The sequence below is a fragment of the Streptomyces sp. NPDC046831 genome (genome assembly GCF_040645305.1).
GTDB lineage: Bacteria > Actinomycetota > Actinomycetes > Streptomycetales > Streptomycetaceae > Streptomyces.
In genome coordinates, this window is sequence record NZ_JBEYXZ010000003.1 from 288,358 (window position 1) to 334,024 (window position 45,667).

Here is a 45,667-nt window from a genome sequence, read left to right on the forward strand (position 1 = left end):
AACCGCCGCTGGGACAACGACTTCCTGACCCTGCGCAAGCTGCTCGACGACGGCGAGCTGGGCGACGTCCAGCGTTTTGAATCGCGCTTCGAACGCTGGCGGCCCACGCCGAAGGGCGGCTGGCGCGAATCCGGCGACCCGGCGGAGATCGGAGGTCTGCTCTACGACCTCGGCAGCCACGTCGTCGACCAGGCCCTCGTCCTCTTCGGTCCCGCGACCGCCGTGTACGCGGAGGTGGACGTCCGCCGCGCGGGCGCCGAGAGCGACGACGACACGTTCATCGCGCTCACGCACGCGAGCGGCGTCCGCTCCCACCTGTACGTCTCGGCGACGGCCGCCCAGCTCGGCCCGCGCTTCCGGGTGCTCGGCTCGAAGGCCGGTTACGTGAAGTACGGCCTCGACCCCCAGGAGGGCGCGCTCCGCGAGGGCGGGCGGCCCGGCGACGCGTCCGAGTGGGGCACCGAGCCCGAGTCCCTGTGGGGCCGGCTCGGCGCCGGCGAGTCCCCGCTGACCGGCGGCGGCCGCCCCGTGCCGACCCTGGCCGGCGACTACCCGGCGTACTACGCGGCCGTGGCCGCCGCCCTCCGCGAGGGCGCCCCGAACCCGGTGACCGCGCTGGAGGCGGCCGCCGCGCTCGACGTACTCGAGGCGGCCCGCCGCTCGGCCCGCGACGGTGTGACGGTGACGCTGTGACGGCCGGCGCGGGGAACACCCCCGGGGCCACCCCGACCGTGGCGGACCTGGAGGCCCAGGAACGCCGCCTGGTCTTCCGCCGGTTCACCCACGACGACGCATGGGCGCTGGGCTCGCTGCTGGTGGAGCTGGCCCGGGAGCGGCAGGCGCCGGTGGCCATCGACATCCACCGTGCCGGCCAGCAGCTCTTCCACGCGGCCCTGCCCGGCTCGACCCCCGACAACGACGCCTGGATCGCGCGCAAGCGGCGGGTGGTGGAGCGCTACGGCTCCGCGTCCTACCTGGTCGGAGCACGCTTCCGGGCCAAGGGCACGACGTTCGAGGAGTCCTCGCGCCTCGATCCCGACGTGTACGCGGCCCACGGCGGCTCGTTCCCGATCCACGTCGAGGACGTCGGCGTCGTCGGCGCCGTGACGGTGTCCGGGCTGCCGCAGCTGGAGGACCACCGGCTGGTGGTGGAGGCCCTTCAGCGGTTCCTGGACCAGTAGTCCCGACGGGGGAACACGGGGAATGATCGCGGGCCGTCCTCCGGTTGGACGGGGCAGCAGGCGTGATGATCACGGCACAGCACCCCGCCCGGAGGGATCGGAAGCGATGAGCGACACCGCAAGCCCCGTGACAAACCCCCTGAAGGAGACCGTCGGCCGGTACGGCATCTGGAGCATCGAGCTCCGCTCGGAGGACGCGGCCCGGCGCGGCGAACGCGCCGAGGCCGCGGCCGAGTTGGAGGAGCTGGGCTTTGGCGCCCTGTGGCTGGGCGGCAACAGCACCGCGCGCAACGCCGCCCCGCTGGTGGAGGCGACACGGCGGCTCGTCGTCGGCACCAGCATCCAGAGCATCTGGCAGCAGGAGGCCGCCGTCACCGCGGCGGAGTTCGCCGAGCTGGAGGCGGCCCACCCCGGGCGGTTCGTCCTGGGCCTCGGGGTGAGCCACGGCCCGCTGGTGGAGCGGTACCGCCGCCCGTACGCGGCGATGGTCGCCCACCTCGACGCGCTGGACGAGGCGGGCGTCCCGGCCGGGCGCCGGCTGCTGGCCGCCCTCGGCCCCCGCATGCTGGAACTCTCCCGGGACCGGGCCGCGGGCGCGATCCCGTACCTGGTCACGGCCGAGCACACGGCGAAGGCCCGCGGCATCCTCGGTGAGGCACCGCTGCTGGCACCGGAGCTCAAGGTCGTCCTGGAGACCGACCCGGCCCGCGCCCGTGAGGTCGCCCGCGCCTACCTGGCGCCGTACCTGAAGCTGCCGAACTACACCAACAACTGGCTGCGCCTCGGCTTCACGGAGAGCGACATCGCCGACGGTGGCAGCGACCGCCTGATCGACGCCGTGTTCGCCTGGGGCGACGACACCCGTATCCGCGAGCGCATCGACACCTTCCACCAGGCGGGCGCCGACCACGTGGCGCTCCAGGCGGTCACCGGCGCCGACCGCGAGTCCCTGCCGAGGGAGGAATGGCGCAGGCTGGCCGCCCTCCTGACGTGACCGCAGCCCGACCCCACCACGAGGGCCTCGACACGCCACCGTGGGGCGCGGGGAACTGCGCAACCAGCCCCCACCCACCCGCACCCACACACCCCGGCGGCCCCCACACCCCACAAAGGGGCGCGGGGAACTGCGCAACCAACCCCCACCCACCCGCACCCACACGCGATCCCCGCACCGGGCCCCGCCCACCGCCCGACCCCGCCCCCAGCGGAGCGCCTACGCGTTGGCGAGTTCCTGCCGCTGCCGCCCCAGCCCCCCGACCTCCAGCTCCACCACGTCCCCCGCCCGCAGATACGGCTTCGGCTCGGGCCGCCCCATCGCCACCCCCGCCGGCGTCCCCGTGTTGATGACGTCCCCGGGGTACAGGGTCATGAACTGGCTGACGTACCGGACGACCTCCGCCACGGGGAAGATCTGCTCGGCCGTCGTCCCGTCCTGCTTCAGCTTCCCGTTGACCCACAGCCGCAGCGGCAGCGCCTGCGGGTCGTGCACCTCGTCCGCCGTCACGAGCCACGGCCCCAGCGGGTTGAACGTCTCGCAGTTCTTGCCCTTGTCCCAGGTCCCTCCCCGCTCCATCTGGAACTCCCGCTCGGACACGTCGTGCGCCACCGCGTACCCGGCGACGTGCGCGAGCGCCTCCTCCTGCGACTCCACGTACCGCGCCGTACGCCCGATGACGACCGCCAGCTCCACCTCCCAGTCGGTCTTGGTGGACCCCCGGGGAACGAGCACGGTGTCGTTCGGCCCGACCACCGTGTCCGGCGCCTTGAGGAAGATCACCGGCTCGGTGGGCGGCTCGGCCCCCGTCTCGCGCGCGTGGTCGTGGTAGTTCAGCCCGATGCACACGATCTTGCCGATGCCGGTCAGCGGTGGCCCGATGCGCAGCCCGTCCGCGTCGAGCGCGGGCAGTTCCCCGGCGTCGGCGGCGGCGCGGATCCTGCCGAGAGCCGCGTCGTCGGCGAGCAGGCCGCCGTCGATGTCCGGGACGATGCCCGACAGATCACGCAGGGTCCCGCCGGCGTCCAGCAGTGCGGGCCGCTCCGCGCCCGCCGTACCGACTCGCAGCAGCTTCATATGACCATCTCCCTCGATCGCGGCGCCCCGGCCGACGCGTGCGCACGGGTGCCGCGGACGCAGTCATCGGAGGACTGGTCGATCGTCCAAGGCTTCAGTCCCGTCCGCAACAACCGTTCACGTACTGGATCCACGCCTGAGCGCCGCCCGCCCCACCCCGCGGCTCCGCACCGCCGCCCGGCCGCACGCCCACCACCCCGCGCCCGGCGAGGCCCGGACGCCCACGACGGCTCCGCGCTCCCCGGCTCACGGATACAGCACCGCCCGCTCGACCGCGCTCCACGCCGTACTGGTCACCACGTACAGCGCGGCCGCCAACGGCACCACGGCCACCGTGACGAGCGTGAAGAACGACATGAACGGCAGGACCTTGCCGACCACGGCCGGGCCGGGCGCCCCCTCCGCGCCGGCCACGGCCACCGGCCCCGCGTTCTCGAAGGCGCGCCTGGCGCGGCGGCAGTTGACGGCGGCGACGAGGGTGACGACCGTGAACAGCGCGAGGTAGACCAGCCCGGCACCGCCGAGGACGCCGCCGTGCGCCAGGGCGTCGCTCCACCGTCCGCCGAGGGGCGCGCCGAACAGCCGGTGCGTGAGCAGGACGTTGGTGTCGCCGCCGATCGTCGTGCTGGAGAACAGGTGGTAGAGCAGGAAGAACGCGGGCAGCTGCAGCAGGCTCGGCAGACAGCCCGCCAGCGGCGGCACCTTCTTCTCCGCGTGCAGCTCCAGCACCGCCTCCCGCAGCTTCTCGGGATCCTTCCGGTACCTCTCCCGCAGCCCGGCCAGCTCGGGCTGGAGCGCGGCCCGGGCCCGCTGCCCGCGCGCGGCGGCCCGGGACAGGGGGTGCACGAGGAGCCGTACGAACGCGGTGAACAGGACGATCGCGGCGGCTGCCGCGGAGGCGTGGAAGAGGGGGTGCAGCAGGTCGGCGAGCTGCTCGACCAGACGGGCGAAGACGGACATGGTGAGTGAGCCCTCCGGGGGTCTCGTCGTGCCGGGGTGCGGAAGAACGACGGCATGACGACCCGCGCGGGGCCACACGATCACAGGTGCTGGTGAGGTGCCCTACGCGACGGTCGCCGGGAGGGCGGATCCGGGTGCCCGGGGCCGCGGCCGGCCGGCGGCGTCGGGATCGCGCTGCGGCAGGAACGCCGTACGGCGGGCGCGGTCACGGATGGCCGTGCGCACGCGGGTGGGCGGCACGGAGGGTGCGCAGCGCGAGGCGAGCAGGAGGCGGACGGCGAGCGCCGACCCGGCCGCGGCGGTCGCGGCGAGCGCGACGGTCGCGGTCAGGCTGCCGGTGTCGAGCAGCGCGACCTGGAGGAGCAGGACCAGCAGCGCCGCGACGGAACGCGGACCAGCCCAGCTGCCGACCACGGAGCGCTCCCCCTTCCCGTACGCGTACGCCGTCCTCGATCTCCGTCGGACAAGACGCCGGCGACGGCGCGACGGTTGCACGGCCTGTGACACGCATCGCCCGACACCCGGACCCTTGCCCGCTCGCCCCCGCGCAGCCCCGCCCGTACCCGTCCCTCGCCCGCACCCTGGCCAGCGGATACCTCTCCTTTGTCACCGTTCGGCAGTACGGTGTCCCCCATGCGCCCCGACACTCCCGCCGAGAACGTCGACCACGTCACCGAAGCCGCCCGTCTGGAGCGGACCGCCGGTCTGTATCCCGAGGACGCCGAGGCCCTGCTGCTCCGGGCCGCCGCGCACCTGGAGCTGTCCGGCGACCGCCCCGCCGCGACGACGCTCTACGACCGCCTGCTGTCGTCCCCCGAGAGCCTGGAGAACCCGCACCTGGTCCGCGCCCTGAAGGCGTCGAACCTCTGGGAGTACGACCACGAGGCGGAAGCACGGGCGATCATCGACGGTATCCGCGCGGCGGCCCCCCGGGACCCCGCGTCCTGGGTGATCGTCGCAGAGGCGCTGGAGTCGCACGACGAGCTGCAGGCGGCGCAGGACACGTTCACGGAGGGGCTGGCCCTGCTCCTCACGGACGCCGAGCAGCCCCCGCACGCCCTGCACCCGCTGCTCTTCGGCCGCCACCGGGTCAGGCGCATGCTGGCCGTCGCCCACGACGAGTGGGACACGCTGGCCGACGGCCTGCACTCGTCGCCGGTCTCCCTCGACGAACTGCACGACCCCAAGCGAGTGTGGTCCCTCGGCTCGGAGAACCCGGCGGAGCTGGAAGCGGAGATCACCCGCCTGCGCGCCGAACTGGGCGTCTACCGGGAGGCCCTGTCCCGCCCGTTCCCGGTCGCCATGCTGCACTGGCCGGCGGACGAACTGGCGGAACTGATCGCCGCGTACCCGAGCCTCGCCGCCGAGTACCCCTCCCACGAGGAGCACCTGGCGACGATAGAGACGTCGCTGCGGGAGCTGTCCGCCTCCGGCACCGCGAACCTGGGCGTCGTCACGGGCACGGTCCCGTCGTACGAGGCCTTCGCCGCCTCCGAGCTGGCCTCCCCCACCGACGCCACCCTCCTCCCCCAGTACGCGACGACCCTGGCCGCCCGCGGCCGGGCAATCGCCTGGCCACCGGAGCGGGGAACGGCGTGCTGGTGCGGATCGGGCCGGGTGTACGGGGAGTGCCACGGCACCGCCTGACTGTCCCTCACGATCGAGGACGGCCGGACGCCAAGGACGCCCGTGAGGGGCCGGAAAGCCCATGGGTCCTGCCCGCGCGTCGGCATGTCAGTGAGTCCTGTTAGAACAGTGCCTCAGTTGACATGGGACGGATGGGGGCAAGGTGACAGACGCAGATGATCTCCCTCAGCCGGTTGCCGGGGTGTACGAGAAGCTGGTCACCCAGCGGGTGGGCGACGAGCTGGAGAAGCTCCAGGCCCTGGGGTGGAAGGCCGTTGACGCGGAGGTCAGTGCTGAGTCATCGCCGCATGTGCTGGCTCGCCACATCGGTCAGGTGGTCGCCCGGAAGCTCAACCAGCTCCCCCCGGGCGAACGGGTCCCCTTCGCCAACCGGGTCCTGGAGTCCCTGGCCACCGCCACGTCCGGCCAGACGGACCCCGAAGAGCCCCTGTGCACGGTCGTCGAGGGCCCGCGGCAGTTGCTCGCCCTCGCCGAGCAGGAGGCGCCGGGCGCTTACGCGGTCCGTCCCCTCACTCCGCTGTCGGAGACCTCGCTGCTCACCAACTCGCCGGAGGACCTGAGCCTGGGCGGGGAATTGCGGGCCGAGCTCGCGACCGCCGACCGTATCGACCTGCTCTGTGCGTTCGTGAAGTGGCACGGCATCCGGATCCTGGAGGACGCGCTGCGCGCCGCCAGGGTGCGGCGCGTACCGATCCGTGTCATCACCACCACCTACCTGGGCGCCACCGACCGGCGCGCGCTGGACCGCCTGGTCCGCGACTTCGGTGCCACCGTCAAGGTCAACTACGAGATACGGTCCACACGCCTGCACGCCAAGGCCTGGCTGTTCCGGCGCCGGACCGGCTTCGACACGGCGTACGTCGGCAGCTCGAACCTGTCCAGGGCCGCGCTGCTCGACGGCCTGGAGTGGAACGTCCGGCTGTCCTCCGTCGCCACCCCCGCGGTGCTGGACAAGTTCGAGGCCAGCTTCGACGCCTACTGGAACGACACCGCCTTCGAGACGTACGACCCCGACGCACACGGTGACCGCCTCGACCAGGCCTTGGCCCATGCCAGCGGTACCCGCCCGGCCACCGAGCTGAGGATCAACCTCTCCGGGCTGGAAGTACGCCCCTTCCCGCACCAGCGGGACATGCTGGAGCGGCTGACCGTCGAGCGGGAGATCCGCGGACGGCACCGGAACCTGCTCGTTGCGGCAACCGGCACCGGTAAGACGGTGATGGCCGCCCTCGACTACCGGAGCATGTGCCGGAAGTCGGCCGGCAACCGGCCGAGGCTGCTGTTCGTGGCCCACCGCAAGGAGATCCTGAGCCAGTCCCTGCGCACCTACCGGGAGGTGCTGGACGACGCCTCGTTCGGTGAACTGCTGCACGCGGGACAGGACCCACGCGAGTGGAACCATGTGTTCGCCAGCGTCCAGTCGCTCAACGTCCGGCGGCTGGAGCAACTGGCCCCTGACCACTTCGACTGCATTGTCATCGACGAGTTCCACCACGCCACCGCAACCACATACCGACGGGTCATCGACCACTTCGCGCCGAAGGAACTGCTGGGTCTGACGGCGACCCCGGAGCGGATGGACGGGCTCAACGTCCAGGACGAGTTCTTCGAGGGCCGGATCGCGGCCGAGATGCGCCTGTGGGAGGCCCTGGAGAACGACCTGCTCTGTCCCTTCCACTACTTCGGCGTTCCGGACGGCACGGACCTGACGAACCTGGCCTGGCAGAGGGGCGCGTACGCCGACCAGGAACTCGACTCCCTCTACACCGGCAACGAAGCCCGCGCCCGGATCGTGCTCAAGCAGATCCGGGACAAGGTGTCCTCCCCTGAGTCCATGCGGGCGCTGGGCTTCTGTGTGAGCAAGGCGCACGCTCACTTCATGGCGGACTTCTTCCGCAGGGCGGGTCTGAAGGCCAAAGCGCTCGACAGTGACTCGCCCGCTGACGTACGCACCCAGGCCTTGAGCGATCTGCGCGCCGGCACACTGCAAGTCATCTTCTCGGTAGACCTGTTCAACGAAGGGCTCGACATCCCGGACGTCGACACGCTGCTCCTCCTCCGCCCGACCGGCAGCGCGACCGTCTTCCTCCAGCAGTTGGGGCGGGGGCTGAGACGCACGGAGACGAAGCCGGTCCTGACGGTCCTCGACTTCATCGGCCAGCACCGGGCGGAGTTCCGCTTCGAGGAGCAGTTCCGGGCTCTGACGAACTTCTCGCGGAACCGGCTGGTCGACCACATCGAGCGCGACTTCCCGCAACTGCCGTCCGGTTGCCAGATCATCCTGGAGGGCAAGTCCAAGGAGATCGTCCTCCGCAACATCCGCACCCAGCTGGGCGCGACGGTCCGGACGCTGACCAACGAGGTCAAGGCGTACAGCACGCCTCGCCTAGGCGACTTCCTCCGGGAGAGCCGCCGGGAGATCAAGGAGCTGTACAAGAGTGACAACTCCTGGACGGCCGTCCTTCGCCGTGCCGGCCTGATCGAGGAGGCGGCGCCTCCCGGAGAGGCGGGGCTCCTCAAGCGGGTGCACGCCTTCCTGCACGTCGACGACCCCGAACGCGCCCGGGCTTACCTGCGGCTGCTCCAGGACGACGCTCCTCCGTACGAGGATCTGAGTCCCATGGAGCAGTCGTACGCCCGCATGCTGTTCTTCAACGTGTGGGACGACGCGGGCGGGTTCACCAGCTTCGCGGAAGGCCTTGCGGCACTGCGTCATCAGCGGGCCGTCCGTGACGAGCTGCGTCAGGTGCTGCCGTACGTCATGAGGCAGGCCGACCACTTCCCCATCCCGCTGACTGGCCGGCTCAGCCACCTCCCGCTGAAGGTGCACAGCTCCTACAACCGCTCGGAGATCCTCGCCGCCCTCGGTGTGGCCCGGTTCGGCGGGCAGATGCCCCGGACGTTCGCCCAGGGCGTGCAGTGGGTCGAGGACCTGCAGACGGACGCCCTGCTCGTCACCTTGGAGAAGAACGAGAAGGACTTCTCGCCCACCGTCCGGTACAAGGACTACGCGCTGAGCCCGACGCTGTTCCACTGGGAGTCCCAGAACTCCACGGCGGCCGACTCCCCCACCGGCAGGCGCTACCAGGAGCACGCGAAGCGCGGCAGCCAGGTCCTGTTGTTCATACGGCGCTACAAGACCACCGACATAGGCAAGTCCCAACCGTGGATGCTTCTGGGGCCGGCGACCTACGAGTCCCACACCGGCAGCAAACCGATGGCGATCACCTGGCGCCTGGACCACGACCTCCCAGCCGACGTGTGGACGTACTCGGCGATCACACCGAGCTGAGACGCAGAGACCCGCCGTCAACCAGCGTTGTCGCGGCTGTGACAGTGCGAGCCGCCGAAAGACCTTGGTGCCGAGCGCGCTCTCGAAATGTTACGGCAGGAAATCGAGCAGGTGCCTCGGCTTGGTGTGCTGCCGGGATCGCCTCGCCAGGACGGCACAGAGGTCCGTAAGACACGGATCGAACCCCGAGAGGGTGTGCCGGGAATCGCCGTCGCGTACGTCTATACCCCGGCGCCGCCCCCGCCAACGGTTGCGACCATCGCGGTGACTCCAGACGACGGAATCGCCGCCGAGTAGTCGGGTGAGCTCGCGTACGGCCACCGTCTGCCGGGGTGGCTCGGGTGGCCGTACGCAGTTGGCGGCGTGGCTCACCGCGCCGGGCTCAGGTGTGCCCGGCCGAACAGCAGGGCGTAGCCCGGGGGCAGGTGGTTGAGGATGCGGGTCAGGAGGTTGTCGTCGATCTGGTCGGCCAGGACGCTGAGGACCGAGCTGACGTCCCAGCGGGCGGTCGCCGGGGTGGCTCCCTCGATGCGGGCCGCGACCGAGTCGACGAACTCGGACGCCGTCAGGGGGCGGGTCGCGGGGATCTGCGAGGCGACGACCCGGGCCGCCTCTCGGGGAAGGACGCGGGCCAGTTCGACCCGCTCGTCACCGATCACGTGACCGCCGAGGGCCGACAGCACGATACGGGTGACGCGTTCGGCCTCCGCCAGCGTCGGGTACTGGCCGGCGTCCCGCACCGCCTCGGTCAGTTGTCGCCACTGGTCCGCGTCGGCGTCGTGCCGCTCGGACGGCCGGGGCCGGGGCATGGTCAGGGGGGTCGTCAGCACGTTCGTCGGCGTCCGTCCGCTCATGCTCACGCTCTCGCTGGCGACGGCCGTGGCAGTCGCGTCGGCACTCGGCGTCCTCGGCATGCCGGGCACCGTCACTCGGGGCAGCGTCACACTCGGCACCGTCGTCGCGCTCATCGTGCGGGGTCCTCCTCCGGGTCCGCCCGCCGGGGACAAGGGGGCGGGCATGGGTGACGGCGTCCCGCGAGCGGGGTACGGACTCGCGGGACGCTTCTCCTGGGATGCGATGGGCCTGTCGGCCCCCGGCCGGTCAGCCGGCTCGGCGGCTGCGGTCGGTGCTCCGCCGGTCGGCGGCCGGCTCAGCCGCCGATCTGCCTGCGTTCGCTGCCGCCGGCGATCTGGATCTTCCGCGGCTTCGCCTGCTCGGCCACCGGGATGCGCAGCGTGAGGACGCCGGCCTCGTAGGAGGCGTCGATGCGCTCGGTGTCGAGGGTGTCGCCGAGGAAGAGCTGACGGGTGAACGTGCCCGTCGGGCGTTCGGCGACGAGCAGTTCCGCGCCCTCGGGGGCGGGGGACTTGCGCTCGGCACGGACGTTCAGGACGTTCCGTTCGACGTCGAGATCGATGGTCTCGGGGTCCACGCCCGGCAGGTCGAAGTGGACGATGAAGTCGTCACCGGCGCGGTAGGCGTCCATGCCCATGGTTCCCGGGCGGGCCCCGCCGAAGACCTGCTGCGTGAGGCGGTCGAGTTCGCGGAACGGGTCGGAGCGCATGAGCATCACAGGTCACTCCTTTCGCCAGATGGTGCTGTGCGATGCCCTACGTCTTCTTATATAGCCCGGTGGATGAAACTTGACAAGCTCCGGCTCAGGTTTGGGTGTTCGTAGTGGTCAACGTCGTGGATGCGGCGCCCGGGAGGGCCGGATGGCCGCGGTCGTGGTGACGCGGCGGCCCCGCCCCCGTCACTCGCCGGGGGCGGGGCCGCGGCAGGTTGTACCGCAGGGGCCGGGCAGCGTCAGCCGAACATGCCCGGCTCGTAGTCGCCCGCCGGCTGCCGGACGATGACGTTCGCGCGGTTGTAGGCGTTGATGAGGGCGATCAGGCCGACCAGGGCGCCCAGCTGCTCCTCGTCGTAGTGCTTCGCGGCGTTCTCCCAGGCCTCGTCGGTGACTCCGCCGGCGGCGTCGGCGATGCGGGTGCCCTGTTCGGCCAGCTCCAGGGCGGCGCGCTCGGCGTCGGTGAAGACCGTCGCCTCCCGCCAGACCGCGACCAGGTGAAGGCGCTGCGCCGTCTCGCCGGCGTGCGCCGCGTCCTTGGTGTGCATGTCGGTGCAGAAGCCGCAGCCGTTGATCTGACTGGCGCGGATCTTCACCAGTTCCTGCGTCGCCGCCGGGAGCGCCGACTCCGACAGGATCTTGCCGACGGCGTTGAGGTGCCGGATCGTCCTGGGCAGGACGGGGTTCTCCAACAGGTTGAGGCGGGCTTCCATCGCGGTCTCCTTGCCTGCTCTGCTGCGACCCGTTCGGGTCTGCTTCGCGCTTGCACGAGTACGACGGAGCGGAGCCGTGCGGTGTGACACCGCCGGCGGGGTGACCGCTGTGAGCCGCGTCTCATCCGGCGGGCGGCTCGGCGCCCCGCCGAGAGGCTCGATGGCCCGGCGACAGGCTCGATGGCCCGGCGGGTGGCTCGATGGCCCGGCGGATGGCTCGGTGGACCACTGGATCGGCGCCCCTACGGCCGGGCGGCCGGGGAGTCGCCGGCGTCGGCCGGGCAGCCGTCCACAGGGGTGGTCGGGTGACCGGTTGGCCGGGTGTCCGGGTGGTCGTCCGGAGCACGGGAGGGGCGGTCGCCCGGTGGGCGGGGGAGGCGGGTTAGCCTCGCTTTGTTCTGACGTATGGACGTGTGGGAGGCAGTGATGGCCAGGGTTCCTGCGGCTGTGGTCGCGGCGAGCGGGCTCGTCGGCGGGTACGGGGTCGCCCGGTGGACGAAGAAGAGGCAGCTGGGCGGGGCCGTGCTGGCCGTCGCCGGGGCCGCGGCCGCGCAGCAGTGGCGGCAGCGCGCGGGCGGCAAGGCGGCGGGCGCGCTCACGGCCGCCTACGTCGCCGCCTTCGCCGGGTCGCACCCGCTGGCCAAGAAGGTCGGCGCCTGGCCGTCCGTCCTCGGTGTGGCCGGCGCCGTCGCCCTGGCCTCCTGGGCCGTCGCCGACCGGCGGGGCTGACGCCCACCGCGCCCACCGCGCCGGGCCCCTCCCCCCGCCCACGCCGGCCCACCCGGCAAACGACCGCCCACCGGCCCGCCCGGCGGCGACCGAAGGCGGCACCTGCCGAGCGCGCCACAGCCACACGGCCGCACGGCGCAGAGCCACACAGGCCGCACGGCACACGGCGCACGGCCGCACGGCACACGGCCGCACGGGCACCGTCGCCGACCCGGACACGGCAATGGGGCCGACCCTCCCCGGTCGGCCCCACTCCCTGCCCGGCGACCCTCAGCCTCGTGCGAGCCTCGGCCCCCGGCCGCCCTCACCCCGTGCTCGTCGAGGCGGGCACACGCCTCCGCGCCATCCGAGGTTCAGCCGGACTACGCCGCCCCCGTGCCGCTCCCCGCCGGGGCGGCCTGCGCCGGCACCGCCGTCAGCGGCTTGGCGATGTCCTCCAGCGAGCGCCGCTCCGCGCGGACCGCGAGGGCCGCCGCGACCAGGCCGGCCGCGCACATCAGCCCCGCGCCGATCTGGAAGGCGAGGACCGTGTCGCCGACCCTGCCGGTGCCCGTGAGGTCGGCGAACAGCAGCGGGCCGCTGATGCCGCCGGCCGCGGTGCCGAGGGCGTAGAAGAAGGCGATCGACATCGCCCGCGTCTCCATCGGGAAGATCTCGGAGACCGTCAGGTAGGCGCTGGAGGCGCCGGCGGAGGCGAAGAACAGCACCGCGCACCAGCACGCGGTCAGCGTCCCGGCGCTCAGCGAGCCCCGGTCGAACAGCCAGGCGGTGCCGAACAGCAGCAGGCCGGACAGCAGGTACGTGGAGGAGATCATCACCCGGCGGCCGACCGTGTCGAACAGCTTGCCGAGCAGCAGCGGGCCCATGAAGTTGCCGACCGCGATGACGGCGAAGTAGTAGCCGGTGTGGTCGGCGGGGATGTCGTAGAACTTCGTCAGGATCGCGCCGAAGCCGAAGGTGATCGCGTTGTAGAGGAAGGCCTGGCCGATGAAGAGGGAGAAGCCGAGGACGGCCCGCTTGCGGTAGTCGGAGAACACCGTGCGGGCGATCTCCAGGAAGCCGACGCTCTGGCGCTGGTGGATGGTGAGCTCGCCGTGCGGCTGGGGCAGCGGCTCGCCCCGCTCGCGCTCGACCTCCCGCTCGATGGCGGACACCACCTCCTCGGCCTCCTGCTCCCTGCCGTGGATCAGCAGCCAGCGCGGGCTCTCCGGGACGTGGCGCCGTACGAGCAGGATGACCAGGGCGAGGACGGCGCCCAGCGCGAAGGTCAGCCGCCAGCCCACGTTCGCGGCCAGCAGGTCGGTGTTGAGGGCGGGGATGGACAGCAGGGAGCCGAAGACCGCGCCCACCCAGAAGCTGCCGTTGATCATCAGATCGACGCGCCCGCGGTAGTTCGCCGGGATGAGCTCGTCGATCGCGGAGTTGATGGCCGCGTACTCGCCGCCGATGCCGAAGCCGGTGAGGAAGCGGAAGAGGAAGAACCACCAGGCGTCGAAGGAGATCGCGGTCAGGGCGGTGGCCGCGAGGTACACGGCCAGGGTGATCATGAACAGTTTCTTGCGGCCGAAGCGGTCGGTCATCCGGCCCCAGAACAGGGCGCCGACGCAGGCTCCGGCCACGTACAGCGCGGCCGCGAGGCCGGTGACCTGGCTGGAGGTGATCGACAGACCGCTGCCGGACTCCGACAGACGGCCCGCGATGTTGCCGACGACCGTGACTTCGAGGCCGTCGAGGATCCACACGGTGCCGAGACCGATGACGATCGTCCAGTGCCAGCGCGCCCAGGGCAGGCGGTCGAGTCTGGCGGGGATGTTCGTGGTCACGGTGCGGCCGGCCTCGGCCTGTGCGGTGGTCATGGGCTCCCTCCTCAGCGAGCAGATCGCTGACCGGGTGCCCGCTACCCGAGCCCCTTACGCCCTGTCGGGCCCGCGCCGGGACGGCCCCGGCGCCCCGGGCGCGAGCCCTACGCGCCGAGGACCCGCGACACCGTGTAGATCAGCAGGCCCGCCAGGGAGCCCACGACCGTGCCGTTGATGCGGATGAACTGCAGGTCGCGGCCGATGTGCGCCTCGATCTTGCGGGTGGTGTGCTCGGCGTCCCAGCCCGCCACCGTGTCGGTGATCAGGGAGGTGATCTCCTTGCGGTACGTCGTCACCACGTACACCGCCGCGCCCTCGACCCAGCCGTCGACCTTGCCCTGCGCCTTGGCGTCGACGGCCATCCGGGCACCCAGCGACAGCAGGGAGGCCCGTACCCGCAGCCGCAGCTCGCTGCGCTCGTCCTCCGCCGCGGAGACGATCATGGCCCGGACGGCGCCCCAGGCGGAGGCGATCAGGTCCTGCACCTCGCCGCGGCCCAGCACCTCGTCCTTGAGGCGCTCCACCCGCGCCCGGGTGTCGGTGTCGGACTGCAGGTCGGAGGCGAAGTCGGTGAGGAACCGGTCGAGGGCGCCGCGCGCCGGGTGGGAGGGCATGTCCCGCATCTCGGTGACGAAGCGCAGCAGCTCCCTGTAGACCCGCTCGCCGACCTTCCTGTCGACGAACTTCGGCGTCCAGCCGGGCGCGCCGCCCTGCACGGCGTCCATGACGGAGTCGCCGTGCCACACCAGCCAGTCGTGCGCCCGGGAGACGACCAGGTCGACGGCGCGCCGGTGCCCGCCGTCGGCGACGATCTGCTCCAGCATCTTGCCGAGGCCGGGCCCGATCTCCTTGGCGTTCGCCCGCCGGGTGATGGCCTCGCCGACGACGGCCTGGACGTCGGAGTCCCGCAGGACGGTCAGGGCGCCGCGCAGGGCCGTGGCCAGTTCCGCCGTCACCCGGTCGGCGTGCTCGGGCTGGGCCAGCCAGGCGCCGAGGCGGCTGGCGATGCCGACGGCGCGCAGCCGCTGCCGTACGACGTCCTCGGAGAGGAAGTTCTCGCCGACGAACTCGCCCAGGGACACACCGAGCTGGTCCTTCTTGGTGGGGATGATCGCGGTGTGCGGGATGGGCAGGCCGAGGGGGTGGCGGAAGAGGGCGGTGACCGCGAACCAGTCGGCGAGCGCGCCGACCATGCCGGCCTCGGCGCCCGCGGCGACGTAGCCCGCCCAGGGGCCCGCGCCCTCGTTCTCCGCCCACTTGGCGAGGGCGTAGACGACGGCCACGAACAGCAGCATCCCGGTCGCGAACAGCTTCATGCGGCGCACGCCGCGCTGCCGCTCCTCGTCGGCGGGGCTGAACACGGTCATCGCGCGCTGGGATCCCCGGGCCGGCGGGCGGGCGCCGGCGGCCGCGGGACCCGCCTGCGCCCCGGCCGCCGCGGATGGCGCGCCGGACCGGGCCGGCGCGTCCGGACCCGCCGGAGACCCGGCATCCGCCGGCGCGGCGGACCCCGCCGGCCTGCCAGAGCCGTCGGCGCCCGCGGCGCGTGCCCGCGCCACGGACCCGTCGGAGTCCACGAACCTGTCGGTGCCCGCTGCGGCACCGGAGCCCGCCGGGCCGCCCGGCCTCACCGGGCCGCCGGTGCCCACGGCCCCGTGCCCTGCGCCCTCCGGGCCCTCCCCGCCCGTCGCCGGGCCGGTCTTCGCTTCCGGTGTTGTCCGATCCATCCGCTCCACCCGTTCGGTGATCCCGCACACAATTGTCCCCTCCTGACCGACTCCCGGAACGAAACGAAGGTTCCCGGCGTCTACTTCGCCGGGGGGAGCCGGGCAGGGTCCTGACGCGTCCTCCCGAGCCATGCCCAGCAGCGTGCGCTCACCGGATCGGAGCCCAGGGGCTCCCTTCGCCTAGGAGAACGACACCCGCATGACCAAGCGTCATGGTTATGCCCTGCTGACCGCGATCGTCGCGCTGATCGTGGTCCTTTCCACCGTCCTGTACGTCTCGGTCTCCTCCGGCGACGGCAGGCCCGCCGGCCCCGTCACCGCCGGCCGCGCACCGCACAACCCCGCCGCCCCCGCCTCCGCCGGCACCTGGGTCGGCACCTGGTCGACCGCCCCGTCGGGGGCGGAGCCCGGCACCGGGGCCGCCGGCCTGGCGGGCCGCTCGGTGCGCAACGTGGTGCACGCGAGCGTCGGGGGTACGAGTGCCCGCGTCACGCTGTCCAATCTCTACGGCCGGTCGCCGCTGACCGTCGCGCACGCGTCGGTCGCGGTCGCCGCCGGCGACGGCACCGCGGCCGCCGTCCCGGGGACGATGAGGCGGCTGACCTTCGCCGGCCTCCCCTCCGTCGTCATCCCGGCCGGCGAACAGGTGATGAGCGACGCGGCGCCGGTGCCCGTGCCGCAGGACGGCGACGTCCTGATCACCCTCTACTCGCCCACCCCGTCCGGGCCGGTCACCTACCACCGTCACGCGCGCCAGACCTCCTACGTCGCCGACGGCGACGCCGCCGAGAACGTGACGGGTGCCCCGTACACGGGCCGCACACAGGTCTGGCGGTACGTGACCGCGCTGGACGTGCTCAGCGACGCCGCGGACGGCACCGTCGTCGTCCTCGGCGACTCGATCACCGACGGCATCACCTCCACGGCGGACGCCGACCACCGGTGGACGGACGTCCTGTCGGACCGGCTGCGGGCCGCCGTCGCCTCCGGCGCGGACGTGCCCCGCTACAGCGTCGTCAACGAGGGCATCAGCGGCAACCAGGTGCTGGCGAGCGGGCCCGGCCGTCCCGCCGACAACGCGAGCGGGCTCAGCCGCTTCCGGCGCGACGTGCTGGAGCGGACCGACGTGAAGGTCGTCGTCGTCGCCCTCGGGGTCAACGACATCCTGCGCAATCCGCGGCTCGCCGACCCGGAGCGGATCACCGGGGGACTGCGCGCGCTGGTGCGGCAGGCGCACGGGCGCGGGCTGAAGGTCGTCGGTGCGACGCTCATGCCGTTCCAGGGGCACCGGGGCTACACCGACGCGCGCGAGGCCGTGCGGCAGCGGGTGAACGCGCGGATCAGGGCCGGCGGCGTCTTCGACGCGGTCGTCGACTTCGACGAGGCGCTGCGCGACCCCTACGCCCCGCGCCGGCTGCGGGCGGAGTACGACAGCGGCGACCACCTGCACCCGAGCGACCTGGGCTACCGCCGGATGGCGCTGGCGTTCGACCTGGACGACCTCGAGGGCGCCGGGCAGGCGCGGCTGTAGCTGCTGCGGGGTGCCGCCCCGCGGGGCGGGGGGCGGGTGCCCGCCGTTCGGGCGACCTCGCGGAGGGGACCCGTGCCGGCGCCCGCGGCCGGCTGTCCCGGAGGACATTCGACCCGCCACTCCCCCGACGGACCGGCGCAACGCCCTGGTGGCCGATGCGGCCGCGCTGGTGGCGTCGGCGCTCACCTGACACCCCGAGGCATTGGGCGCCCGCCCCGGTGTCCGGCGGGGAGCGGGCGCCGCCCGAAAGGTCCTACGACGCCGGGCCGTTGCCGTCCCGGCGCCGCTCCCGGTCCTCCCACCGCTCCTCGCGGCGCGCTGCGTGCAGCTGGTGCCGTTCCGACCGGCGCTCCAGCCTCTCCCGGCGCCGCTCGTCCTTCAGCCGGGCCCGCTCCTCCTTCTGCCGGAGCCGTTCCGCCTTCGTGAGCTTGCGCTCGACGCCGACACCGCCCCAGAACGCGAACCCGGTGACGATCACGCGGGGCGCGCCCGGCTCCCCCGGGACGCCCTCCTCACGGTGGTCGAAGCCGCCCATGACGCCGATGCCGCGCACGACGACCTCGACCCCCGGCTCCACGATCACCTGCACACCGCCCATGATCGCCACGCACTCGATCTCGACCTCGCGGTCCGCGAAGTACGCCTCGCGCAGGTCGATCTCGCCGCCGCCCCAGAACACGAACGAGCGGAACCGCTTCGGCGCCGTCCAGCGCCCCTTGCGCTGGAACCCGGACATGACGGCGACGGCCCACGCCGACGAGCCGTCCCCGCCGACGACCCGCTCCGCCCAACTGCCGCTCCCGGCAGGATCCTTGTGCAGCGACACCGCCGGGACCGCGGCGCCGGAGGCCGGCAGGTCCCCGGTCAGCGGTGCGAGCTCCGCGTACGTCCGCGCCCGGTACGCCGCCTCCAGCCGCTCCTCGAACTCCGCCATGTCCAGCCGCCCCTCCGCCAGGGCGTCCCGGAGGATGTCGGCGACCCGGTCACGATCGGCGTCTGAGGCACGCAGCTGGGGCGCATCGTCGGTCATGCGCAGCAGCCTACGAAATCCCGCGCCAGGGGGGCACCCCCCTGAAGCACGGCGAGACGGCCGGGGAACGCCTCGCGCCGTCGCACGGAACGCCCGCGCACGCTCACGTCCGCCCGCGCCCACCCGCTCCGCGGGCGGGCCTCGCCCGGCCCCACACCGCACGGCACCCCGCGCCGGCGCCGGCACCCCGCACCGCACGGCACCCCGCGCCGGCGCCGGCCCGCCGCGCGTCATCGGGCCGGCCCCAGGGGGCTGCCCGGTGGATGCAGCCGGACGGCACACCTAGGAGACCGCCCGCTGCGCCTCCTCCGACGGGCCGTCACCGGCCGGTGTCCCCCGTCCGGGCGAGTGCAGCATCTTCGCGATCACCGCCTCGATGTCCGGCTCCCGCACCGACAGGTCCACCAGCGGGTACTCCGCGGCGATCCGCGCCACCAGCGGGGCGGCCGACTGCGCCGCCGGGAAGGCCAGCCACTGCCGCGGCCCCTCCACCCGCACCACCCGCGCGGGCGGCACCTCGATCGGCGGTACCTCGCGCTCCAGGTCCACCACGAGCGTCCGCTCGCTCTCCCCGGCGTCGTGCAGCCCGGCGAGCGGGCCGTCGTACATCAGGCGGCCGTGGTCGATGACCATCACCCGTGAGCACAACTGCTCGATGTCCTGGAGGTCGTGCGTGGTGAGCAGCACGGTCGTGCCGCGCTCGGCGTTCAGGTCCCGCAGGAACTCCCGGACCCTGGCCTTGGAGACGATGTCGAGGCCGATGGTCGGCTCGTCGAGGTAGAGCACCTCGGGGTCGTGCAGCAGGGCCGCCGCGATGTCGCCGCGCATGCGCTGTCCCAGCGACAGCTGCCGCACCGGCACGTCCAGCAGGGAGCCCAGTTCGAGGAGTTCGACGCAGCGGTCGAGGTTCTCGCGGTAACGGCCGTCCGGGATGCGGTACATGCGGTGCGCCAGCCGGTAGGAGTCGATCAGCGGCAGGTCCCACCACAGCGTGGTGCGCTGGCCGAACACCACCCCGATGCGGTGCGCCAGCCGCGTCCGCTGACGGGAGGGGTCGATGCCGGCCACCCGCAGCCGTCCGCCGCTCGGGGTGAGGATGCCGGTCAGCATCTTCACCGTCGTCGACTTGCCCGCGCCGTTGGGGCCGATGTAGCCGACCATCTCGCCGCGCGCGACGGTGAAGGAGATCCCGTCGACGGCCCGCACCTGGCGCCGCTCGCTCCTGAGCAGGCCGGTCCGCCTGCGCACGTCGAAGACCTTCTCGACCCGGTCCAGTTCGATGAAGTGACCGTCCACCCCGCCGGAACCGCCCGCACCGCCGGAACCGCCCACCCCGCCGGTGCCACCCGCACCGCCCACGCCGTTGCCACCGCCCACGCCGTTGCCGCCGTTCACACCGTCGCCGCCGTTCATGCCGTCCCCGTCTCCCACGCCGCCCGTCATGTCCCGGCGCGCGTCCCGGCCGCCACCGCCGCCGCCCGGCGCACCGCCCTCGCGTCCCGCCGTCCCTGCCACCCCGGTCCGCTAACTCCCCGTGCTCCGGTACGACCGCAGCCCCGCCCGCCAGGCCAGCCCCGCCAGCGCGCAGCACCCCACCGCCACCAGCGGCGGCGCGAACGCCGCCCACTCCGGCAGGCCCAGCGGATACGGCCGCCCCAGCACGTACGCCGCCGGCACCCAGTTGACGAACGCCAGCGGCAGCACGAAGGTCACCCCACGCACCATCTCCTTGCCGAACACCGTCGGCGGGTACTGCAGCAGCGTCGTGCCGCCGTACGTGAACGCGTTCTGCACCTCGGAGGCGTCCTGCGCGACGAACTGGAACGCCGCGCCCGCCACGAACACCGCGCAGAAGATCCCGCAGCCGCACAGCAGCATCACCGGCATCAGCAGCACCTTCACCGGCGTCCAGTGCAGGTCCAGCACGGACACCGCGTAGCCGAGCACCAGCAGGCCCTGCGTGACCCGGCCCAGCCGGCGCAGCGCGAAACGGTCCGCCGCGGCCTGCGCGAGCACCGGCGCCGGCCGCACCAGCAGCGTGTCGAGCGTGCCGTCGCGCACCCGCCGCCCCAGCCGCTCCATCGACCCGATCGCCAGGTCCGCCAGCCCGAACGACGCACTGGACAGCCCGTACAGGAACGCGACCTCCGCCAGCGTGTACCCGCCGAGCGCGTCCACGCGGGAGAACATCAGCAGGATCGCCACGAAGTCCAGCGCGGTCGCGGCGAAGTTCCCGACCGTCGTCATCACGAACGACGCCCGGTACGCCATCGTGGAGCGGATCCACATCCCGGCGATCAGGCCGTACACCCGCAGCCCCGCCGCCGTCCGGGCACCCCACCCGGCCCCCGCGAACCCGCCGCCCGGCCCCGGCGCCCCCGCGCCGCCCGCGAACCCGCCGCCCGGCCCCGGCCCGGTGGTCTCAGCCACCCTGCACCACCACCCGCCGCGTCGCCACCGACTGCACCAGCCGCCCCGCCGCCAGCAGCACCACTGCCCACGCCCCCTGGAACACGTAGCAGCCCACCGGATCGGCGTGCCCCAGCAGCACATCGGCCGGGGCCTGCAGCAGCGACGACCACGGCAGCACCCGGACGACCTCGCCCAGCGCCCCCGGGAAGACGTTCAGCGGCAGCAGCATCCCCGAACAGAAGGTGCCCGCCAGCCAGGCCATCTGCGTCACGCCCTGCCCGTCCAGCAGCCAGAACGCGCTCAGCGCCACCAGGTACCTCAGCGCGAAACTCACCAGCATCCCCAGCGCCACCGCCACCAGGAACGCCGCCCACGTCAGCACGTCCGCCGGCAGCGCCACCGGGAACACCAGCGCCCCGAACACGAACGGGACCACCCCTCGCCCCAGCAGCTGGAACACCGACCGGCCCAGATCTGCCGCCAGCCACCACGCCTGGAGATCGGCCGGCCGGTACAGGTCGATCGCGACGTCACCCGTACGAATACGTTCCATCAGATCGCTCTCGACGCCGCTGCCCCCGATCGCGAGCGTCGACAGCAACGCCTGCCCCAGCCACACGTACGTCACGGCCTCCGCCCGGTCGTACCCGCCCAGGTGCGGCCGCACGTCCCACAACGCCAGATAGGTGTACACGAGGATCAGACCGAAGACGGTGTTCGTGAACACCCCGGCCGCCGTGGCGGCCCGATACGTCGCGTACCGTCTGAATCCCCCCGCCGCAACGGCCGCGTACAACCGCCCAGCGCCCACGTCGACCGTCCTTCCGGAGCACGACACCGAAGCGCAGGAGCCTAGTGTGCGGGCGACGCGGCGTGCCACGGGATTTCCGGCCCGGACACCCGCGTGCGGCCGGGAACGGAACACGGGGTACGAGAGTCTTCATCATGGGCGCACACAGGCGCTCGAGGCGCACGAGGCGTACGGCGACGTACGACGCGAAACACAGGAGTCCTTGTACGACATGAGCGACGAGCCGCAGCAGCCGAACCAGGGCGGGACGCCCGAAGAGCCACTGGCGGCGCCCGGGGCGGAGGGCGCCACGGCCGGACGGCCGCGCCGCACCGGCTGGCGCCGCGTCATCCCCACCTGGCGCATGGTGCTCGGCGGCGTCGTCACCGTCGTCCTGCTGGTCGTCGGAGCCTTCTTCCTCGGCTACTCCCTGGTCGAGATCCCGCCCGCCAACGCCCTCGCCACCAAGCAGAGCAACGTCTACCTCTACGCCGACGGCTCCGAGATCGCCCGCGACGGCGAGATCAACCGGGAGAACGTCGGCCTCTCGCAGATCTCCAAGGACGCCCAGCACGCCGTCCTCGCCGCCGAGGACCGCGACTTCTACACCGAGTCCGCCGTCGACCCCAAGGCGATGGTGCGCGCCGGCTGGAACACCGCCACCGGCAAGGGCAAGCAGTCCGGCTCCACCATCACCCAGCAGTACGTGAAGAACTACTACCTCGGCCAGGAACAGACCGTCACCCGCAAGGTGAAGGAGTTCTTCATCGCGATCAAGCTGGACCGCAGCCAGTCCAAGGACCAGATCCTCTCCGGCTACCTCAACACCAGCTACTTCGGCCGCAACGCCTACGGCATCCAGGCCGCCGCCCAGGCCTACTACGGCGTCAAGGCCAGAGACCTCGACCCCGCCCGCGCCGCCTACCTCGCCGCCCTCGTCAACGCGCCCAGCGAGTACGACGTCGTCGTCCACCCGGAGAACAAGGCCGCCGCGCTGGCCCGCTGGAACTACGTCCTCGACGGCATGGTCGCGAAGGGCTGGCTCGACCCGTCGAAGCGGGCCGGCATGACCTTCCCCGCGCCGAAGGACGCCACCGTCCCCCTCAGCATGTCCGGCCAGCGCGGCTACCTCGTCGTCGCGATCAGGGACTACCTGGCCAAGAACAAGATCCTCGACGACGAGGCGCTGGACGCGGGCGGCTACCGCATCACCACCACCCTGCAGAAGAAGAAGCAGAACGCCTTCGTCGACGCCGTGAACGACCGGCTGATGTCCAAGCTGGACAAGGACGGCCGCAAGGTCGACACCTACGTCCGCGCCGGCGGCGCCGCCGTCGACCCCAGGACCGGCAAGGTCGTCGCCATGTACGGCGGCGTCGACTACGTCAAGCAGTACACCAACAACGCCACCCGCCGGGACTTCCAGGTCGGCTCCACCTTCAAGCCGTTCGTGTTCACCGCCGCCGTCGAACACGGCTCCAGCACGCAGGACGGCCGCCCCATCACCCCCAACACCTACTACGACGGCACCAACGCGCGCCCCGTCCAGGGCTGGGACGGCGGCCACTACGCCCCCGAGAACGAGGACCAGGTCTCCTACGGCGACGTCACCGTCCGCGAGGCCACCGACAAGTCCGTCAACTCCGTGTACGCGCAGATGGCCGTCGACGTCGGCTCCGACAAGGTCAAGCAGACCGCCGTCAGCCTCGGCCTCCCCGCCGACACACCCGACCTGACCGCCTCCCCGTCCATCGCCCTCGGCCCGGCCAACGCCAGCGTGCTCGACATGGCCGAGGCGTACGCGACCCTCGCCAACCACGGCAAGCGCGCCCCCTACACGCTGATCGAGAAGATCACCAAGGGCAACGCCCACACGGTCGCCCTGCCCGCGCGGACCACCACCCGGGCCGTCAGCCGCCAGGCCGCCGACACCACCACCGCCGTCCTGCGCAGCGTCGTCCAGAACGGCACCGCCACCGCCGCCCAGGGCGCCGGCCGCCCCGCCGCCGGCAAGACCGGTACCGCCGAGGACGACAAGGCGGCCTGGTTCGCCGGCTACACGCCCGACCTCGCCACCGTCGTCGCCGTCATGGGCCAGGACCCCGTCACCGCCGCCCACAAGTCGCTCTACGGCGCGACGGGCCTGCCCCGCATCAACGGCGGCGGAGCACCCGCGGAGATCTGGGCCCAGTTCACGAGGAACGCCCTCAAGAACACCCCCGTCCACGACTTCGACCTGCGCCTGCAGAGCGGCGCCGACGTGCTCCAGCCGCCGCCCGGCGGCGCCGCCTCGCAGTCCCCCGGCACCGGCGGCCAGGACGACGACGGCGCCACCGGCGGCCCGGACACCGAGGGCCGGGACCAGGGGCGGACGGGCGGCACCGGCGGCCCCACGGGAGACCCCACCGGCGACGCCACCGGCGGCACCCCCGGCACCGGCGCCGGCGGCACGACCGGCGGCACGCCCACCACCGGCGGAGACACCACCTCCGGCCCCGGCGGGGACAGCACGGGCGGCACGACCGGCGACCCCGTCGGCACCACGACCGGCGACAGCGGCACGGCGACGACCGGGAGCGGACCGAACGTCTACCCCCGCCGAACGTGACGGCCGCCGCCCGCGGCTGACAGCAGCCGCCCGCGGCGACAGCAGCAGAAAAAGGGGCTGGTGACCACAGGGTCACCAGCCCCTTTCGCATACGGCCGCCACGGGGCCGTCCGGACGGACCGCACACCATCCGCGCCGGGCCCCGGGCCTCGGCGGGACGGGCACGGCGGCCGCACGGGCCGGTCCCGATCCACGGCGGCCCGGGACCGGACGATCCGGAGCGGACCCTCCGGACCGGGGGCCTTGGCAGGCCCTCTACAGGTACAGCCCGGTGGAGTCCTCCGACTCCTCGAACCGGTCCGCGGCCACGGCGTGCAGATCCCGCTCACGCATCAGCACGTAGGGAGTGCCCCGCACCTCCACCTCGGCACGGTCCTCCGGGTCGAACAGCACCCGGTCGCCCGGCTCCACGGTCCGTACGTTCTGACCCACCGCGACCACCTCGGCCCAGGCCAGCCGGCGTCCCACCGCCGCCGTGGCGGGAATCAGGATGCCGCCGCCCGAACGCCGCTCGCCCTCGCCGGTCTCCTGCCGGACCAGAACACGGTCGTGCAGCATCCGGATGGGCAGCTTGTCGTGATGGGTGCTGTGCTCGTTTCTCTTGGCGCTCACGCCTCGAACCTACCTGCCTTCAGCCCCCGCGCACGCGGGTGGGTCACCCTGCTCAGTCCCGGCGCCGCCGCACGCTCAGCGCCAGCAGCCCGACCAGCCCCACGGCGACCAGCGCGACCGGCACGACCCGCTCCAGGCGCGGCGCCCCGTCCTCGTCCACGAACTGCGCGCGCACCTCGCTCACCACCCGGTTGACCTGCACGTACGCACGGCCGACCGTGTGGTCGACATGGGAGGCGACCTTCGCCTTCGCGTCCCCGACGATCGTCTTCGGGTGCACCCGCGCCCCGATCTCGTCGAGCGTCTCGGCCAGCACCTCACGGCGGCGCTTGATGTCCGCCTCGATCTGCGCCGGGGTCCTGGAGTCCGCCGTGTCCGCCACCGTACCGCCTCCGATGTCCACTGATGCCTGTTCGGAACAGTCTGTCAGCTCCGCGTCCGACCGCACTGTCGGCACCCCCGGTTACCCTCGGAGCGGCACGGTAATGACTTGACGCACGCACGAGGAGACCACCCCGATGACCGAGCGACTCCAGCCCGGGGACACGGCCCCCGACTTCACCCTGCCCGACGCCGACGGCAACGAGGTCTCGCTGGCCGGTCACAAGGGCCGCAAGGTCATCGTCTACTTCTACCCGGCGGCCCTGACGCCCGGCTGCACCAAGCAGGCCTGCGACTTCACCGACAACCTCGACGTGCTGGCCGGCGCCGGCTACGACGTGATCGGCATCTCCCCCGACAAGCCGGAGAAGCTGGCGAAGTTCCGCGACAAGGAGTCCCTGAAGGTCACGCTCCTCGCCGACCCGGACAAGCGGGTCCTGGAGGCCTACGGCGCCTTCGGCGAGAAGAAGCTGTACGGCAAGACGGTCGTCGGCGTCATCCGCTCCACGGTGATCGTCGACGAGGACGGCAAGGTCGAGCGGGCCCTGTACAACGTCAAGGCCACGGGCCACGTCGCCAAGATCATCAAGGACCTTGGCGTCTGAGCGCCCCGCCCCCGCAGAGCCCCACCCCCGAGCCCGCGCGGCCCGCACCGGATCCCCCGGCACGGGCCGCGTCCGCGTGCGTATGCCGTGCGTGACGATCCGACCACCGGTTCGTTACTCCGTACAAGCCACGAACGTGTGGCCGAGAACGGAGGGGATCCATGGGGGCGAGCGCGTACACCCGGGAGCGACTGGAGGAGGCGGCCCGGGGAGCACGGACGCTGTCGGAGGCGCTGGAGAAGCTGGGCGTGGACCCCAGGAGCCCGACCCGGCGCTATGTGGCGGCGCGGATGCGGAAACTGGGGGTGGACGTCTCGCACTTCGAGCGGGAGGGGGTGAAGTGGACGAGGGAGGTCCTGGAACCAGTGGTGGCCGCGTCGAGCAGTGTCAACGAGGTGCTGCGGCGGCTCGGCCTGGACGTCGTCGGCGGGCATCACACCCACATCTCCCGGCGCATCAGGGCCTGCGGCATCGACACTTCGCACTTCACACCGGCGGTCCGGACGGAGCGCACGGGACGCCACCGTCCTCGCCGCACAGCTGCGGAACTCCTGGTCGAGGAGACGTCGGCGCACGCCCTGCGCGTTCCGAACAGCCGGCTCAGGAGGGCGTTGAGCGAGTCGGGGGTGCAGGAGCGATGCGCCCTGTGCGGTATCGACGGAACCTGGCTGGGGGCTCCGCTCCCGCTGGAGGTCGATCACATCGACGGGAACTGGCGGAACAACCGGATCGGGAACCTGCGCCTGCTCTGCCCGAACTGTCACTCGGCGACCGACACTTACCGCGGGCGCGGCAAGAGGCGCCGAAAAGGCGCCGCCGCATGAGCGACGGTGCGCGCTACACCTGGCAACAGCTGGAGGACGCCGCCTCTTGCTGTGCCGACCTCGACGAGGTGATCGCCTTCTTCGGAGCCCGCCCTTACGGTTACCTCCGCACCTATCTGACCAAGCGCTTCGCCCACTACGGCATCGACATCTCCCACTTCCGCCCCTGTGGCAGGCAGTTGCGGCCATCACGCGACGAACTCCGGTCGGCAGTAGCCGAGTCGGTCTCCCTCGCCGAGGTGCTGCGCCGGCTGGAGCTCGGAAGCCACGGTACCCAGCGAGCGCGACTTCGGCAGTGGATCGCCGACGACAAGCTTTCGACCGCACACTTCCTGGGGCAGGCGCACCGGCGGGGAAAGCCCTCGCCCACCGCCCTGCGGCCGGAGGGCGTTCTGGTGCGGCACGAGGCCGGACACCGGACGAGCACCAGGCGCCTCCGCCAGGCGCTCCGCGCGGTCGGCGTTCCCGAGCAGTGCGCCCGGTGCGGGACGGGTCCGGAATGGTTCGGCCGACCCATGACGCTGGAGATCGACCACATCAACGGGGACTGGAGCGACGACCGGCAGGAGAACCTGCGGCTGTTGTGCCCCAACTGCCATGCGATCACCAGCACCTGGTGCAGAGGAGGCGGAGGGCGTGCGGCACGCCACCCAGTAGAGTAGGCACCGCCGCGGGCCCGTATCCCAGCTGGCAAGAGGACACCGGTTTAGATCCGGTGCGTCGTGGGTTCGAGTCCCACCGGGCCCACAGGTGAAAGAGGGGCCGCGTCTTCGATTCGAAGGCGCGGTCCCTCTTTGCGGGCTTACCCCAGCAGCTCCCGCACCGCCGGTACCAGCGCGCGGAACGCCTTGCCGCGGTGGCTGATCGCGTTCTTCTCCTCGGGGGTCAGTTCGGCGCAGGTGCGCGTCTCCCCGTCGGGCTGGAGGATCGGGTCGTAGCCGAAGCCGTGGGTGCCCGCCGGGGTGTGGCGCAGGGTGCCGGGGAGGTGGCCCTCGACCACCCGTTCCGTGCCGTCGGGGAGGGCGAGGGCGGCCGCGCAGGCGAAGTGGGCGGCGCGGTGTTCCTCGTCGATGTCGGAGAGCTGGGCGAGGAGGAGGTCGAGGTTGGCCTTGTCGTCGCCGTGCCGGCCCGCCCAGCGGGCGGAGAAGATGCCGGGGGCGCCGCCGAGGACGTCGACGCAGAGGCCGGAGTCGTCGGCGACGGCGGGGATGCCGGTGGCCCGGGCGAGGGCGTGGGCCTTGAGGAGGGCGTTCTCGGCGAAGGTGACGCCGGTTTCCCTGACGTCGGGGATGTCGGGGTAGGCGTCGGCGCCGATGAGCTCGTGGGTGAGGCCTGCGTCGGCGAGGATGGCCCTCAGTTCGGCGATCTTTCCGTTGTTGCGGGTGGCGAGGATGAGGCGGGTCATGCCGTCCAGTATCCCGGCTGGTCCCGCCCCGGTTCGTCGCGGTGTCGTCGCCCCGGTCCGGTCCCGTCGCCCCGGTCCGTGCCTGCCGGTCGCTCGGTTCGGTCAGGGGGTCAGGGGGTGCAGACCTTGGTGAGTTCGCCGGCCGCGTCGGTGACGGGGCTGATGTCGGGGGTCCGGTCGCCGTTCTCGACGGCGGTGCGGACGTTGTCGACGGCGGCGCCGAGGTCGTCGACGGCCTTGTTGACGTCGGCGTTGTCGGTTCTGTCGCCGATCTTCTTCAGGTTCCGCTCGATGGCGTCGAGGGACTGGCCGGTGCGGGTGGGGTCGTCGGCCGCGTTCTCGACCGCCTGCTGGAGGTCGGTGACGCTGTCCGCGATGGAGTCGGCGGTCTGGACGCAGTCGAGTGCCTTGTCCACGGCGCTGCAGCCGGTGAGGGCCAGGGTGAGCACGGCGGCGGCAGCGGTGGTGATGGCGGTGGTGCGGCCGGGGCGTCGGTGTCGGCTGGCGGCCATGGCGTGGGTTCCCTCCCCGTGGCGGGCGCCTGGTGGGCGCCGGTCGTCGTCGGTGCGGGCGTACGGCGGTGTGCCGTACGCCCGCACCGGTAGGGACGCGGTGCGGGGTGGGCGGGTTGCCCGTGGTGGCCTCGTCGGCTTGGGCTGTTTTTTACCTGGCGAGGGAGGTCTCGAGTGCGGCGCGCTGGATGGCGGTGAGGTCGGCGCAGCCGGCGGCGGCGAGGTCGAGGAGGGTGTTGAGTTCGTCGCGGGTGAAGGGTTCGGCCTCGGCGGTGCCCTGGACCTCGACGAAGCGGCCGTCGCCGGTGCAGACGACGTTCATGTCGGTGTCGGCGCGGACGTCCTCCTCGTAGCACAGGTCGAGGAGGGGGACGCCGCCGACGATGCCGACGGAGACGGCGGAGACGGTGCCGGTGAGGGGCTGGCGGCCGGGGCGGACGATCTTCTTGGCCCGGGCCCAGGCGATGGCGTCGGCGAGGGCGACGTAGGCGCCGGTGATGGCGGCGGTGCGGGTGCCGCCGTCGGCCTGGAGGACGTCGCAGTCGAGGACGACGGTGTTCTCGCCGAGGGCCTTGTAGTCGACGACGGAGCGCAGCGAGCGGCCGATGAGGCGGGAGATTTCGTGGGTGCGGCCGCCGATCCTGCCCTTGACGGATTCGCGGTCGCCGCGGGTGTTGGTGGAGCGGGGCAGCATGGCGTATTCGGCGGTGACCCAGCCTTCGCCGCTGCCCTTGCGCCAGCGCGGGACGCCTTCGGTGACGGAGGCGGTGCAGAGGACCCTGGTGTCGCCGAAGGAGACGAGGACGGAGCCCTCGGCGTGCTTGCTCCAGCCGCGTTCGATGGTGACGGGGCGGAGTTGTTCGGGGGTGCGGCCGTCGATTCGAGACATGGCGTCGAGCCTAGTGCCCCGTGGTGGGGCCGGAGTGCCGCCCTGGCGGGCCGGGGCGTGTGGTGGGGGCGGGCTCCGGTACGGCGGGCGCCGGCGGGTTCTGGGGGTTCGTGGGGCGGGGCCCCTCCCGCGGCGGGAGGGACCCCGGGGTGCCGGGCGGGCCGGTGTCACATCATGTCTTCGATCTCGGCCGCGATGGGGTCGGCGTCGGTGCCGATGACGACCTGGACGGCGGTGCCCATGGTGACGACGCCGTGGGCGCCGGCGGCCTTGAGGGCGGCTTCGTCGACCAGCGAGGGGTCGTTGACCTCGGTGCGCAGGCGGGTGATGCAGCCTTCGATCTCGTCGATGTTGTCGATGCCGCCGAGCCCGGCAACGATCTTCTCAGCCTTGCTGGCCATGTTCCTTCTCCCTGATCCGAACCGCTTTGTCGCAGTAACCCACAGTTGGCTGATCTTCGCGAGCGGTTGTGCCGTGGGTGCCCGTGGGCGGCGGTCACGACAGCGGAACCGTCGCCGACTGGTCTACACCAGCTTGCGGACGGGGGACAAACGCGGTCAAGGGCTGGGCGGGCGGCTTGGCGGACCGGCGCGGGGGAGGTCCGTCGTACCGTGGGGAGGCGGCCGGGCGGCCGGATTCCCGGTGGCGCCGCGAGGGCCGCGCGGACGGACCCGGCGGGCTTCCCGTGAGGCGCGGGGGCGGGGCTCGACGGCGTGGCCCGGGGGGCGTCCGGCGGGCACTGCGCGTAGTCCCCGAGTAGCAGGATTCGCGGGTTCCTCGGGCCGCCCCCGTCGTGCTACAACAGGTCTACACCACTAGGTGGTGTAGACCAGAGACGCCGCCGTCCCTCCCCCTGTCACGGGCGGCGCCCTGCCCACTGGAGGAAGTTGTGACCACGGCCACCGCCGCTCCCGCGGCCGAGAAGAAGAAGGGCGCCGGCCCGATGGCCGTGCTGCAGCGCATCGGCCGCAGCCTGATGCTGCCCGTGGCGGTCCTGCCCGCGGCCGCCCTTCTGGTGCGTCTCGGCAACGCGGACATGCTGGGACGGCCCTCCTTCCCCACGTTCCTGACGAAGATCGCGGGCTTCATGGCGGCCGGCGGCAACGCGATCCTCGACAACATGGCGCTGCTGTTCGCCGTGGGCATCGCGATCGGCTTCGCCAAGAAGTCGGACGGCTCGACGGCGCTCGCGGCCGTCGTGGGCTACCTGGTCTTCAAGAACGTGCTGGGCACGTTCACCGACAAGAGCCTGCCGAAGGTGGCGCAGGTCGTCGACGGCAAGATCGTCATGGTGGACGCGCCGGTGGACGCCAAGGTCCTCGGCGGCGTGGTGATGGGTCTCGTGGTGGCCCTGCTCTACCAGCGCTTCTACCGCACCAAGCTGCCGGACTGGGCGGGCTTCTTCGGCGGCCGCCGGCTGGTCCCGATCCTGTCGGCCTTCGCGGGCCTGGTCATCGGCATCGTCTTCGGCTACATCTGGCCGGTGCTGGGCACGGGTCTGCACCACCTCGGTGAGTGGCTGGTGGGGTCCGGGGCCGTCGGCGCGGGCATCTTCGGTGTCGCCAACCGCGCGCTGATCCCGATCGGCATGCACCACCTGCTGAACTCCTTCCCCTGGTTCCAGGCCGGCGAGTACCACGGCAAGAGCGGCGACATCCAGCGCTTCCTGGCCGGCGACCCGACGGCGGGCCAGTTCATGACGGGCTTCTTCCCGATCATGATGTTCGCGCTGCCGGCCGCCTGCCTGGCGATCGTGCACTGTGCGCGCCCCGAGCGCCGCAAGGTCGTCGGCGGCATGATGCTCTCGCTGGCGCTGACGTCGTTCGTGACCGGTGTGACCGAGCCGATCGAGTTCACGTTCATGTTCATCGCGCCGGTCCTCTACGCCTTCCACGCCGTGCTCACCGGCGTCTCGATGGCGCTGACCTGGGCCCTGGGCATGAAGGACGGGTTCGGCTTCTCGGCGGGTGCGGTCGACTTCGCGCTGAACCTGGGCATCGCGAGCAACCCGTGGGGTCTGGTGCTGGTGGGCCTGTGCTTCGCGGCGGTCTACTACGCGGTCTTCCGCTTCGCCATCACCAGGTTCGACCTGCCCACGCCGGGCCGTGAGTCCGACGAGGAGCTCGCGGAGATGCAGAAGGCGGAGGCCAAGTAGGGCCTCCCGGACACCGACGCCGAAGGGCGCGTTCCCCGGCCCGCTGCGGACCGGGGAACGCGCCCTTCGTTCTGTTCGACCGGGAGCGGCCGGGGAGCGCGCCTTCCCCGAGGACACCGGGGGCCGCGTTCCAGCTCCGGCACGTCGCGGGCTGCGCGGCCGCTCGGCGCGGCCTCAGACGTCGTACGACGCCCCCGGCGCGGCGAGCTCGACCGGCCCGTCGTAGACCGCGCGGGCGTCCGCCAGGTTGATCCGGGGGTCGGTCCACGGGGGGATGTGGGTGAGCAGCAGGCGGCGGGCGTGGGCCCGGGCGGCGGTCTCGCCGGCCTCGCGGCCGTTGAGGTGCAGGTCCGGGATGGCCTCCTTGCCGTGGGTGAAGGCGGCCTCGCACAGGAACAGGTCGGCGTCGTGGGCGAGTTCGTCCAGCGCCTCGCTGACGCCGGTGTCGCCCGAGTACGTCAGCGTCCGCCCGCCGTGTTCGAGGCGGATGCCGTACGCCTCCACGGGGTGGGCCACCCGCTCGATGTGGACGGTGAAGGGGCCGATGTCGAAGGTGCCCGGCTTGACCGTGCGGAAGTCGAACACCTCGCTCATGGACGAGGCGGTGGGGGTGTCGGCGTAGGCGGTGGTGAGCCGGTGCTCGGTGCCTTCGGGTCCGTAGACGGGCAGGGGGTCGCAGCGGCCGCCGTCGTAGCGGTAGTAGCGCACGACGAAGTAGGAGCACATGTCGATGCAGTGGTCGACGTGCAGGTGGCTGAGGAAGATCGCGTCGAGGTCGTAGAGACCGCAGTGGCGCTGCAGCTCGCCCAGGGCGCCGTTGCCCATGTCGAGGAGCAGCCGGAAGCCGTCGGCCTCGACGAGATAGCTCGAACAGGCCGATTCCGCGGACGGGAACGACCCCGAGCAGCCGACGACGGTGAGCTTCATGAAGCAGAAACCTCCGCTGGCGGGAAGACATCGGAAAGGGGTGACGGGGGTCGTGCGGTCCGTCGAGCGTAAGGGGCGAAAGGGCGGGTCGCTCCTCCACCAAGGGCTGTTGTGGGCGAACTCACCTGTGGTGTCACCGGATCGGCTGGATGTGGGGCGCGTGCGGTTGTCCCAAGGGCGCGCGGTGCGGATCGCGCGCCGGTAACGTCGTCCGTATGGACACGTCCTGGTGGCTGGCGCTCGCGGCGGTGGTGCTGCTCGCGCTCGTCGCCACGCTCGTCGACGGGTGGGGACGGGGGCGGCGGCCCGCCCGGCGCCGGTCCTGGGCGGCGGGGCGGGGCGGTGGGGCGCGGCCGCAGCCCGCGGAGATCTGGTGGGCGCACGTGCCGAACGCCGAGGGGCGCGAGGGCGGCGCCGGTGCGGTGGCGAAGGACCGGCCCTGCCTGGTGCTGTCCGTGCACGGCAGGCGGGTGCGGGTGGCCCGGATCACCAGCAGGGACCGCGGCGAGCGGGCGGGTGTGATCCCGCTGCCGCCGGGTTCGGTGGGGGACGCGCAGGGCCGTATCAGCTTCCTGGAGACCGACCAGGTGCGGGAGGTGCCGGTGTGGGACTTCCGGCACCGGGTGGGTGTGGTGGATCCCGTGCTGTGGGACCAGGTGCGCTACCTGGCCGGGTGAGGCGGTGGCCGGGCGCCGGCCGGCCGCTCGCGGTCCTGGTCCGGACGGCACGGACGGGTGCGGGGGCCGGGCCGGCGGCGCCGGGGGCCGGCGGGCGTTCACGGCCTTCTCACCTCCACCGTGACGGTCCACTCCCCCGCGCCCTCGCAGGCGGCCGGGTCCGTCGTGGTGGCGCACGGGGGGCGGGACGAGGTGAGCCGGGCGGTCCCGGGCCTGACGGCGTCGAAGGCGGCGACGGCGTCGCCGGGCAGGACGACGATGCCGGCGTTGGCGGCCCGCAGGACGTCGCCGGTGGCCCTGACCGGTGTCCAGGGGCGGTCCCTGGTGCCGTCGAGGGTGAGGCGGAGCTGTCCGCCGGGGGTCAGGCAGAGGGTGCGGCCGGAGTCGGCCGCGGTGAGTTCGACGCGGTCCGCGCAGCGCGCCGGGGAGGGCCGCGTGGTGGCGGACGGGGACGCGGAGGGCCGGCCGGCCCCGGTCGTGGGCGCGGTGGGGGACGGCGGGCCCGGCCGGGAGGACGGGCCGGACGCCGGCGGTGCCGCCGTGGGGGACGCCGTGCCGTCGGCGGGGCCGTCGGCCTCGGTGCCGCAGGCCGCGAGGAGCAGCGCGGCCGCCGCCGCGAGGGTGACGGCGGCGGAGGCCCGGTGGAAGGTCGTCGTCCGGCGCATGGGGCGGCCGCCTTTCTGCCAGTGCGGTGCGGGTGCCCGTTTCCCTGGCGCCCTATGTGACGTCTTCCAGCACAGCAGGCCTGCCGGACGCGCGCACAGCGGAGCCCGGTCGGATCCTTCCGGATCCGGCCGGGCTCGTGCCGTTCGTGCGGCCGGGGACCGCGGGTCCGGTCTGGGGCGTGTTTCGAAAGTAGCGTCGTCCGTCCGAAGGGCGGGCCCGGCGGCGTCTGGTGCGTGCGATCGCAAGGCGGAGGGTCGCCCCGATACTGGATGTATCGGGGTGATCCCGACAACGCGGCGAGCGTGCGTGCCAGGCGTCGCCGGGCAGACGGGACTTTCGAAACACGCCCTAGGCCCAGAGCTGGCCGTGCAGCGTCTCGATCGCCTCTTCGGTGGTGGCGGCCGTGTAGACGCCGGTGGAGAGGTACTTCCAGCCGCCGTCGGCGACGACGAAGACGATGTCGGCGCTCTCGCCCGCCTTCAGGGCCTTGCGGCCGACGCCGATCGCGGCGTGCAGGGCCGCGCCGGTGGAGACGCCCGCGAAGATGCCCTCCTGCTGCAGCAGCTCGCGGGTGCGGGTGACCGCGTCGGCCGAGCCGACGGAGAAGCGGGTGGTGAGCACGGAGGCGTCGTACAGCTCGGGGACGAAGCCCTCGTCGAGGTTGCGCAGGCCGTAGACGAGGTCGTCGTAGCGCGGCTCGGCGGCGACGATCTTCACGTCCGGCTTGTGTTCGCGCAGGTAGCGGCCGACGCCCATGAGGGTGCCGGTGGTGCCGAGGCCCGCGACGAAGTGGGTGACGGAGGGCAGGTCGGCGAGGATCTCCGGGCCGGTGGTGGCGTAGTGGGCGCCGGCGTTGTCGGGGTTGCCGTACTGGTACAGCATCACCCAGTCGGGGTGCTCGGCGGCCAGCTCCTTGGCGACGCGCACGGCGGTGTTGGAGCCGCCGGCCGCGGGCGAGGAGATGATCTCGGCGCCCCACATGCGCAGCAGGTCCCGGCGTTCCTGGGAGGTGTTCTCGGGCATCACGCAGACCATGCGGTAGCCCTTGAGCTTGGCCGCCATGGCCAGGGAGATGCCGGTGTTGCCGGAGGTCGGCTCGAGGATGGTGCACCCCGGGGTGAGGCGCCCGTCCTTCTCCGCCTGCTCGATCATGTGCAGTGCGGGGCGGTCCTTGACCGAGCCGGTCGGGTTGCGGTCCTCCAGCTTCGCCCAGATGCGGACGTCCTCGGACGGCGACAGCCGCGGCAGGCGCACCAGTGGGGTGTTGCCGACCGCGGCGAGCGGGGAGTCGTAACGCATCCGGATCAGGCCATGCCGCCGGCCACGGCCGGCAGGATCGTCACGTTGTCGCCGTCGGCGAGCTTGGTGTTGATGCCGTCGAGGAAGCGGACGTCCTCGTCGTTGAGGTAGACGTTGACGAAGCGGCGCAGCTGGCCGCCGTCGACGATGCGGGCCTGGATGCCGGTGTGCCGGGTCTCGAGGTCGGCGAAGAGGTCGGCGAGGGTGTCCCCGTTGCCCTCCACGGCCTTCTGGCCGTCGGTGTACTGGCGGAGGATGGTCGGGATACGGACCTCGATGGCCATGGCTTCGGACTCCTGTCGAATGGAGGTCGGGTCGGTGGACGCGCGGCGGCACGGAGCGTTCGGTCACGCGGGGCGGGGCGCCGTGGCTCACAGCCGTACGGCGGCGGTGTGCTGCGTCAACAGATGGCGCTGTCGAGCCGGCACAGGTCGACGTGCAGCCGCGCCACGAGCAGGGCGCCCGGCGTCTTCTCGCTCACGTCGTCCATAACCATGGGCTCATCGTATCGATTCCCGGCACCCGGTCCGGAGTGCCGTATCATCCTGCGGACGTTGCCCGACCGAAGGGTGAGATCAGTAGGCGTCGACGACCTTGACCTCCTCCTCGGTGATCTCCCCCTCCACGATCCGGAACGAGCGGAACTGGAAGTCGCCGGCGCCGTCGGTGTCGGCGGTGGAGACCAGGACGTAGTGCGCGCCGGGCTCGTTGGCGTAGGAGACGTCGGTGCGGGAGGGGTAGGCCTCGGTCGCGGTGTGGGAGTGGTAGATCACGACCGGTTCCTCGTCGCGGTCGTCCATCTCGCGGTACAGCTTGAGCAGGTCCTGCGAGTCGAACTCGTAGAAGGTGGGCGAGCGGGCGGCGTTCAGCATGGGGATGAACCGCTCGGGGCGGCCGGAGCCCGCCGGGCCGGCGACGACGCCGCACGCCTCGTCGGGGTGGTCCTCGCGGGCGTGGGCGACGATCCGGTCGTACAGGGCCTGGGTGATGGTCAGCATGAGCCTCAGGATAAGCAGGCGGGCCGCCCCGTACCGAAGGGTGGTACGAAGCGGCCCACATGACGGACGTCCTGAGCGGCGGCCGCGGGGTTCCCACGAGCGGTCCCGGCGGCCGGACGTCCGGGCGGAGGGGGTCAGCCCACGTTCTCGAGCTCCGGCTCGCGACGGGAGGTGACCTCCGGGTTGCGGGCCTTGAGGACCCACCATCCGATGCCGAGGGCGACCGCCCACACGGCCATCACGTACAGGCAGACCCGGGAGTCGGCGTCGTAGGCGATCAGGCCCGTGACGAAGAGCAGGAAGGCGATCGCGATCCAGCTGCACACCGCGCCGCCCGGCGCGGGGAAGGAGGAGGCGCGCAGCCGGCCCGCGTCGACGGCGCGGCGGTACAGGACGTGGCTGACGAGGATCATCAGCCAGGTCCAGATGCCGGCGGCGGTGGCGACGGAGGTGACGTAGCCGAAGGCCTTCTCGGGGACGACGTAGTTCAGGACGACGCCGATGCCCATGAAGGCGACGGAGACGGTGATGCCGAGGGCCGGCGTCTTGGAGGCGGACAGCTTGCTGAAGACCCGCGGGGCCTCGCCGTTGTCGGCGAGGGTGCGCAGCATGCGGCCGGTGGAGTACATGCCGGAGTTGCAGGACGACAGGGCGGCGGTGAGCACGACGAAGTTGACGATGGCGGCGCCGGCCGGGATGCCGATGACCGCGAACGCCTTCACGAAGGGGCTGACACCCGGGGCGAACTCGGTCCACTTGACCACGCACAGGATGACGGTGAGGGCGCCGACGTAGAACAGGGCGATGCGCCAGGGCAGGGTGTTGATCGCCTTGGGGAGGGTCTTCTCCGGGTCCTCGGACTCACCGGCGGTGACGCCGACCAGCTCGACGGCGAGGTAGGCGAACATGACGCCCTGCAGGGTCATCAGGGACGAGCCGATGCCCTTGGGGAAGAAGCCGTCGAAGGCCCACAGGTTGGAGACGGCCGCGGTGTCGCCGGCGGCGCTGAAGCCGAAGGTGAGGACGCCCAGGCCGATGACGATCATGCCGATGAGGGCGGTGACCTTGACCATGGAGAACCAGAACTCGATCTCGCCGAAGAGCTTCACCGAGATCAGGTTGGCCACGAACAGCACGACGAGGAAGACCAGCGCCGTCACCCACTGCGGGACGGACGGGAACCAGTAGTGGACGTAGATCGCGGCGGCCGTCAGCTCGGCCATGCCGGTCACCACCCACATCAGCCAGTACGTCCAGGCGGTGAAGTAGCCGAAGAACGGGCCGAGGAACTCGCGGGAGTACTCGGCGAAGGAGCCCGAGACCGGGCGGTAGAGCAGGAGCTCGCCGAGCGCCCGCATGATGAAGAAGATGATGACGCCCGCGAGGGCGTACATGAGGATGAGACTGGGGCCGGCCTTGGCGATGTTCGCCCCGGCGCCCAGGAAGAGGCCGACGCCGATGGCGCCGCCGATCGCGATCATCTGGACCTGGCGGCTGCCGAGTCCTCGCTCGTATCCCTCTTCGGGAGCGTCGCCGCTCACGACGTCATTGCGGCCGTGCTCGTCGTAGCTCTTCCCGACCTGCGATGAGGTCATGTGTGGTGCGCCTTTCTCCATGCCGACCCGGGCCGCTGGTCGGCCGCGGATCGGGTTGCGATCCCCCCGGATACCTGGAGCTGAGCGGCCTGCGGAGCCGCTCGTGCCTGGCCGGCGGTTGCCGACTCGGTGGCGCACCCGACGGGACATGGGTGGTGTCCGCCGGGCGGTCGTGAAGATTTACCACGCGCGCGGGACTGATCGTCGGTGCGCGCTGTGGCGCATCGCACAGGAAGAAGGGGACAAAGCGCACCACGACCGGCCGTACCGGGCCGGCGCGGTGACGGGATCGTTATCCGGATTTGAGTGTCCGTTGAGCGAACACCCCACCGGTCACGCCCGGGCAGATCAGGGCATAAGGGTGCTGACGAGGGTCTCCTGGAGGCCGCCGAGCCAGAGGTAGGCCATCACCATGGGCTTGCGCGGGTCCTCGTCCGGGAGCCGGAAGAGGTCGTCGGTGTCGTCCTCCTCGGAGATCTCCAGCCGGGAGCCGATGGCCAGGCGCAGGTCGTTCAGGGCGCCGAGCCACCGCCTGGACTCCTGCGGCGACAGGCGCAGCACCGCTGCGCCCTCGCCGGCGGACGCGGAGGCCAGCTCGTCCAGCGAGCGGATCACCGCGAGGGCGTTGTCGCGCTTGCCGGCGCGCAGGTCGTTCTCGGTGTAGCGGCGGAACTCGGCGGAGTGCGCGCGCTGCTCCTCGGCCTTCTGCGGTGAGGCGGGGGCCTCCTCGGGGTCGCTGTAGGCGTCGGGGAACAGCCGCCTGAGCACCGGGTCGGAGGGCGGCTCGCTCGGGCCGTCGGCGAACAGCTCGGCGAGCGGATCGGCGGACCCGCCGTCGGCGGGGCCGGGGCCGATCAGCTCCAGGAGCTGCACGGCCAGCGACCTGATGATGGAGATCTCGACGTCGTCGAGCGCGACGGCCGCGCCGCCGCCGGGAAGCGGTTCGAAGTGTCCTGGCATGGAGGTGGGTTCGCTGCCTGTCGGTCCTGGGGGCTATTTCCGGTCCTGCTGGAGGGTGGCCCACAGACCGTAACCGTGCATGGCCTGCACGTCCCGCTCCATCTCCTCGCGGCTGCCGCTGGAGACGACCGCCCGGCCCTTGTGGTGGACGTCGAGCATGAGCTTGGTGGCCTTGTCCTTGGAGTAGCCGAAGTACGTCTGGAAGACGTACGTCACGTAGCTCATGAGGTTGACCGGGTCGTTGTGGACGATCGTGACCCAGGGCACGTCGGGCTCGGGGACGGCGAATGTTTCCTCCGCCGACTCGGGGCGTTCGATCTCTGCGGGAGCGGGTGAGGTCACATGCCCATGCTGCCACCGCCGGGGGGTAGGAGCACAAACGGACCCCGCCGCGCTGCGCCGTTCGTGCCCGCCCGGCCGGGCGGGTGCGGAGGTGATCCGCACGACGGCCCCAGAAATCGTCAGACTGACGAAATCGGAGTACGATCCCGCACCATGAACACAGCGGACCTTGGGCTGCCGGTGGACGTTCCCTCGACGGCGCTCTTCACGGACCAGTACGAGCTCACGATGCTGCAGGCATCCCTGAAGGCCGGCACCGCCGGGCGGCGGAGCGTCTTCGAGGTCTTCACCCGGCGCCTGCCCGACGGACGGCGCTACGGCGTCGTGGCGGGCACCGGCCGCGTCCTGGACGCGGTGGCGAACTTCCGCTTCGACCCGGGCGTCCTGTCCTTCCTGCGCGACCGCGGTGTCGTCGACGAGGCGACACTTCAGTGGCTGGCGGACTACCGGTTCAGCGGCGACATCTGGGGCTACCCGGAGGGCGAGGTGTACTTCCCCGGCTCGCCGATCATGCGGGTGGAGGGCACCTTCGGCGAGTGCGTGCTGCTGGAGACCGTGATCCTGTCGATCCTCAACCACGACTCGGCGATCGCGGCCGCCGCCTCGCGCATGTCGTCCGCCGCCGGTGACCGGCCGCTGATCGAGATGGGCGCGCGCCGCACCCACGAGCTGGCCGCGGTCGCCGCGGCCCGGGCCGCCTACGTCGGCGGGTTCGCGACCACCTCGGACCTGGCGGCCGGCTTCCGGTACAACATCCCGACCGTCGGCACCTCCGCCCACGCCTTCACCCTGCTGCACGACAACGAGCGGGACGCCTTCCGGGCCCAGGTGGACTCCCTCGGCCGGGGCACCACCCTGCTGGTGGACACCTACGACGTCGCCGAGGCCGTCCGCACCGCCGTCGAGGTGGCCGGGCCGGAGCTGGGCGCCGTGCGCATCGACTCAGGCGACCTGCTGCTGGTCGCCCACCGCGTCCGGCAGCAGCTCGACGAGCTGGGCGCCCACGACACCAAGATCGTCGTCACCTCGGACCTCGACGAGTACGCCATCGCCTCGCTGGCGGCGGCACCCGTGGACGCCTACGGCGTCGGCACGCAGCTGGTGACCGGGTCCGGCCACCCGACGGCCTCGATGGTCTACAAGCTGGTCGCCCGCGCCGAGAGCGCCGATCCCGCCGCCCCGCTGGTGCCGGTGGCGAAGAAGTCCACCGGCGGCAAGACCTCCGTCGGCGGGCGCAAGTGGGCCGCACGGCGCCTGGACGCGTACGGGGTCGCCGAGGCCGAGGTCGTCGGCACCGGCCCGGTGCCCGCCGGCCTCGCCGACCGGCAGTTGCTGGTCGAGATGGTCAAGGGCGGCGAGGTCGTCGGCCGTGAGCCCCTGGACGCCGCCCGGGGCCGGCACGCCGCCGCCCGCGCCGGGCTGCCGCTGTCGGCGACGCAGCTCTCCCGCGGGGAGCCGGTCATTCCGACGGAGTACGTGCAGACGGGCTCGGGTAGCTAAAGCGGGTGCCCACTCCCGCAGGAGCCCCCGGCCCCTCCCGCGCGGACCCCGGTGCCACCGGGCCCGCCGGGTGACACACGCCTCCTCCCACCGACCCGACAGCCGAAGGACACCGACCATGCGCCGCGCCTTGATCGTCGTAGACGTGCAGAACGACTTCTGCGAGGGGGGCAGCCTCGCGGTGGCCGGGGGTGCCGACGTCGCCGCCGCCATCACCGAGCTGATCGGCCAGGCGCCGGCCGGGTACCGCCACGTGGTGGCCACCCGGGACCACCACATAGCGCCCGGCGGCCACTTCGCCGACGACCCCGACTACGTCCGCTCCTGGCCCGCGCACTGCGTCGCCGGCACCGAGGGCGTGGGCTTCCACCCGAACTTCGCCCCCGCCGTCGCCTCCGGCGCGATCGACGCCGTCTTCGACAAGGGCGCCTACGCGGCGGCCTACAGCGGCTTCGAGGGCGCCGACGAGAACGGGCTGTCGCTGGCCGACTGGCTGAAGGCCCGGGAGATCGGCGAGGTCGACGTGGTGGGCATCGCCACGGACCACTGCGTGCGGGCCACGGCCCTGGACGCGGTGAAGGAGGGCTTCCGCACCAGGGTCCTGCTGGACCTGACCGCCGGGGTGGCCGAGGAGACCACCGGCCGGGCCCTGGAGGAGATGCGGCGGGCGGGCATCGAACTCACGGGCAAACCGGTCGTCGCCTAGGTCCCGCGCACCGGACCCGGCCCGTGAGCGCCTGCCCACCGGGCCGGGCGCGGACCGTCGGCCCCTGCGCGCCGGGCCGGGCGGTAGCCGTGAGCGCCTGCGCGCCGGGCCGGGCGGAGACCGTCAGCCCTGCCCACCCGGCCGGGCGGAGACGTCAGCCCCGGTCCGTGACCCGTGGGCGACGGGGCTCCGTGGGGGACGTCGGGCGGCCCGGCAGGGACCGGATCGAACGCCACAGCTCCGTCCGGCCGGCGCTCTGCCCGACGGCGCCGCCGGGGGCCGTGCGCCATATCAGGCCGTCCGGGTGGTGCAGGACCGCGGTGATCTCGTCCGGCGTCGGCGGGGCCGCGTTGCCGCGCAGGTAGACCGCCCGCAGGCCCAGGTTGCGCAGGCGCGTCAGCGCACGGGCGCGGTTGCGGGCGTGGATCAGTACGCGCACTCCCCCGCCGGGAGCGCCGCCGGCCGGGCCGTCGGCGGCGGGACTGGGCAGGTTCAGCGCCACCACCACCGTGCCGCTCGGCAGCTTGCAGAAACCTCCTGCGGTCATGCGGTCACTTCCCCGTCCCCGTCGGTGTCAATAAGCGAGCCATAGGACGCACCTAAACACGATCGGCGGCAACCCGCCAAGGGGTTGCCGCCGAAACGTGTGCGACCTGCGCCTTTACCGACTACTTGGCGGCGCGGTCCACCTGGAGCTCGATCGTGGAGCCGTCCCAGGCCTCCTTGAGGATCGAGATCTTGGTGTTGGTGTCAGTGACCTCGACACCACCGGCCGGGTTCGACGGGTCGTAGTAGGTGTTGGTCCGGTCGTTGAAGACGGACACACCCCTCGACGCCTTGATCTGCTTGGCGACGTCCGCCTTGTGCAGCGTGATGCCGTCCGTCCCGTACAGGCTGAAGGGCGAGTCGTACGCCTGGATGCGGTTGCGCATCAGGGTGCCGTCGGTCCACCGCAGCGCCGCCGGGTGCGAGTCGACCGGCAGGATCAGACCGGTGCCCGGGTGGGCGCTGGTGTTGTTGTCCAGCTGGGAGGTGTCCCACTTCCAGATCAGCAGGCCGTTCTGGTACGGGTAGTGCTCCACCCAGTCCGGGCGGCCGGCGAAGCCGAAGTTGTACGGGCCCGTCTTCAGGGTCGTGTCGTACGAGACGTACTGGCGGTTCTCGGCGAGGTAGTACTGCTTGTAGTCCTTGGTGAAGGACGCGCCGATACGGGAGAAGCCGTTCGCCGTCCAGGCCGCGTCCGCGGACTCGGCGTTGTCGGAGAACAGGGTGGCGCCGTCGGCGGTCACCGTGATCTCGTCGGCCGCGAAGCCCTTCTGCGCCACGCCGCCGTCCGTCTGGTAGCGGAAGCGGAGCTGGATCTTCTGGCCGGCGTAGGCGTCGAGCGGGTACGACAGCTTGCTGTAGCCGTCGACCGTGCCGGTCAGGGCCGGCTTGTCGCTGCCGTCCCGCGGGACGGGCTGGCCGTCCACGGTCCCGTCCAGGGCGGTCCAGTTGGCGCCGCCGTCGGTCGACACCTCGGCGTAGAGGAAGTCGTAGTTGGCCTCGATGTCGTACCAGCCGTCCAGGGTGAGGGCGGCCGACGACTTGCCGGTGAGGTCGACGGAACGGGTCAGGGTGTTCCTGAGGTCGTCACCGCTGCCGCTCCACCACTGGGTCGAGCCCTCGGCCGGGGTGACCACCTCGGTGGTGACCGCCTTGTCCGGCAGGGAGACGACCAGCGCCTGGCGGTGCTTGGTGTTGTACTCGGCGACGCCCAGCTTGTGCCAGGACTTCACACCGGCCTTGGCGGTGTCGTAGTTCAGCCAGCCGAGCTGGAGCTTGTCCCAGGAGTTCATGTCGCCCGGCAGGTCGCCGATGGCGTCCTCGCCGCGGCCGAGCCAGGAACCGGAGGACATCAGCGTCCAGAAACCGGTGGAGTTCTCACCGCCGGCGGTGTCGTACTCGTCGGGCAGGCCGAGGTCGTGGCCGTACTCGTGGGCGAAGACGCCGAGTCCGCCGTTCTCCGGCTGGATGGTGTAGTCGCCGACCCAGATGCCGGTCTGGCCGATCTGGGTGCCGCCGAGCCTGTTGTTCTCGGGGCCGGTGGCGCCGGCGTCGGTGCCGAAGGCGTACCAGCGGTGCGCCCAGATCGCGTCCTCGCCCTGGACGCCGCCGCCGGCGGACTCGTCCTCACCGGCGTGCACGATCTGGAAGTGGTCGATGTAGCCGTCGGGCTCGTTGAAGTTGCCGTCGCCGTCGAAGTCGTAGCGGTCCCACTGGTCGTAGTTGGCCAGGTCCGCCTTGATGTCGGCGTCGGACTTGCCGGCCGCCTTCTGCTGGGCCACCCAGGCGGTGACGCCGTCGCTGACGACGTTCCACACGCTGGAGCAGGTGCTGTCACCGCAGTAGTTGGAGCCGTAACGGGCCTCGTTGTAGGGCACCTTGACCCAGTCGGAGACCTCGCCGTCGACCGAGTAGCGGCCCGAGGACTGCTTCTCGTAGTACTTCTTCATGGACTCGACACCCTCGCCGGTGCCGAAGTACATGTTCTCGAAGTGCTTCCGGTCGTAGTCCTGCTGCCACTCCGTGCTGTTGTCCAGCTTGCGGTCGGGCGCGGCTATCCGGTTGTGCAGCGGGCCGGCGTCGCCGCCGTACCGCGGGTCGACCTGGTCGCCGAACTCCACCAGGATGGTGAAGATCTTGTCGGTCTTCTGCCGGCCCAGCTCGACGTACTTGTCCTCGCCCGTCAGCTGGACGACCTTCGAACCGTTGCGGTCCTTCACTTGCGCCTTGCCGGCGATGACCTGGTTCAGCGCCTCCTGGCGCTGGGCTTCCTGAGTCTTGCTCAGCGGGCCGTCGAGGTCGTGCTCCGCCATCTTCACCGGCTGCGGGTCGTGCCGGTCGACGGAGGCGGAGGTGTCCGTCGTCGCGGCCTCCGCCACGGCGAACGTCGAGAACGAGGCGGTGGCCGCCGCGAGCGCGACACCGATCGCGGCCGTTCTGAACGTCCAGGGTCTGCTGGTCACGTGCTGTCCTCCCCTGACGCGTCCCAGGGCGCGCGGAAGGGAGTCCCGGGGCATGCGGGCATGCGGGATGCGGGCATGCGGAAGTCCGCGCGCGATCAACGCGTGTAGTCAAGTGACGACATTTGACTGCAAGTTCAAGAGAAAAGACAGACCTTGACTTGGACAGGTCAAGTGCATTATGCGGAGCCGGCGTCCGCTTTGCGGACGGCCGGGGTGGCGGGCGACGGCGCGCGCGCACGTCCACTTCGTGGACGGTATGACTCCGTGCGCCCCCCATGCACCGGTACCGTGGGTTAGGTCACGCTTACCGGCCGTTCCCCTCGGGCATGGAGGCGGTTAGAGTCGAATGGCGGAACGTCAGGAAGTCGGCGGAAAGCCAGGCCGGCACCCCGTCTCACCCCCGATCCTGCCGAGGACACGATTGCCATGCCTCGTCCGACTGCCGCACAGCTCGCCTACGGTTGCTGCACCGTGCTTCTCTCGACGCTCGCCATGCTGCTGCTGTCGCAGACGAGTTCGGGCCTGTGGATCGCCGTCATCGCCGTCGCGGCGCTCGGCCTCGGACTGCTCGTCGCCCTGACGGTGCCGCTGCCCGAGGCGCGTCCCTCGGCACCCGAGACACCTGCCGCACCACGGCAGCGGCCACCCGAGCGACGCGAACGCGTCTCCGCCGGCGCGGACGCGGCGCGGGGTACGACGACCTCCTGACGTCGTCCGCCGTTGAGATGTGATGGTCCGTCAGCGGATGCTGACCACCACCGTCTTGGCCGCCTTGTCGTGCAGGCCCTGCCGGTAGGGGCGGTCGAAGTAGCTCCAGCCGCCCGAGACCGCCAGCCAGACGCAGGCGCAGCAGAACCAGAAGGGCAGCCAGAGCACCAGCGCGCGGACCAGCGCGGTCTGCACCGACGGGGTGGCACCGTTGCCGAGGTCGGCCACCCGCATGCCCAGCCACTTCTTGCCGAGCGTCTGCCCCGACCGGGCGGTCAGGTAGGTGTCGTAGGCGATGTAGAGCACGGCGGCGATCACGGACTGGGTGAACGACCTGCCGATCTCGATCCGCTCGGTGTTCACCATGTACTCGTTCACCCGCAGGCCCCAGGTGAGCAGCCAGACGACGACGCCGACGAGGACCAGGTCGATGATCCGGGCGAGCGTGCGCCTCCCGGGATCCGCGAGCGGGGGCATGCCGGCGAGCGGGTCGGACGGGTACTCGCCGCCGCCGTACGGGCCCTGGGGGCCGCCGCCGTACGGACCCTGCGGCCCACCGCCGCCTTGCGATCCACCGCCGTGGGGGCCTTCCCCGCCGGGAGGCCGGTCGTAGGGGCTGCCGCCCTGAGGGTTCTCGCCGGGGGGCCGGTCGTACGGGCTGCCGCCCTGAGGGTTCTCGCCGGGAGGCCGGTCGTACGGGCTGCCGCCCTGAGGGTTCTCGCCGGGAGGCCGGTCGTACGGGCTGCCGCCCTGAGGGTTCTCGCCGGGAGGCCGGTCGTAC

General features: G+C 72.1%; 46 protein-coding genes and 1 tRNA gene (1 of these 47 cut by a window edge). 17 read left to right on the top strand and 30 right to left on the bottom strand.

The genetic code is table 11. From position 1 onward, the window contains the following. The 3 genes from ABZ920_RS04680 to ABZ920_RS04690 all read left to right on the top strand — a co-directional run. On the top strand, positions 1 to 693 hold the 3' portion of the coding sequence (locus tag ABZ920_RS04680) for a Gfo/Idh/MocA family oxidoreductase (RefSeq protein WP_361498748.1). Its footprint begins 381 nt before the window's first position; the window shows 693 of its 1,074 coding nt (coding positions 382–1,074); the start codon falls outside the window, past its left edge; its stop codon occupies positions 691 to 693. After that, a complete protein-coding gene (locus tag ABZ920_RS04685; protein ID WP_361498750.1) occupies positions 690 to 1,181 on the top strand; it encodes a heme-degrading domain-containing protein in 492 nt (163 codons plus the stop codon). The genes ABZ920_RS04680 and ABZ920_RS04685 overlap by 4 nt, the downstream gene beginning before the upstream one ends. Before the next feature lie 106 nt (positions 1,182 to 1,287). Continuing rightward, positions 1,288 to 2,175, top strand: coding sequence for an LLM class F420-dependent oxidoreductase (locus ABZ920_RS04690; protein WP_361498752.1), 888 nt, complete (start codon positions 1,288 to 1,290; stop codon positions 2,173 to 2,175). Positions 2,176 to 2,394: 219 nt separating this feature from the next. On the opposite strand, the gene ABZ920_RS04695 is transcribed toward ABZ920_RS04690, so the two are convergent. The 3 genes from ABZ920_RS04695 to ABZ920_RS04705 form a co-directional block, all read right to left on the bottom strand. Next, a complete protein-coding gene (locus ABZ920_RS04695) occupies positions 2,395 to 3,252 on the bottom strand; it encodes a fumarylacetoacetate hydrolase family protein (RefSeq protein ID WP_361498754.1) in 858 nt (285 codons plus the stop codon). A 246-nt stretch (positions 3,253 to 3,498) separates the two neighbouring features. After that, a complete protein-coding gene (yidC, locus tag ABZ920_RS04700) occupies positions 3,499 to 4,212 on the bottom strand; it encodes a membrane protein insertase YidC (protein WP_361498756.1) in 714 nt (237 codons plus the stop codon). Between the two features lie 102 nt (positions 4,213 to 4,314). Next, positions 4,315 to 4,626, bottom strand: a complete 312-nt coding sequence (locus ABZ920_RS04705; protein WP_361498758.1) for a DUF6412 domain-containing protein — start codon at positions 4,624 to 4,626, stop codon at positions 4,315 to 4,317. Between the two features lie 219 nt (positions 4,627 to 4,845). Here ABZ920_RS04705 and ABZ920_RS04710 point away from each other — a divergent pair, with 219 nt between their 5' ends. Beyond that, positions 4,846 to 5,859, top strand: a complete 1,014-nt coding sequence (locus ABZ920_RS04710) for an SEC-C domain-containing protein (protein WP_361498760.1) — start codon at positions 4,846 to 4,848, stop codon at positions 5,857 to 5,859. A 142-nt stretch (positions 5,860 to 6,001) separates the two neighbouring features. Beyond that, positions 6,002 to 9,151, top strand: a complete 3,150-nt coding sequence (locus ABZ920_RS04715; protein ID WP_361498762.1) for a DUF3427 domain-containing protein — start codon at positions 6,002 to 6,004, stop codon at positions 9,149 to 9,151. 368 nt (positions 9,152 to 9,519) lie between these two features. Here the strand turns inward: ABZ920_RS04715 and ABZ920_RS04720 are convergent, their stop codons facing one another. The 3 genes from ABZ920_RS04720 to ABZ920_RS04730 all read right to left on the bottom strand — a co-directional run bounded on the left by ABZ920_RS04720 (position 9,520) and on the right by ABZ920_RS04730 (position 11,431). After that, positions 9,520 to 9,960 carry a DUF2267 domain-containing protein gene (locus ABZ920_RS04720; RefSeq protein WP_361498905.1) on the bottom strand — a complete coding sequence of 147 codons (441 nt, stop codon included), beginning with the start codon at positions 9,958 to 9,960 and terminating at the stop codon, positions 9,520 to 9,522. A 341-nt stretch (positions 9,961 to 10,301) separates the two neighbouring features. Further along, a complete protein-coding gene (locus tag ABZ920_RS04725) occupies positions 10,302 to 10,721 on the bottom strand; it encodes an Hsp20/alpha crystallin family protein (protein WP_361498764.1) in 420 nt (139 codons plus the stop codon). Between the two features lie 236 nt (positions 10,722 to 10,957). Continuing rightward, positions 10,958 to 11,431 (bottom strand): carboxymuconolactone decarboxylase family protein, encoded by a 474-nt coding sequence (locus ABZ920_RS04730; RefSeq protein ID WP_361498766.1) that lies wholly within the window; start codon positions 11,429 to 11,431, stop codon positions 10,958 to 10,960. A gap of 426 nt (positions 11,432 to 11,857) precedes the next feature. Between ABZ920_RS04730 and ABZ920_RS04735 the strand changes: the two genes are divergently transcribed. Further along, complete coding sequence (locus ABZ920_RS04735) at positions 11,858 to 12,160, top strand: hypothetical protein (RefSeq protein ID WP_361498767.1); 303 nt, start codon at positions 11,858 to 11,860, stop codon at positions 12,158 to 12,160. Positions 12,161 to 12,522: 362 nt separating this feature from the next. On the opposite strand, the gene ABZ920_RS04740 is transcribed toward ABZ920_RS04735, so the two are convergent. Both ABZ920_RS04740 and ABZ920_RS04745 read right to left on the bottom strand, forming a co-directional pair. Further along, positions 12,523 to 14,016, bottom strand: a complete 1,494-nt coding sequence (locus ABZ920_RS04740; RefSeq protein WP_361498769.1) for an MFS transporter — start codon at positions 14,014 to 14,016, stop codon at positions 12,523 to 12,525. A gap of 107 nt (positions 14,017 to 14,123) precedes the next feature. Continuing rightward, positions 14,124 to 15,386 carry a DUF445 domain-containing protein gene (locus tag ABZ920_RS04745; RefSeq protein WP_361498771.1) on the bottom strand — a complete coding sequence of 421 codons (1,263 nt, stop codon included), beginning with the start codon at positions 15,384 to 15,386 and terminating at the stop codon, positions 14,124 to 14,126. Between the two features lie 559 nt (positions 15,387 to 15,945). Here ABZ920_RS04745 and ABZ920_RS04750 point away from each other — a divergent pair. Beyond that, entirely contained in the window at positions 15,946 to 17,277 is a 1,332-nt protein-coding gene (locus ABZ920_RS04750; protein WP_361498773.1) for an SGNH/GDSL hydrolase family protein, read from the top strand. Between the two features lie 253 nt (positions 17,278 to 17,530). Here the strand turns inward: ABZ920_RS04750 and ABZ920_RS04755 are convergent, their stop codons facing one another. The 4 genes from ABZ920_RS04755 to ABZ920_RS04770 form a co-directional block, all read right to left on the bottom strand. Then, a complete protein-coding gene (locus ABZ920_RS04755; RefSeq protein ID WP_361498775.1) occupies positions 17,531 to 18,307 on the bottom strand; it encodes a DUF1707 domain-containing protein in 777 nt (258 codons plus the stop codon). Positions 18,308 to 18,589: 282 nt separating this feature from the next. After that, positions 18,590 to 19,639 (bottom strand): ABC transporter ATP-binding protein, encoded by a 1,050-nt coding sequence (locus tag ABZ920_RS04760; RefSeq protein WP_361498907.1) that lies wholly within the window; start codon positions 19,637 to 19,639, stop codon positions 18,590 to 18,592. 192 nt (positions 19,640 to 19,831) lie between these two features. Then, on the bottom strand, positions 19,832 to 20,596 hold the full coding sequence (locus ABZ920_RS04765) for an ABC transporter permease (RefSeq protein WP_361498909.1): 765 nt from the start codon (positions 20,594 to 20,596) through the stop codon (positions 19,832 to 19,834). A gap of 133 nt (positions 20,597 to 20,729) precedes the next feature. Continuing rightward, complete coding sequence (locus ABZ920_RS04770; RefSeq protein WP_361498777.1) at positions 20,730 to 21,530, bottom strand: ABC-2 family transporter protein; 801 nt, start codon at positions 21,528 to 21,530, stop codon at positions 20,730 to 20,732. Positions 21,531 to 21,741: 211 nt separating this feature from the next. On the opposite strand from ABZ920_RS04770, the gene ABZ920_RS04775 reads away from it, so the two are divergent. Next, on the top strand, positions 21,742 to 24,117 hold the full coding sequence (locus ABZ920_RS04775) for a transglycosylase domain-containing protein (protein WP_361498779.1): 2,376 nt from the start codon (positions 21,742 to 21,744) through the stop codon (positions 24,115 to 24,117). Between the two features lie 255 nt (positions 24,118 to 24,372). On the opposite strand, the gene ABZ920_RS04780 is transcribed toward ABZ920_RS04775, so the two are convergent. Both ABZ920_RS04780 and ABZ920_RS04785 read right to left on the bottom strand, forming a co-directional pair. Beyond that, entirely contained in the window at positions 24,373 to 24,729 is a 357-nt protein-coding gene (locus tag ABZ920_RS04780; RefSeq protein ID WP_361498781.1) for a co-chaperone GroES, read from the bottom strand. Between the two features lie 52 nt (positions 24,730 to 24,781). Next, on the bottom strand, positions 24,782 to 25,111 hold the full coding sequence (locus ABZ920_RS04785) for a DUF3618 domain-containing protein (protein WP_361498783.1): 330 nt from the start codon (positions 25,109 to 25,111) through the stop codon (positions 24,782 to 24,784). Positions 25,112 to 25,247: 136 nt separating this feature from the next. Here ABZ920_RS04785 and bcp point away from each other — a divergent pair, with 136 nt between their 5' ends. From bcp to ABZ920_RS04805, 4 genes are all read left to right on the top strand, one after another. After that, the gene (gene bcp / locus ABZ920_RS04790; RefSeq protein WP_361498785.1) at positions 25,248 to 25,715 is read left to right on the top strand and encodes a thioredoxin-dependent thiol peroxidase; all 468 of its coding nucleotides are present in this window, start codon (positions 25,248 to 25,250) and stop codon (positions 25,713 to 25,715) included. A 161-nt stretch (positions 25,716 to 25,876) separates the two neighbouring features. Beyond that, positions 25,877 to 26,539 carry an HNH endonuclease signature motif containing protein gene (locus ABZ920_RS04795; protein WP_361498787.1) on the top strand — a complete coding sequence of 221 codons (663 nt, stop codon included), beginning with the start codon at positions 25,877 to 25,879 and terminating at the stop codon, positions 26,537 to 26,539. Then, a complete protein-coding gene (locus ABZ920_RS04800; RefSeq protein WP_361498789.1) occupies positions 26,536 to 27,201 on the top strand; it encodes an HNH endonuclease signature motif containing protein in 666 nt (221 codons plus the stop codon). The genes ABZ920_RS04795 and ABZ920_RS04800 overlap by 4 nt, the downstream gene beginning before the upstream one ends. 10 nt (positions 27,202 to 27,211) lie before the next feature. Continuing rightward, positions 27,212 to 27,286: transfer RNA gene (locus ABZ920_RS04805), tRNA-Leu, on the top strand. Positions 27,287 to 27,341: 55 nt separating this feature from the next. Here ABZ920_RS04805 and rdgB read toward each other — a convergent pair. From rdgB to ABZ920_RS04825, 4 genes are all read right to left on the bottom strand, one after another. Further along, the gene (gene rdgB / locus ABZ920_RS04810; RefSeq protein WP_361498791.1) at positions 27,342 to 27,944 is read right to left on the bottom strand and encodes an RdgB/HAM1 family non-canonical purine NTP pyrophosphatase; all 603 of its coding nucleotides are present in this window, start codon (positions 27,942 to 27,944) and stop codon (positions 27,342 to 27,344) included. Positions 27,945 to 28,054: 110 nt separating this feature from the next. Further along, positions 28,055 to 28,456, bottom strand: coding sequence for a hypothetical protein (locus ABZ920_RS04815; RefSeq protein ID WP_361498793.1), 402 nt, complete (start codon positions 28,454 to 28,456; stop codon positions 28,055 to 28,057). A 151-nt stretch (positions 28,457 to 28,607) separates the two neighbouring features. Then, a complete protein-coding gene (gene rph, locus ABZ920_RS04820) occupies positions 28,608 to 29,345 on the bottom strand; it encodes a ribonuclease PH (protein ID WP_361498795.1) in 738 nt (245 codons plus the stop codon). A 167-nt stretch (positions 29,346 to 29,512) separates the two neighbouring features. Then, on the bottom strand, positions 29,513 to 29,746 hold the full coding sequence (locus tag ABZ920_RS04825) for a PTS glucose/sucrose transporter subunit IIB (protein ID WP_361498797.1): 234 nt from the start codon (positions 29,744 to 29,746) through the stop codon (positions 29,513 to 29,515). Positions 29,747 to 30,234: 488 nt separating this feature from the next. Here ABZ920_RS04825 and ABZ920_RS04830 point away from each other — a divergent pair, with 488 nt between their 5' ends. After that, on the top strand, positions 30,235 to 31,500 hold the full coding sequence (locus ABZ920_RS04830; RefSeq protein ID WP_361498799.1) for a PTS transporter subunit EIIC: 1,266 nt from the start codon (positions 30,235 to 30,237) through the stop codon (positions 31,498 to 31,500). A 174-nt stretch (positions 31,501 to 31,674) separates the two neighbouring features. Here ABZ920_RS04830 and ABZ920_RS04835 read toward each other — a convergent pair whose 3' ends face one another. Next, entirely contained in the window at positions 31,675 to 32,427 is a 753-nt protein-coding gene (locus tag ABZ920_RS04835; protein WP_361498801.1) for an MBL fold metallo-hydrolase, read from the bottom strand. Between the two features lie 215 nt (positions 32,428 to 32,642). Between ABZ920_RS04835 and ABZ920_RS04840 the strand changes: the two genes are divergently transcribed. Further along, positions 32,643 to 33,104, top strand: a complete 462-nt coding sequence (locus ABZ920_RS04840) for a type II toxin-antitoxin system PemK/MazF family toxin (RefSeq protein WP_361498803.1) — start codon at positions 32,643 to 32,645, stop codon at positions 33,102 to 33,104. Between the two features lie 98 nt (positions 33,105 to 33,202). On the opposite strand, the gene ABZ920_RS04845 is transcribed toward ABZ920_RS04840, so the two are convergent. The 8 genes from ABZ920_RS04845 to clpS all read right to left on the bottom strand — a co-directional run bounded on the left by ABZ920_RS04845 (position 33,203) and on the right by clpS (position 38,964). Further along, entirely contained in the window at positions 33,203 to 33,769 is a 567-nt protein-coding gene (locus tag ABZ920_RS04845) for a hypothetical protein (protein WP_361498805.1), read from the bottom strand. 349 nt (positions 33,770 to 34,118) lie between these two features. After that, positions 34,119 to 35,069, bottom strand: coding sequence for a cysteine synthase (locus tag ABZ920_RS04850; RefSeq protein WP_361498806.1), 951 nt, complete (start codon positions 35,067 to 35,069; stop codon positions 34,119 to 34,121). 5 nt (positions 35,070 to 35,074) lie between these two features. Next, the gene (locus ABZ920_RS04855; protein WP_361498808.1) at positions 35,075 to 35,353 is read right to left on the bottom strand and encodes a MoaD/ThiS family protein; all 279 of its coding nucleotides are present in this window, start codon (positions 35,351 to 35,353) and stop codon (positions 35,075 to 35,077) included. A gap of 116 nt (positions 35,354 to 35,469) precedes the next feature. Beyond that, positions 35,470 to 35,565 (bottom strand): putative leader peptide, encoded by a 96-nt coding sequence (locus ABZ920_RS04860; protein ID WP_361498810.1) that lies wholly within the window; start codon positions 35,563 to 35,565, stop codon positions 35,470 to 35,472. Between the two features lie 79 nt (positions 35,566 to 35,644). Further along, complete coding sequence (locus tag ABZ920_RS04865; RefSeq protein ID WP_361498812.1) at positions 35,645 to 36,067, bottom strand: M67 family metallopeptidase; 423 nt, start codon at positions 36,065 to 36,067, stop codon at positions 35,645 to 35,647. 134 nt (positions 36,068 to 36,201) lie between these two features. Beyond that, positions 36,202 to 37,662, bottom strand: a complete 1,461-nt coding sequence (locus tag ABZ920_RS04870; protein WP_361498814.1) for an amino acid permease — start codon at positions 37,660 to 37,662, stop codon at positions 36,202 to 36,204. Between the two features lie 348 nt (positions 37,663 to 38,010). Continuing rightward, on the bottom strand, positions 38,011 to 38,622 hold the full coding sequence (locus tag ABZ920_RS04875) for a DUF2017 domain-containing protein (RefSeq protein WP_361498816.1): 612 nt from the start codon (positions 38,620 to 38,622) through the stop codon (positions 38,011 to 38,013). A 33-nt stretch (positions 38,623 to 38,655) separates the two neighbouring features. Then, positions 38,656 to 38,964, bottom strand: coding sequence for an ATP-dependent Clp protease adapter ClpS (clpS, locus tag ABZ920_RS04880; RefSeq protein WP_361498818.1), 309 nt, complete (start codon positions 38,962 to 38,964; stop codon positions 38,656 to 38,658). Between the two features lie 153 nt (positions 38,965 to 39,117). On the opposite strand from clpS, the gene ABZ920_RS04885 reads away from it, so the two are divergent. Then, on the top strand, positions 39,118 to 40,464 hold the full coding sequence (locus ABZ920_RS04885; protein WP_361498820.1) for a nicotinate phosphoribosyltransferase: 1,347 nt from the start codon (positions 39,118 to 39,120) through the stop codon (positions 40,462 to 40,464). A 118-nt stretch (positions 40,465 to 40,582) separates the two neighbouring features. Continuing rightward, complete coding sequence (locus tag ABZ920_RS04890; protein ID WP_361498822.1) at positions 40,583 to 41,170, top strand: isochorismatase family protein; 588 nt, start codon at positions 40,583 to 40,585, stop codon at positions 41,168 to 41,170. Positions 41,171 to 41,324: 154 nt separating this feature from the next. On the opposite strand, the gene ABZ920_RS04895 is transcribed toward ABZ920_RS04890, so the two are convergent. Continuing rightward, positions 41,325 to 41,717: a hypothetical protein gene (locus ABZ920_RS04895; RefSeq protein WP_361498824.1), complete on the bottom strand. Its 393-nt coding sequence runs from the start codon at positions 41,715 to 41,717 to the stop codon at positions 41,325 to 41,327. A gap of 121 nt (positions 41,718 to 41,838) precedes the next feature. Then, complete coding sequence (locus tag ABZ920_RS04900; RefSeq protein WP_361498826.1) at positions 41,839 to 44,178, bottom strand: immune inhibitor A domain-containing protein; 2,340 nt, start codon at positions 44,176 to 44,178, stop codon at positions 41,839 to 41,841. Between the two features lie 426 nt (positions 44,179 to 44,604). Here ABZ920_RS04900 and ABZ920_RS04905 point away from each other — a divergent pair, with 426 nt between their 5' ends. Next, complete coding sequence (locus ABZ920_RS04905; RefSeq protein WP_361498828.1) at positions 44,605 to 44,886, top strand: hypothetical protein; 282 nt, start codon at positions 44,605 to 44,607, stop codon at positions 44,884 to 44,886. Positions 44,887 to 44,916: 30 nt separating this feature from the next. Here ABZ920_RS04905 and ABZ920_RS04910 read toward each other — a convergent pair. Then, positions 44,917 to 45,667 (bottom strand): RDD family protein (locus ABZ920_RS04910; protein ID WP_361498830.1); only part of this gene is annotated, 751 nt, incomplete at its 5' end.

What these genes read in the sequence shown, in the direction of transcription:
- ABZ920_RS04695 (WP_361498754.1), bottom strand. Translation starts at nt 3,252, where the DNA reads ATGAAGCTGCTGCGAGTCGGTACGGCGGGCGCGGAGCGGCCCGCACTG.
- rph (WP_361498795.1), bottom strand. Translation starts at nt 29,345, where the DNA reads ATGTCTCGAATCGACGGCCGCACCCCCGAACAACTCCGCCCCGTCACC.
- ABZ920_RS04895 (WP_361498824.1), bottom strand. Translation starts at nt 41,717, where the DNA reads ATGACCGCAGGAGGTTTCTGCAAGCTGCCGAGCGGCACGGTGGTGGTG.
- ABZ920_RS04855 (WP_361498808.1), bottom strand. Translation starts at nt 35,353, where the DNA reads ATGGCCATCGAGGTCCGTATCCCGACCATCCTCCGCCAGTACACCGAC.
- ABZ920_RS04765 (WP_361498909.1), bottom strand. Translation starts at nt 20,596, where the DNA reads ATGTGGATCCGCTCCACGATGGCGTACCGGGCGTCGTTCGTGATGACG.
- ABZ920_RS04890 (WP_361498822.1), top strand. Translation starts at nt 40,583, where the DNA reads ATGCGCCGCGCCTTGATCGTCGTAGACGTGCAGAACGACTTCTGCGAG.
- ABZ920_RS04870 (WP_361498814.1), bottom strand. Translation starts at nt 37,662, where the DNA reads ATGACCTCATCGCAGGTCGGGAAGAGCTACGACGAGCACGGCCGCAAT.
- ABZ920_RS04885 (WP_361498820.1), top strand. Translation starts at nt 39,118, where the DNA reads ATGAACACAGCGGACCTTGGGCTGCCGGTGGACGTTCCCTCGACGGCG.
- ABZ920_RS04825 (WP_361498797.1), bottom strand. Translation starts at nt 29,746, where the DNA reads ATGGCCAGCAAGGCTGAGAAGATCGTTGCCGGGCTCGGCGGCATCGAC.
- ABZ920_RS04800 (WP_361498789.1), top strand. Translation starts at nt 26,536, where the DNA reads ATGAGCGACGGTGCGCGCTACACCTGGCAACAGCTGGAGGACGCCGCC.
- ABZ920_RS04795 (WP_361498787.1), top strand. Translation starts at nt 25,877, where the DNA reads ATGGGGGCGAGCGCGTACACCCGGGAGCGACTGGAGGAGGCGGCCCGG.
- ABZ920_RS04720 (WP_361498905.1), bottom strand. Translation starts at nt 9,960, where the DNA reads ATGCCCCGGCCCCGGCCGTCCGAGCGGCACGACGCCGACGCGGACCAG.
- bcp (WP_361498785.1), top strand. Translation starts at nt 25,248, where the DNA reads ATGACCGAGCGACTCCAGCCCGGGGACACGGCCCCCGACTTCACCCTG.
- ABZ920_RS04755 (WP_361498775.1), bottom strand. Translation starts at nt 18,307, where the DNA reads ATGACCGACGATGCGCCCCAGCTGCGTGCCTCAGACGCCGATCGTGAC.
- ABZ920_RS04860 (WP_361498810.1), bottom strand. Translation starts at nt 35,565, where the DNA reads ATGGTTATGGACGACGTGAGCGAGAAGACGCCGGGCGCCCTGCTCGTG.
- ABZ920_RS04725 (WP_361498764.1), bottom strand. Translation starts at nt 10,721, where the DNA reads ATGCTCATGCGCTCCGACCCGTTCCGCGAACTCGACCGCCTCACGCAG.
- ABZ920_RS04745 (WP_361498771.1), bottom strand. Translation starts at nt 15,386, where the DNA reads ATGACCGTGTTCAGCCCCGCCGACGAGGAGCGGCAGCGCGGCGTGCGC.
- ABZ920_RS04875 (WP_361498816.1), bottom strand. Translation starts at nt 38,622, where the DNA reads ATGCCAGGACACTTCGAACCGCTTCCCGGCGGCGGCGCGGCCGTCGCG.
- ABZ920_RS04750 (WP_361498773.1), top strand. Translation starts at nt 15,946, where the DNA reads ATGACCAAGCGTCATGGTTATGCCCTGCTGACCGCGATCGTCGCGCTG.
- ABZ920_RS04865 (WP_361498812.1), bottom strand. Translation starts at nt 36,067, where the DNA reads ATGCTGACCATCACCCAGGCCCTGTACGACCGGATCGTCGCCCACGCC.
- ABZ920_RS04905 (WP_361498828.1), top strand. Translation starts at nt 44,605, where the DNA reads ATGCCTCGTCCGACTGCCGCACAGCTCGCCTACGGTTGCTGCACCGTG.
- ABZ920_RS04840 (WP_361498803.1), top strand. Translation starts at nt 32,643, where the DNA reads ATGGACACGTCCTGGTGGCTGGCGCTCGCGGCGGTGGTGCTGCTCGCG.
- ABZ920_RS04690 (WP_361498752.1), top strand. Translation starts at nt 1,288, where the DNA reads ATGAGCGACACCGCAAGCCCCGTGACAAACCCCCTGAAGGAGACCGTC.
- ABZ920_RS04850 (WP_361498806.1), bottom strand. Translation starts at nt 35,069, where the DNA reads ATGCGTTACGACTCCCCGCTCGCCGCGGTCGGCAACACCCCACTGGTG.
- ABZ920_RS04775 (WP_361498779.1), top strand. Translation starts at nt 21,742, where the DNA reads ATGAGCGACGAGCCGCAGCAGCCGAACCAGGGCGGGACGCCCGAAGAG.
- rdgB (WP_361498791.1), bottom strand. Translation starts at nt 27,944, where the DNA reads ATGACCCGCCTCATCCTCGCCACCCGCAACAACGGAAAGATCGCCGAA.
- ABZ920_RS04835 (WP_361498801.1), bottom strand. Translation starts at nt 32,427, where the DNA reads ATGAAGCTCACCGTCGTCGGCTGCTCGGGGTCGTTCCCGTCCGCGGAA.
- ABZ920_RS04845 (WP_361498805.1), bottom strand. Translation starts at nt 33,769, where the DNA reads ATGCGCCGGACGACGACCTTCCACCGGGCCTCCGCCGCCGTCACCCTC.
- ABZ920_RS04730 (WP_361498766.1), bottom strand. Translation starts at nt 11,431, where the DNA reads ATGGAAGCCCGCCTCAACCTGTTGGAGAACCCCGTCCTGCCCAGGACG.
- ABZ920_RS04710 (WP_361498760.1), top strand. Translation starts at nt 4,846, where the DNA reads ATGCGCCCCGACACTCCCGCCGAGAACGTCGACCACGTCACCGAAGCC.
- ABZ920_RS04740 (WP_361498769.1), bottom strand. Translation starts at nt 14,016, where the DNA reads ATGACCACCGCACAGGCCGAGGCCGGCCGCACCGTGACCACGAACATC.
- ABZ920_RS04735 (WP_361498767.1), top strand. Translation starts at nt 11,858, where the DNA reads ATGGCCAGGGTTCCTGCGGCTGTGGTCGCGGCGAGCGGGCTCGTCGGC.
- yidC (WP_361498756.1), bottom strand. Translation starts at nt 4,212, where the DNA reads ATGTCCGTCTTCGCCCGTCTGGTCGAGCAGCTCGCCGACCTGCTGCAC.
- ABZ920_RS04815 (WP_361498793.1), bottom strand. Translation starts at nt 28,456, where the DNA reads ATGGCCGCCAGCCGACACCGACGCCCCGGCCGCACCACCGCCATCACC.